The 56,338-nt window shown below is 68.1% G+C and carries 51 protein-coding genes (1 of these 51 cut by a window edge); 32 read left to right on the forward strand and 19 right to left on the reverse strand.

Features of this window, described 5'->3' with window-relative positions:
• The first annotated feature begins 2 nt into the window (after nt 1-2).
• Together gap and VD964_RS21150 are read left to right on the forward strand one after the other, a co-directional pair.
• Complete coding sequence (gap, locus tag VD964_RS21145; protein WP_324870464.1) at nt 3-1,010, forward strand: type I glyceraldehyde-3-phosphate dehydrogenase; 1,008 nt, start codon at nt 3-5, stop codon at nt 1,008-1,010.
• A 46-nt stretch (nt 1,011-1,056) separates the two neighbouring features.
• A complete protein-coding gene (locus VD964_RS21150) occupies nt 1,057-1,302 on the forward strand; it encodes a hypothetical protein (protein ID WP_324870465.1) in 246 nt (81 codons plus the stop codon).
• Nucleotides 1,303-1,397: 95 nt separating this feature from the next.
• Here the strand turns inward: VD964_RS21150 and VD964_RS21155 are convergent, their stop codons facing one another.
• The 3 genes from VD964_RS21155 to VD964_RS21165 form a co-directional block, all read right to left on the reverse strand.
• On the reverse strand, nt 1,398-3,080 hold the full coding sequence (locus VD964_RS21155; RefSeq protein WP_324870466.1) for a caspase family protein: 1,683 nt from the start codon (nt 3,078-3,080) through the stop codon (nt 1,398-1,400).
• Nucleotides 3,081-3,173: 93 nt separating this feature from the next.
• Nucleotides 3,174-3,677 carry a DUF6644 family protein gene (locus VD964_RS21160; RefSeq protein WP_324870467.1) on the reverse strand — a complete coding sequence of 168 codons (504 nt, stop codon included), beginning with the start codon at nt 3,675-3,677 and terminating at the stop codon, nt 3,174-3,176.
• A complete protein-coding gene (locus VD964_RS21165; RefSeq protein WP_324870468.1) occupies nt 3,677-4,060 on the reverse strand; it encodes a DUF6152 family protein in 384 nt (127 codons plus the stop codon). The genes VD964_RS21160 and VD964_RS21165 overlap by 1 nt, the downstream gene beginning before the upstream one ends.
• A gap of 101 nt (nt 4,061-4,161) precedes the next feature.
• Between VD964_RS21165 and VD964_RS21170 the strand changes: the two genes are divergently transcribed.
• Nucleotides 4,162-4,728 carry a histidine phosphatase family protein gene (locus tag VD964_RS21170; protein WP_324870469.1) on the forward strand — a complete coding sequence of 189 codons (567 nt, stop codon included), beginning with the start codon at nt 4,162-4,164 and terminating at the stop codon, nt 4,726-4,728.
• Between the two features lie 8 nt (nt 4,729-4,736).
• Here VD964_RS21170 and VD964_RS21175 read toward each other — a convergent pair whose 3' ends face one another.
• A complete protein-coding gene (locus tag VD964_RS21175; protein ID WP_324870470.1) occupies nt 4,737-5,672 on the reverse strand; it encodes an alpha/beta hydrolase in 936 nt (311 codons plus the stop codon).
• A gap of 8 nt (nt 5,673-5,680) precedes the next feature.
• The gene (locus VD964_RS21180) at nt 5,681-8,194 is read right to left on the reverse strand and encodes a TonB-dependent siderophore receptor (protein WP_324870471.1); all 2,514 of its coding nucleotides are present in this window, start codon (nt 8,192-8,194) and stop codon (nt 5,681-5,683) included.
• A 216-nt stretch (nt 8,195-8,410) separates the two neighbouring features.
• Here VD964_RS21180 and VD964_RS21185 point away from each other — a divergent pair, with 216 nt between their 5' ends.
• Nucleotides 8,411-8,665: a type II toxin-antitoxin system RelE/ParE family toxin gene (locus tag VD964_RS21185; protein ID WP_324870472.1), complete on the forward strand. Its 255-nt coding sequence runs from the start codon at nt 8,411-8,413 to the stop codon at nt 8,663-8,665.
• Nucleotides 8,658-9,026, forward strand: coding sequence for a helix-turn-helix transcriptional regulator (locus VD964_RS21190; RefSeq protein ID WP_324870473.1), 369 nt, complete (start codon nt 8,658-8,660; stop codon nt 9,024-9,026). The genes VD964_RS21185 and VD964_RS21190 overlap by 8 nt, the downstream gene beginning before the upstream one ends.
• Before the next feature lie 12 nt (nt 9,027-9,038).
• On the opposite strand, the gene VD964_RS21195 is transcribed toward VD964_RS21190, so the two are convergent.
• Together VD964_RS21195 and VD964_RS21200 are read right to left on the reverse strand one after the other, a co-directional pair.
• Nucleotides 9,039-10,043 carry a FecR family protein gene (locus VD964_RS21195; protein WP_324870474.1) on the reverse strand — a complete coding sequence of 335 codons (1,005 nt, stop codon included), beginning with the start codon at nt 10,041-10,043 and terminating at the stop codon, nt 9,039-9,041.
• A gap of 84 nt (nt 10,044-10,127) precedes the next feature.
• Nucleotides 10,128-10,667, reverse strand: coding sequence for a sigma-70 family RNA polymerase sigma factor (locus tag VD964_RS21200; protein WP_324870475.1), 540 nt, complete (start codon nt 10,665-10,667; stop codon nt 10,128-10,130).
• A gap of 382 nt (nt 10,668-11,049) precedes the next feature.
• On the opposite strand from VD964_RS21200, the gene VD964_RS21205 reads away from it, so the two are divergent.
• Entirely contained in the window at nt 11,050-11,703 is a 654-nt protein-coding gene (locus VD964_RS21205) for a DUF6655 family protein (RefSeq protein WP_324870476.1), read from the forward strand.
• 1 nt (nt 11,704) lies between these two features.
• Here VD964_RS21205 and VD964_RS21210 read toward each other — a convergent pair whose 3' ends face one another.
• The 4 genes from VD964_RS21210 to VD964_RS21225 are packed head-to-tail and all read right to left on the reverse strand — an operon-like array spanning nt 11,705 to nt 15,374.
• On the reverse strand, nt 11,705-12,463 hold the full coding sequence (locus VD964_RS21210; RefSeq protein ID WP_324870477.1) for an ABC transporter ATP-binding protein: 759 nt from the start codon (nt 12,461-12,463) through the stop codon (nt 11,705-11,707).
• Nucleotides 12,460-13,428, reverse strand: coding sequence for an iron chelate uptake ABC transporter family permease subunit (locus VD964_RS21215; RefSeq protein ID WP_324870478.1), 969 nt, complete (start codon nt 13,426-13,428; stop codon nt 12,460-12,462). Before VD964_RS21215 ends, VD964_RS21210 begins: the two co-directional genes overlap by 4 nt.
• Complete coding sequence (locus tag VD964_RS21220; RefSeq protein ID WP_324870479.1) at nt 13,418-14,377, reverse strand: ABC transporter permease; 960 nt, start codon at nt 14,375-14,377, stop codon at nt 13,418-13,420. The genes VD964_RS21215 and VD964_RS21220 overlap by 11 nt, the downstream gene beginning before the upstream one ends.
• 43 nt (nt 14,378-14,420) lie before the next feature.
• Entirely contained in the window at nt 14,421-15,374 is a 954-nt protein-coding gene (locus VD964_RS21225) for a siderophore ABC transporter substrate-binding protein (protein WP_324870480.1), read from the reverse strand.
• 330 nt (nt 15,375-15,704) lie between these two features.
• On the opposite strand from VD964_RS21225, the gene VD964_RS21230 reads away from it, so the two are divergent.
• From VD964_RS21230 to VD964_RS21255, 6 genes are all read left to right on the forward strand, one after another.
• Entirely contained in the window at nt 15,705-16,142 is a 438-nt protein-coding gene (locus VD964_RS21230; RefSeq protein WP_324870481.1) for an EamA family transporter, read from the forward strand.
• A 149-nt stretch (nt 16,143-16,291) separates the two neighbouring features.
• On the forward strand, nt 16,292-17,731 hold the full coding sequence (locus VD964_RS21235) for a glycosyl transferase family protein (protein WP_324870482.1): 1,440 nt from the start codon (nt 16,292-16,294) through the stop codon (nt 17,729-17,731).
• Between the two features lie 355 nt (nt 17,732-18,086).
• Nucleotides 18,087-20,384, forward strand: a complete 2,298-nt coding sequence (locus tag VD964_RS21240; RefSeq protein ID WP_324870483.1) for a TonB-dependent siderophore receptor — start codon at nt 18,087-18,089, stop codon at nt 20,382-20,384.
• Nucleotides 20,385-20,496: 112 nt separating this feature from the next.
• Nucleotides 20,497-21,183 carry a Fe2+-dependent dioxygenase gene (locus VD964_RS21245; protein ID WP_324870484.1) on the forward strand — a complete coding sequence of 229 codons (687 nt, stop codon included), beginning with the start codon at nt 20,497-20,499 and terminating at the stop codon, nt 21,181-21,183.
• Nucleotides 21,183-21,863, forward strand: coding sequence for a tetratricopeptide repeat protein (locus VD964_RS21250; protein WP_324870485.1), 681 nt, complete (start codon nt 21,183-21,185; stop codon nt 21,861-21,863). Before VD964_RS21245 ends, VD964_RS21250 begins: the two co-directional genes overlap by 1 nt.
• The gene (locus VD964_RS21255; protein ID WP_324870486.1) at nt 21,860-22,942 is read left to right on the forward strand and encodes an alpha-hydroxy acid oxidase; all 1,083 of its coding nucleotides are present in this window, start codon (nt 21,860-21,862) and stop codon (nt 22,940-22,942) included. Before VD964_RS21250 ends, VD964_RS21255 begins: the two co-directional genes overlap by 4 nt.
• Before the next feature lie 7 nt (nt 22,943-22,949).
• Here VD964_RS21255 and VD964_RS21260 read toward each other — a convergent pair whose 3' ends face one another.
• Complete coding sequence (locus tag VD964_RS21260; protein WP_324870488.1) at nt 22,950-24,557, reverse strand: class I adenylate-forming enzyme family protein; 1,608 nt, start codon at nt 24,555-24,557, stop codon at nt 22,950-22,952.
• A 390-nt stretch (nt 24,558-24,947) separates the two neighbouring features.
• Here VD964_RS21260 and VD964_RS21265 point away from each other — a divergent pair, with 390 nt between their 5' ends.
• Nucleotides 24,948-26,561, forward strand: a complete 1,614-nt coding sequence (locus tag VD964_RS21265; RefSeq protein ID WP_324870489.1) for an alpha/beta hydrolase — start codon at nt 24,948-24,950, stop codon at nt 26,559-26,561.
• A 37-nt stretch (nt 26,562-26,598) separates the two neighbouring features.
• Here the strand turns inward: VD964_RS21265 and VD964_RS21270 are convergent, their stop codons facing one another.
• Entirely contained in the window at nt 26,599-27,447 is an 849-nt protein-coding gene (locus VD964_RS21270; protein WP_324870490.1) for an IclR family transcriptional regulator, read from the reverse strand.
• 384 nt (nt 27,448-27,831) lie between these two features.
• Between VD964_RS21270 and VD964_RS21275 the strand changes: the two genes are divergently transcribed.
• The 11 genes from VD964_RS21275 (at nt 27,832) to VD964_RS21325 (ending at nt 39,349) form a co-directional block, all read left to right on the forward strand.
• On the forward strand, nt 27,832-28,722 hold the full coding sequence (locus VD964_RS21275) for an MBL fold metallo-hydrolase (protein WP_324870491.1): 891 nt from the start codon (nt 27,832-27,834) through the stop codon (nt 28,720-28,722).
• Nucleotides 28,723-28,744: 22 nt separating this feature from the next.
• Nucleotides 28,745-30,334, forward strand: a complete 1,590-nt coding sequence (locus VD964_RS21280; protein WP_324870492.1) for an FAD-binding oxidoreductase — start codon at nt 28,745-28,747, stop codon at nt 30,332-30,334.
• Nucleotides 30,335-30,360: 26 nt separating this feature from the next.
• Nucleotides 30,361-31,617 (forward strand): 3-isopropylmalate dehydratase large subunit, encoded by a 1,257-nt coding sequence (locus tag VD964_RS21285; RefSeq protein WP_324870493.1) that lies wholly within the window; start codon nt 30,361-30,363, stop codon nt 31,615-31,617.
• Between the two features lie 8 nt (nt 31,618-31,625).
• Complete coding sequence (locus tag VD964_RS21290; protein ID WP_324870494.1) at nt 31,626-32,189, forward strand: 3-isopropylmalate dehydratase; 564 nt, start codon at nt 31,626-31,628, stop codon at nt 32,187-32,189.
• A complete protein-coding gene (locus VD964_RS21295) occupies nt 32,173-33,033 on the forward strand; it encodes an isocitrate lyase/PEP mutase family protein (protein WP_324870495.1) in 861 nt (286 codons plus the stop codon). The genes VD964_RS21290 and VD964_RS21295 overlap by 17 nt, the downstream gene beginning before the upstream one ends.
• A 90-nt stretch (nt 33,034-33,123) precedes the next feature.
• Nucleotides 33,124-34,263: an ABC transporter substrate-binding protein gene (locus tag VD964_RS21300; protein WP_324870496.1), complete on the forward strand. Its 1,140-nt coding sequence runs from the start codon at nt 33,124-33,126 to the stop codon at nt 34,261-34,263.
• A gap of 277 nt (nt 34,264-34,540) precedes the next feature.
• On the forward strand, nt 34,541-35,419 hold the full coding sequence (locus tag VD964_RS21305) for a branched-chain amino acid ABC transporter permease (protein WP_324870497.1): 879 nt from the start codon (nt 34,541-34,543) through the stop codon (nt 35,417-35,419).
• Nucleotides 35,416-36,435: a branched-chain amino acid ABC transporter permease gene (locus VD964_RS21310; RefSeq protein WP_324870498.1), complete on the forward strand. Its 1,020-nt coding sequence runs from the start codon at nt 35,416-35,418 to the stop codon at nt 36,433-36,435. The genes VD964_RS21305 and VD964_RS21310 overlap by 4 nt, the downstream gene beginning before the upstream one ends.
• Nucleotides 36,432-37,217: an ABC transporter ATP-binding protein gene (locus VD964_RS21315; RefSeq protein WP_324870499.1), complete on the forward strand. Its 786-nt coding sequence runs from the start codon at nt 36,432-36,434 to the stop codon at nt 37,215-37,217. Before VD964_RS21310 ends, VD964_RS21315 begins: the two co-directional genes overlap by 4 nt.
• Entirely contained in the window at nt 37,210-37,917 is a 708-nt protein-coding gene (locus tag VD964_RS21320) for an ABC transporter ATP-binding protein (RefSeq protein ID WP_149224188.1), read from the forward strand. Before VD964_RS21315 ends, VD964_RS21320 begins: the two co-directional genes overlap by 8 nt.
• A 4-nt stretch (nt 37,918-37,921) precedes the next feature.
• Complete coding sequence (locus tag VD964_RS21325) at nt 37,922-39,349, forward strand: FAD-binding oxidoreductase (protein ID WP_324870500.1); 1,428 nt, start codon at nt 37,922-37,924, stop codon at nt 39,347-39,349.
• Nucleotides 39,350-39,370: 21 nt separating this feature from the next.
• Here VD964_RS21325 and VD964_RS21330 read toward each other — a convergent pair whose 3' ends face one another.
• Nucleotides 39,371-41,377 carry a BTAD domain-containing putative transcriptional regulator gene (locus VD964_RS21330; RefSeq protein WP_324870501.1) on the reverse strand — a complete coding sequence of 669 codons (2,007 nt, stop codon included), beginning with the start codon at nt 41,375-41,377 and terminating at the stop codon, nt 39,371-39,373.
• Between the two features lie 228 nt (nt 41,378-41,605).
• Here VD964_RS21330 and VD964_RS21335 point away from each other — a divergent pair, with 228 nt between their 5' ends.
• Nucleotides 41,606-42,418, forward strand: coding sequence for a class I SAM-dependent methyltransferase (locus VD964_RS21335; RefSeq protein WP_324870502.1), 813 nt, complete (start codon nt 41,606-41,608; stop codon nt 42,416-42,418).
• A 27-nt stretch (nt 42,419-42,445) separates the two neighbouring features.
• Here VD964_RS21335 and VD964_RS21340 read toward each other — a convergent pair whose 3' ends face one another.
• Complete coding sequence (locus VD964_RS21340; RefSeq protein WP_324870503.1) at nt 42,446-43,183, reverse strand: siderophore-interacting protein; 738 nt, start codon at nt 43,181-43,183, stop codon at nt 42,446-42,448.
• A gap of 140 nt (nt 43,184-43,323) precedes the next feature.
• On the opposite strand from VD964_RS21340, the gene VD964_RS21345 reads away from it, so the two are divergent.
• The 6 genes from VD964_RS21345 to VD964_RS21370 all read left to right on the forward strand — a co-directional run bounded on the left by VD964_RS21345 (nt 43,324) and on the right by VD964_RS21370 (nt 51,986).
• Nucleotides 43,324-44,208, forward strand: coding sequence for an AraC family transcriptional regulator (locus VD964_RS21345; protein ID WP_324870504.1), 885 nt, complete (start codon nt 43,324-43,326; stop codon nt 44,206-44,208).
• Between the two features lie 210 nt (nt 44,209-44,418).
• Entirely contained in the window at nt 44,419-46,575 is a 2,157-nt protein-coding gene (locus VD964_RS21350; RefSeq protein ID WP_324870505.1) for a TonB-dependent siderophore receptor, read from the forward strand.
• Between the two features lie 4 nt (nt 46,576-46,579).
• Complete coding sequence (locus VD964_RS21355; protein ID WP_324870506.1) at nt 46,580-47,374, forward strand: ABC transporter ATP-binding protein; 795 nt, start codon at nt 46,580-46,582, stop codon at nt 47,372-47,374.
• Nucleotides 47,374-48,267 carry an ABC transporter substrate-binding protein gene (locus VD964_RS21360; protein ID WP_324870507.1) on the forward strand — a complete coding sequence of 298 codons (894 nt, stop codon included), beginning with the start codon at nt 47,374-47,376 and terminating at the stop codon, nt 48,265-48,267. Before VD964_RS21355 ends, VD964_RS21360 begins: the two co-directional genes overlap by 1 nt.
• A complete protein-coding gene (gene fhuB / locus VD964_RS21365) occupies nt 48,260-50,254 on the forward strand; it encodes a Fe(3+)-hydroxamate ABC transporter permease FhuB (RefSeq protein ID WP_324870508.1) in 1,995 nt (664 codons plus the stop codon). The genes VD964_RS21360 and fhuB overlap by 8 nt, the downstream gene beginning before the upstream one ends.
• 55 nt (nt 50,255-50,309) lie before the next feature.
• Nucleotides 50,310-51,986 carry an ABC transporter ATP-binding protein gene (locus VD964_RS21370; protein ID WP_324870509.1) on the forward strand — a complete coding sequence of 559 codons (1,677 nt, stop codon included), beginning with the start codon at nt 50,310-50,312 and terminating at the stop codon, nt 51,984-51,986.
• A 34-nt stretch (nt 51,987-52,020) separates the two neighbouring features.
• Here VD964_RS21370 and VD964_RS21375 read toward each other — a convergent pair whose 3' ends face one another.
• Together VD964_RS21375 and VD964_RS21380 are read right to left on the reverse strand one after the other, a co-directional pair.
• Complete coding sequence (locus VD964_RS21375) at nt 52,021-52,683, reverse strand: DUF6766 family protein (RefSeq protein WP_324870510.1); 663 nt, start codon at nt 52,681-52,683, stop codon at nt 52,021-52,023.
• 115 nt (nt 52,684-52,798) lie between these two features.
• Nucleotides 52,799-54,475: a methyl-accepting chemotaxis protein gene (locus VD964_RS21380; RefSeq protein ID WP_324870511.1), complete on the reverse strand. Its 1,677-nt coding sequence runs from the start codon at nt 54,473-54,475 to the stop codon at nt 52,799-52,801.
• A 783-nt stretch (nt 54,476-55,258) separates the two neighbouring features.
• On the opposite strand from VD964_RS21380, the gene VD964_RS21385 reads away from it, so the two are divergent.
• A complete protein-coding gene (locus tag VD964_RS21385; protein WP_324870512.1) occupies nt 55,259-55,477 on the forward strand; it encodes a hypothetical protein in 219 nt (72 codons plus the stop codon).
• A gap of 25 nt (nt 55,478-55,502) precedes the next feature.
• Here VD964_RS21385 and VD964_RS21390 read toward each other — a convergent pair whose 3' ends face one another.
• Both VD964_RS21390 and VD964_RS21395 read right to left on the reverse strand, forming a co-directional pair.
• Nucleotides 55,503-55,664: a hypothetical protein gene (locus VD964_RS21390; RefSeq protein ID WP_324870513.1), complete on the reverse strand. Its 162-nt coding sequence runs from the start codon at nt 55,662-55,664 to the stop codon at nt 55,503-55,505.
• 135 nt (nt 55,665-55,799) lie between these two features.
• Nucleotides 55,800-56,338, reverse strand: the 3' portion of a protein-coding gene (locus tag VD964_RS21395; protein ID WP_324870514.1) for a glycoside hydrolase family 108 protein. Its footprint extends 22 nt past the window's final position; only the last 539 of its 561 coding nucleotides appear in the window; the start codon falls outside the window, past its right edge; its stop codon occupies nt 55,800-55,802.

Here is a 56,338-nt window from a genome sequence, read left to right on the forward strand (position 1 = left end):
TCATGGCTGTACGGGTAGCGATCAACGGTTTTGGCCGCATCGGCCGTCTGGTTCTGCGCGCCATCTACGAGAGCGGCCGCAAGGACGTGGAGGTCGTGGCGATCAACGACCTGGCCGATCTGAAGGCCAACGCGCACCTGCTGAAGTACGACAGCGTCCACGGCCGCTTCCCCGGCACCATCGAAACGGGCGACGGCGTCCTGATCGTCAACGGCCACTCCATCAAGGTCGTGCAGGAACGTGACCCGGCCAAGCTGCCGTGGAAGGACCTGGGCGTCCAGATCGCCATGGAATGCTCGGGCATCTTCACCAAGCGCGCCGATGCCGCCAAGCATCTGGAAGCCGGCGCCGAGAAGGTGCTGATCTCCGCTCCGGCCACCGACGAGGACATCACCGTCGTCTACGGCGTCAACCACGACAAGCTGACGGCCGAGCACCGAATCGTCTCCAACGCGTCGTGCACCACCAACTGCCTGGCGCCGGTCGCCCATGTCCTCCACAACCTGGTGGGCATCGAGAAGGGCTTCATGACCACGATCCACTCCTACACGGGTGACCAGCGGATCGTCGACACCAACCACAAGGACCTGCACCGCGCCCGCGCGGCGGCCCTGAACATGATCCCGACTTCGACCGGTGCGGCCAAGGCCGTCGGCAAGGTCCTGCCGGAGCTGAAGGGCAAGCTGGACGGCACCGCCATGCGCGTTCCGACCCCGAACGTCTCGGTCGTCGACTTCAAGTTCACGTCCAAGCGCGCCACCTCGGTCGAGGAAATCACCAAGGCGATCAGCGATGCCGCCAACGGCCCGCTCAAGGGCGTGCTGGGCGCCTACGACGAGGAGCTGGTGTCCACCGACTTCAACCACGACCCGCACAGCTCGACCTTCGCGCTGAACGAGACCAAGGTCATCGACGGCAATTTCGTGCGCGTCATGGCGTGGTATGATAACGAATGGGGCTTCTCCAACCGCATGGCCGACACCGCCGTGGCGATGGCGAACGCCAAGTAGGCCGCGCCGAACCAAAAATGCCGACCCAGACCAAAGGAGCCGGACGATGAGCAAGACGATCATGTGGGCCGAAACCGACGCCAAGGGCTTCGAGTCCGAGTGCCTGTTCAACGAGGACAGCCGCCAGTACGAAGTGATGGTCTGCGCATCGGGTCGCCGGCTCTGTCGGTCGGAATCCTTCCCTGCGCAATCCGATCCCATGCAGGGCATGACCGACGAGGACCGCCAGCGCGCCCTGCAATGCGCGGAACGGCTGGTCACCGAGATTGAGCACGATCTGGGCGACCGCTGAGCGGTCGGCATCAGGACCATGATGCGGAACGGGCCGGTACCCTTCAAGGTGCCGGCCCGTTCCGTTTCCCGACACCGCTTAAGGGGGATGCCGGATCACTCCTCCTCGTCGTCCGCCGTCTCCTCCTCGGGCGGTGCGTCCAGGACGATCTCGTCATTCACGGCGTAGAGCAGGCATTCCTCCTTGCCGCCGTCCTGCTCGCACTTCTCGACCGCCGCGGTGCCGGCCTCCTCCTCGCTGTCGCGGTCCCACACCGACGCCCAGCGGCCGGTCAGCGTCAGGGCTAGAGCCTTGTGCCCGGCATTGCGCTGGTAGTTGACCATGCCGACCTTGCGCGTGCGGTCGCTGACGAAGGGGACGCGCGCCGGATCGAAGGAGCCGGAGCCCAGGATTTCCACAGGCATTGGCACGAATCGCTTGCCGTCCATCACCACGCCATCGTCGACGGCGTAGAGGGTGCAGGGCTCCTCCGCCCTGTACTGGCAATATTGCAGGGCGCTGCGCCTGACGTCGTCCGCGGTCCGGCTGTTCGACTTGTTCGTGAAGTAGGCGTAGTTACCCTTGGTCGAGATCGCCAGGGCCTTGGGCGACGGCAGGTCGGGATACACGGCCAGAGCGGCCCGCGACTTGCCGCTGAGATAGGGGATCGCCTCGACATCGACCGGCCGGGCGGCCGGCATGGGTGGAGCGGCCGGGACGGGGGCGGGTGCGGGAACCGGCGGAGCGGCCAGGGCGGCGACCGACACCGGCGCCCGTTCCGCGGTAGCGGCTGCACTCGATGTCCCGCCAAGTTCGGCGACCCGCGCCTCGGCGATCGCCGTGAAGGTGCCCTGCGGGAACTGCTTCAGATAGGCTTCGAACAGCCCACGGTTGGAACTGCCCTTGATGCTGTCCCAGAACAGCGTTTCCTTGTCGGCTCCCACGGCGGCACCGGCGGCGGCTCCCGCGGCAGGGGCCGCCTCGGCCGGCGGCTGGGTCACCACCGTCGTCGGCCCCAGGAAATAGAAGCGCCCTTCGATGGGGGATGCCGACACCCACGGCTGCTGGACGCCGCCGGTGTTGCGCTTGACCGTGATGCCGACATCGTTGAAGACGTCGAATACCGTTTCCCCGGGTTTCAGCAGGGCTTTCGACAAGGCTTCGGTATAGGGGCTGTTCGACCCGGTGCCGTCGGCTGCCACCGCGCCCGGCTGCGTCGCATAGGCGATGATCGTGCCGGCCGGCGCCTGCATCTGCGCCAGCCCGGGCGACGCCGCGCGCAGTCCCCTGCCGCCGAAGGGATTGTTGCGGCAGGCGTCCAGGATGACGATGTTCATCCGGCTTTCCGCCAGCGCCATCTCGTCCAGCACCATGGCGATGTCGACCAACTCATAGCGGACGTCCGACTCCTTCTCCAGATTGGCGGAGACCGGCAGGAGGTAATTGGTGCCGCGCGCCTGCATGCCGTGCCCGGCATAGAAGAACAGCCCGACATCCGCCCCGGCCAGCCGGGCGCCGAAGCTGCGGATCACCCGCTCGGTGCCTGTCCGGTCCAGATCGATCTGCGGCGCCCCGCCGATCAATTCGAACCCGACCGCCCGCAGGGATTCGGCCATCGCCTTGGCGTCATTGACCGGGTTGGGCAGCCGCGGCGCATGCTGATAGGCGCTGTTGCCCAGGATCAGCGCCACCCGCCGTTCCGTTCCCGCCGCCCAGCATGGCCCGGACACCCAGACGAAGAGGGACAGGGCCAGCGACAAGGCCAGCGCGGGGGTGCGTCCCAGGGTGCTCACAGCCATTATCCTTTGGATCGGAAGCGTCGCGCCACTCTGCCCAGGCAACACCTGCGCATGCAAGGCCGGCGATACCCCGAAGGGGCTATGCGGCTCCCCCTAAACGTAGGCGATCAGCCGCCCGGCCGCCAGAACCGCGACCCACAGCAGCAGCGAGGCCGCGCCGGCCACGCGCGCCGCCGGCGGTGGCCGCCCTCCCCCGCCCCAATCGAGGATCCGGCGTCCGGCGCCGCGATGGAACAGCGCGATGTTGGCAAGCGCGGCGACCAGAAGCCCCATTTTGACGAGGAAGGCCGGATTGCCGGCCAGCGCGGTCGCCTCGCTGATGAACAGCAGCATTCCGGTCGGCACCGCCAGGACGAAGCCGATGACCGCCACCGGCAGCAGCAGACGGGACAGCGCCTCGGCCGGCAGGCGGGCATGCAGGCCCATCAGCCGCAGATCGAAGGCGGCGATCGCCCCGACCAGCAATGCCAGCCCCAGGATGTGCAGCACCTCGACCAGCGGATAGAGCCAGAGCGACTGGCGCAGTGCCTCGCCCAGGCCGGAGGTCTCCAGCGCCACCAGCCAGCCGGGTCCGGCCGGGCCCTGGCTGTGGTCCATCAGCGCAGCTCGACCGTCTTGCCATCGGCCGTGATGCGCTCCGCCCGCAGTTCCGCCGGTTCGGACTTGTGGGCATAGCCGACGACGGTCACCGTCTGGCCGGGCTTGATCGTCCCGTCCGGCAGGCCGCGCGCGGTCATGCGGCCGGGCGGCGCCAGCACCACATGCCACAGCTTGCCGTCCGATTGCAGGTTCAGCATCGCGTGCGGGTTGCTGAAGGCGAACTGTTCGACCGTGCCGGTCAGGGTCAGCGTCTTTTCGGAATCATAGCCGCCCCAGCCATGATGGGCGAGCGCCGGCAGCGCCACCGCCGCCGTAACGGCGGCAAAGCTTGCGGCAACAAATACACGGGATCGGGTGTTGAGCAGGCGGCTGCGGACCATGGTGACGCACTCCCTCTCATCAGGCATCCTCGCCACACATGGGGTGGACCGCCTTCCCGGCAAGTGGGGGGCGGAGAGCCGCACCGCCAACGGAGATGCCGATGCCCATCCCGCGCCGCCATACCCTGATGGTTCTTTCCGCTGCCGCGGTGCTTGCCGTCTTGGGCGGTGCGCTTCCCGCCGCAGCGGTGGAGACCGCCGGGCTCGTCGTGCTGATGCGCCATGCGGAGGCTCCGGGCACCGGCGACCCGCCCGGCTTCACGCTGGACGATTGCGCGACCCAGCGCAACCTCAGCGGCGACGGCCGCGCCCAGGCCGAGCGCATCGGCGAGCGGCTGCGGCAGCTCGGCATCGCCAAGGCCCGCGTGCTGTCCAGCCAATGGTGCCGCTGCCTGGAGACCGCGCGGCTGCTGGACCTCGGTCCGGTGAAGGAGATGTCCGCCCTCAATTCCTTCATCCGTCGGCCGGAGGAGGAAAAGGACAAGATCACCGAACTCCGCCAGTTCCTTGCCGACCTGCCGCGCGATGGCCAGCCGGTCGTGCTGGTGACGCATCAGGTCACCGTCACCGCACTGACCGGCATCTTCCCGGCATCGGGCGAGGCGGTGCTGCTGCGGGCGAACGGCACCCCCAACCCCGACCAACTCGACCGCCTGCCGACCCGCTGAAGGCCCGGCTAACGCCCGAGCGCCACGGCCACCGCGCGGCTGACCGCCGCCGGAATGACCGAACCATGGTTCTCGCCCGCGAAGGACACGAAGCTCACCGCCGGTCCGCGCGGACCCAGCGCTGCCAGACGCTCCGCCAATTCGCGCGCGTTGTCCTCCATCCGCGCCTTGCGCCGCCGCTCCTCGCGTGCCGGGTCGGGCGGCTCGCCGGGCGGGGCCTGCAACTCGTTCTCGCCGACAGTCACCAGCAGGCTGCGCGTAGCGGCGGCCGGCGGAAGGGCGTCGGTGAAGCGGCGTTCCTCGCCCAGGATGGCGCGGTCCTGCCACCAGATCGACGGGCTGGCGGCGACGAAGCGCTGGAACGCCTCGCAGCGCGTGAACAGCGCATGCAGGACGAACAGCCCGCCATAGGAGTGGCCGAACAGGGTCTGGCGGCTACGGTCGACCCGGAACCGCCGCTCCACCTCCGGCTTCAGGTCCGCTTCGATGAAGTCCAGGAAGGCGTCGGCCCCGCCGGTGCCGGACGGCGCCCCGGCGGCCGGCGGCGTATAGTCCCGCGCCCGCCGGGGCTGGTCGAAGGCCTTATCCGTCGGATATCCGATGGCGATCACCAGGGCCGGCGGGATGCCCACCGCAGCGCCATGCCCGCCGACCACCCGCATCGCCTCGGTCGCCGTGCCGAAGATGCTGTTGCCGTCCAGCAGATACAGCACCGGCCAGCCTTCCGGCGGCGGCGGGGTTTCCGGCCAGGACGCGAAGATGCGATGGGGCCGGGCCGGATCGCCGCCGGCGGTCATGTCCCACTGCACCGTGCGGGGCAGCGTCACCGCCACCGGCTCCCCGGCGGCGGCGGGACCGCACAGCATCAGGTCGGCAGCCGCGGCAGCCGTCGCAATCGAAGCGCCGATCATGCCGCGCCGCGTCATCGTCCTATCATTCAGCATCCGATCACTCACCATTTGTAGCGCACCCCCGCCAGCACCAGGCGCCGGTCGCCGAAGAAGCAGGCGGTGGCGCTGGAACAGCTGGAAACGAATTCCTTGTCGAACAGGTTGGTGACGTTCAGCGTCAGTTCCGCCCCGGTCAACTCCGTCTTCAGGGCGCCCAGATCGTAGCGGATCGCGGCGTCGGCCAGCGTGTAACCCGGCACTTCGAAGCTGTTCACGTCGTTGCCGGCGGTCGGTCCGACATAGCGGACGCCGCCGCCCAGCTCCAGCCCGGTGAGCGGGCCGCTCTGGAAGCGGTAGTTGACCCAGCCGCTTGCCATGTGATGCGGCACCTGCGGCACGCGGTTGCCCGCGACGCCTGCCGTGTTGGACTTGGTCACCTCGGCGTCGATGTAGCTGTAGGCGCCGATCAGGTCCAGGCTGCTGGTCAGGCTCGCCCGCCCCTCCAGCTCGATGCCGCGGGAGCGGATCTCGCCGGTCTGGACGCTGTAGAGGTTGTTCAGCGGATCGACGGTCAGCACGTCGCGCTGGCGGATGGAATAGCCGGCCAGCTGGATGAAGCTGTTCATGCCCGGCGGCTGGTACTTGACGCCGGCCTCATACTGCTCGCCCTTGGTCGGGCTGAAGGCGCTGCCGCCGCGCGCTGGCGAATAGCTGCCGGAGTTCGGCAGGAAGCTGGTGGAATAGTTGACGTAGGGCGTGATGCCGTTGTCGAACAGGTAGAGCAGCCCGGCCCGCCAGGTGAAGGCGTTGTCCGACTGGCTGGTCCGGCTGTTGTTGGAGGTCAGCACCGTCGTCTCGCTGTCGGCGCGGTCGTGGCGCACGCCGACCGTCAGGCGCCAGTTCTCGTAGGCGACCTGATCCTGCGCGTAGAAGCCCAGCTGGGTCTGGATCTGCCGCGTGGTCTGCACGCTGCGCGCGGTGGGATAGCTGTAGCCGTAGACCGGGTTGAAGATGTCCATCGTCGGCACGGTCACGCCGGTGAACTGCCCCAGGTCGCGGCGGGCGAAGCCGCGCGACCAGTCGGTGCCGAACAGCAGCGTGTGATCGACCGGCCCGGTCATCACCGTGGCCTGCGCCTGGTTGTCGATGGCCAGCGTGTTGGCCATGTCGTTGACGTCGCTGATCGACCGCGTGGCCGTGCGCTGGTTGGCCTGGAGCGACGAGAAGGAGATGGCGCTGAAGGACGAGTTGACGTGGTTGTAGCGGGCATTCTGCCGCAGGGTCCACACGTCGCTCAGCCGGTGTTCGAACTGATAGCCGATGGACGCCGAATTGCGCGTGTAGTTGTCGTAGGCCGGATCGCCGGCATAAAAGCTGGAGCTGAGCTTGCCGTTGCGGTTCGGCAGCACGGTGCCGACGGCGGGCGCGAAGTTGTAGAACCCGCCCTCCGGGTCGCGCTGATAGCTGGCGAGCACGGTCAGGCTGGTGTCGGACGTCGGCCTCCAGGTGATGGCCGGCGCGATGGCGATGCGGTCGTCGTCCACATCGTCGAACTGCGTGCCCGATTTGCGGCCGATGCCGGTCAGGCGGTACAGGAACTGCCCATCCTCCGTCAGCTTGCCGCCGGTATCGAACATGGTCTGCAGCCGGTTGTTGCTGCCGGCCTCCACCCGCACCTCGTGGGTGGCGGTTTCGGTCGGGCGCCGGCTGACCAGATTGACGATGCCGCCCGAACCCGCCTGCCCATAAAGGACGGAGGCCGGACCGCGCAGGATCTCGATGCGCTCCAGCAGCCAGGGATCCACCGTCGGGATGGCGTAGGAGATGCTGCGTTGCTGCCGCAGCCCATCCAAGAAGTTGACATAGGCCGCACCGGCACCCTGCCCGCCGAATCCGCGCACGAACACGCTGTCATAGCGGGCGCTCGGCCGCACCTCCGCCAGGACGCCGGGGGTGTAGCGCAGGGTCTGCGACACCGTCTGCGATCCCTGGTCGTCCATCTGGTCGCGCGTCACCACGCTGACCGACTGCGGCGATTCGATCAGCGGCGTGTCGGTCTTGGTGCCGGTGGTGGTCACCCCAGCGACATAGCCGTCCACCGGCTGCCAGCTCCGCCAGGCTGTGGCCTGGACATTGACCTCCGGCAACTGGATGGCACTGCCCGCATCGCCGGACACCGAAGGTGTCGGCAGCAGCGTCACCGTGCCGGCATCGGTGTAGCGCCAGGTCAGGCCGGTCCCCTGCAGCAGCTTCGGCAGCGCCTGATCCGCCGACAGCCGCCCGCTGACCCCCGGCGACCGCAGGTTCGCCGTCATGTCGGAGCTGTAGAGAAGCTGGATGCCCGCCCGGCTGGCGAAGTCGGTCAAGGCGGAGGACAGCGGCTGCGCCGGGATGTCGTATTGGCGGGCATCGCTCGCCGCGGCCGTCTGGGCCTGCGCCGCGCCGCCTTCCACCGCCACGCCGGCCATGGTCGCCAGCAGCAGGACGCGCAGGGTCTTGCCGGGGAAGTAATGCCGCAGGGAATGTCGCAGCGGAAGCAGGCCCCTGTCCCCCGCCGTCCGGATGTCGCTCGCCATTGTCGTCTCGTCGCTTCTCGATCGATCCCGCCGCCCGTTGCCAAGGCCAAGCCGGGATCCTCCTGACCGATAAGACCGGCGGCGGCGCGAAACCCCTGATGTCTGTTTTGACGATTTTGCGAATTATTCTCAGGATGTCTGCCGAAGGGCTAATCTAAGGAACGCTCAAAATCACATTTCGCTGGGAAATGTCATTGCAAATCGCTATTTTTTTGCATGCGCTCGATCCGCTACACAGCCGATACGCTCAAGATCCTCCGTCGGACGCCGCGCAACACGGCGGATCTGATTCGCCAAAAGATCGAAGAAGTGGCTGCCGATCCGGCAAAGGCACGCAATGTAAAGAAGTTGAAGGGCCGCGACGGCTATCGGCTCTGTGTCGGAGACTGGCGGGTGGTCTATACGATAGAAGCCGGCGTTCCGGTCCTGATCGTTATCGAGATCGGCCCGAGAGGAGACATTTATGACTAACCCCGCTCAGATCATCAGGGACGACCAGGGCCGGCCCGCTTTTGCGGTGCTGCCGATCGCAGAATACGAACGGCTCCTGGAAGCCGCCGACGAAGCGATCGGCCTTCGTGCCTTCGATGCCTATCAGGCCGCAAAGCCGGAAACCTATCCTGCGGAGGTGGCCGACCGCCTGTTCGACGGCGAGCACCCGGTGAAGGTGTTCCGGCAATACAGGGGTCTGACGCAAGCGCAGTTGGGCGACGCCGCCGGGTTGAAGCAGGCTTACGTGTCCCAGATCGAAGCGGGTTCCCGGATCGGCACGGTGGACGTGTTGAAGCGGATCGCCGAAGCCCTGCAAGTCGACCTCGACGACATCACCTGATCGCGAATCCGCTCACCCCTCCCGCCCGGTCAGGACGGCGAAGTAGCCGGCGATGCGGTGGACGCGGATGGGCAGCACTTGTTCGATGGCGGACAGGGCACGGTCGGGATCGCGGATGTCGAAGACGCCGGTGATCCGCCGCTCCCCCAGTTTGGAATCGAGCAGGACGATGGGGCCTGCCCGATAGCGGTTCAACTCCCCCACCACCTCGCTGAGGCTGCGGTCGTCGAAGACCACGCGGCCGTCGCGCCATGCCGTGAGGCGGGCGACGTTCAGTCCAGTCTCGCGCACCGGGCAGGCACCCTCCTCATAACGCGCGGTTTCCCCGGCCGTCAGGCGGACGCCGTCCTCCGCCGACGCAATGCCGGCCGGGCAGTGGACTTCGACCGTGCCCTCCTCCACCGCCACGCGGGTGGAGCCATCCATCCGGCGCACGGCGAAGCGTGTGCCGACCACGCGGGTGACCGCGCCCATCGTCGTCACTTCGAAGGGCCGGCTGCGGTCGGAGGTGACCATGAAGAAGGCTTCGCCCTGGCGAAGGGTCACGCGGCGGTTCGAGCCGCTGAAATCGACCGCGATGGCGCTGTCGGTGTTGAGTTGGACCTGCGATCCGTCGGCAAGCGTCACGGTCCGCCGCTCCCCCGCCGCGGTGCTGTGGTCGCTGCCCAGGCGGTCCAGGGTGGCGGGGCCGAAGACCGCAGCAATGGCAACGCTCGCAGCCAGCAAAGCCAGCGGGGCGAAACGGCGGCTGACGGAGGAACTGGCGGAGCGGTTCCGGCGCATCGGCACAATGGATGCCGCCGGGCGCGGGTCGGGCATCCTATCCAGCGCGCTCCATACCGCGCGCAGGCCGTCGAAGGCGGCACGGTGCTGCGGACTGGCGGCGAGCCACGCCTCGATATCGCGGCGTTCGGCGTCCGTCACCGCGTCGGACTGCAGGCGTACAAGACGCCGCGCCGCCTCTTCGGTGAGGGCATCCGGTGCGGTTCCCGATGCGCATTTATGATCGGAGGTCATCGCCTGTTCCTGACGCTCGCTGGACCCATACCGTATTGGACCTGGAAAGGCGCTCCTTCCCTGACGCCCAAGGACGGAGTACCCCTACGGTTGGTCGCCTGTGCCGTCGCCCAGCCTCTGCCGGCAATGCAGCAGCGCCTTGATGATGTGCTTTTCAACCATGTTGCGCGAAATTCCAAGGCGATTAGCAATCTCGCCATGGCTCAGCCCGTCGATCTTGTTGAGCAGGAACACCTCGCGGCAACGCGGCGGCAATTCGTCCACCACCGCCTGCATCAGGCGCACCCGTTGGCGGGCGGCGGCGGCATCGTCCGGCCGCGCCGTCTCGGCCGCGCCGGCCGGGTCGGGCAGGCAATCCGGCAGGTCGCCGGCCGCGCGCTGTTCCTCCGCCCGGCGGGCGCGCGCAAGGTCGGACGCGACGTTGGCGGCGGCGGCATACAGGTATGACGTCTCATGGCTGATCGGCCCCGATCCGGCAAAGCGCAGCAGGCGCAGATAGACCTCCTGCGCGGCATCGGCCGCACTCTCCCGACAGCCCAGCCGGCGGACGAGGAAGCGCAGGAGGCCCGAATTGTGCTGCCGGAAGAGGCCATCGACCAGCAGGCGGCGCATGTGGGAGGCCATATCCGCAGTCCGATCGGAAACCCGATCGGAAGCCCGATTGGAAGCCATGTCGGTCCAGAATGGGTTGGGGCCAGGGTCAGGAAGCCTGAGGGCGGGAATGAGGAAAATCCGTCTGTCGCTGATAGCAGAACTGCGAATGATTATCAATATCTCCGCTGTCGCGCCGTGACGATTTCCATAGATCTCTAACCTTCGCGTAATGTCGGATCCGTCGACTTGCTCCAAACGCATAGAGACCGACCTGAACATCTGCGCCATTGACCGGAGCGGACGCGTAGGTCTGGATAGGCCGCTTCAGGTGGCTCGTTGCTTCGCATGCGGCCACAGATGGTAGAGTTCAGGGAAAAGCACAATGTTCGGCGGACGGACCACTTCGTTTCACATGCCGGTACCGGGTAGGGACAGGGCATGGCACCGTCTATACCGGACCTCCATCCCGATACTATTCACCACGGTCTGTCTTGGTCTCGCCGGATGCTCCACCGCGCATGTCACCACGCCTGCCCGCTCCGCCACCGAACAGCTTCTGATCTCGACCGCCGCGGACCAAGCGGCGGAGCGTCTGGCCGGGCGGCTGGCGGTGAAGGGCAGCGTCTATGTCGATGCCAGCGGCGTCGAAGGCTACGACACCAAATACGCCGTCTTCGCCGTCCGCGACGCCCTGCTGCGCCATGGTGCCGCCATGGCCCAGACGCGCGACGCTGCCGCCACCGTCGTGGAACTGCGGGTCGGCGCCCTGTCGGTGGACAGCGAAAGCTCGCTTCTCGGCATTCCCAGCATCGACATTCCAATGCCGGTCAGCGGCACCTCCTCCACCCCGGAGATCTCGCTGTTCAAGAAGGAGCTGACGCAGGGCGTCGCCAAGATCGCCGCCACCGCCTATGACAAGAACTCCGGTGCGCTGGTCTCCTCCAGCGGGCCGCAATACGGTTTCTCCAACCGCGCGGAGTGGGTGCTGCTGCTGATGCTGAGCTGGGACACCAACGACCTGCTGCCGCCCGACACCCGCCCCGACCCGAAGCCCTGGGACGATTGAGTCAACGGAAATACAGCGCCACGCGCTTGCCGTCGATCTCGTGGATGTCCGCATCCACGCCATAGACGTCGCGGATGACGCACGGGGTGATGATGTCCTCCGGCGGACCCTGATGCGCGATGCGGCCGTTGCGCATCGCCACGATCCGGTCCGAATAGCAGGAGGCGAAGTTGATGTCGTGCAGCACCAGGATGATGGTCTTGCGGAACTCGTCGGCGGTGCGGCGGAACAGCTTCATCATCGCCACAGCATGCTTGACGTCCAGGTTGTTCAGCGGCTCGTCCAGCAGGACATAGTCGGTGTCCTGGCACAGCACCATGGCGATGAAGGCGCGCTGGCGCTGGCCGCCCGACAGCTCGTCCAGGAAGCGGTGGGCGACCGCCTCCAGTTCCAGATAGCGGATGACCCGCTCGATATGGCCCTGGTCCTCCACCGTCAGCCGCCCCTTGCTGTGGGGATAGCGGCCGAAGGCGATCAGGTCGCGTACGGTCAGGCGCGCCGTCATCTGGTTGTCCTGCCGCAGGATCGACAGGCGCCGCGCCAGCACGTCGCCGGGCGTCGTCGTGACGTCCATGCCATCCACGCTCACCGTGCCGGCGGGCACCGGCAGCAGACGGCTGATCATCGACAGCAGGGTCGATTTCCCCGCCCCGTTCGCACCGATCAGCGAGATGACGCCGCCGGCCGGCAGCGTGATCGACACGTCGTCCACCACCAGAGTTTCGCCATAGGACTTGGTGGCATTCCGGACCTCGATCATCGGGCCGCTCTCCGCACAAGGATGATCAGGAAGACGATTCCGCCCAGGAACTCGATGACGATGCTGAGCGCGCCGTTGAAGCCCAGCAGCCGTTCCAGGACAAGCTGGCCGCTCATCAGCACCAGGATGGCGACCAGCGCCGCCACCGGCAGGATCAGCCGGTGGCGGTGCGTGTCAACCAGCAGATAAGCCAGGTTGGCGACCAGCAGGCCGAAGAAGGTGACCGGGCCGACCAGGGCGGTGGAGACGGCGACCAGCACCGACACCATCACCAGCACCCGCATCACCTCGCGCCGGTGATCGACGCCCAGGTTGATGGCGGCGTCCCGCCCCAGCGCCAGCACGTCCAGCACGCCGGCCTTGCGCCACACCATCACCGACACCGCCAGCACGACCAGCGCCGACACAGCCAGAAGCTGGCCGTCCACCCGGTTGAAGCTGGCGAACATGCGGTCCTGCACCACCAGGAACTCGTTGGGGTCGATCACCCGGTACAGGAAGCTGGTGAGGCTGCGGAACAGCACGCCGAAGACGATGCCCACCAGCATCAGCAGGTGAAGCCCGCGCAAGCTACCCGAAAACAGCCAGCGATAGAGCAGCCAGGAAAAGGCCACCATCGCCGCGACCTCGATCCCGAAGCGCAGGCGCGGGTCGAAGGCCGACACCGCGGCGGATCCCAGCTGGAACACCAGCACCGTCTGGATCAGCCGGTAGAGGGCGTCGAACCCCATGATCGACGGGGTCAGGATCCGGTTGTTGGTGATGGTCTGGAACAGCACGGTGGACATGGCGATGGCATAGCCGACCAGCACCATCGCCGCGACCTTGGTGCCGCGGAAGGTCAGAATGAAGCTCCAGCTTCCCTTCGCGCCGACAGTCAGGAACAGGACGATGGACGCGGCCGCCAGCCCGCCCAGCCCTGCGATCAGGACGGCCGGAGGCAGCGAACGGCGATCAGGCGGCATGGCGGTTCTTCCGCAGCAGCAGGTAAAGGAAGATCGCGCTGCCGACGATGCCCATGGTCGTACCGATCGGGATCTCGTAGGGGCGGATCACCAGCCGGCCGGCGATGTCGCAGGCCAGCACCAGCCCGGCGCCGAACAGCGCCACCCAGGGCAGCGAGAGGCGCATGTTGTCGCCGCGCATCAGGCTGATCAGGTTGGGCACGATCAGGCCCAGGAACGGGATCATGCCGCAGGTGGCGATCACCGCCGCCGTCACCAGCGACACGATGACCAGCCCGAGCGACACCACGCGCCGGTGGTTCAGGCCCAGGTTGGTGGTGAAATCCTCCCCCAGCCCGGCGACGGTGAAGCGGTCCGCCGCGGCATAGGCGACGGCGGTCAGCACGGCGCCGATCCACAGCAGTTCGTAGCGCCCGCGCAGAACGCCGGAGAAGTCGCCGGTCTCCCATGCCCGCACCGACTGCAGCATGTCGAAGCGGTAGGCGACGAACTCCGTCGAAGCGGTGATGACCGCCCCCAGCATGATGCCGACCAGCGGCACGATCAGCGGGGAGCGCAGCGGCATCCGCCGCAGGATGCCCAGGAACAGCGCGGTTCCCGCCAGTGCGCAGACGCCCGCCACCAGCATCCGGCCCAGCATCGGGGTTTCCGGCGCCAGCAGCGTCACCATCAGCATGCCGAACACCGCCGATTCCGCAGTCCCGGCGGTGGACGGCTCGACGAACTTGTTGCGGGCGAGCATCTGCAGGATCAGGCCCGACACCGCCATGCCGGCCCCGGCCAGCACCAATGCCAGCGTGCGCGGTATGCGGCTGACCAGCAGCACCTGCGTCGCCTCGTCCGAGGCTCCGCTCAGGATCGTGCCGATCGTCACGTCGCTGACGCCGACGAACAGGCTGGCTGCCGCCAGCGCGATGACGCCGGCGGCAGCCAGAACAATCCCCCTCATGCCGGCGACCCACCGCCGGCAGCGATTGCGAAGGCGGACATCGTCACGCCTTTCTCGTCAGGACCGCCTTGATGTCGTCGGCATCCTGCTGCATGGCGTTCAGCCCGCCGCCGATCAGGTACCAGTTCGCCGCGTTCAGATAGACCACCTGCCCCTTCTGCCATGCGGCGGTCCGGCGCACGATCTCGTTGTCCAGCAGCTGCTTGGCCGACTGCCCTTCCCGCCCGATTGCGGAATCGCGGTCGAGCACGAACAGCCAGTCCGGATTGGTCTGCAGGATGAACTCGAAGTTGATCGCCTGCCCGTGGTTGGAGGTGTCGAGCTTCTCGGCCGCCGGCACCACGCCATATTCGGTGTGGAGCACGCCGAAGCGCGACCCCGGACCATAGGCGCTGATCTTGCCGCCGGTGGTCAGGATCAGCAGGCCCTTGCCCGCCTTGCCCGCGATCGACTTCACCTCGGCGATCGTCGCACGCAGCTTGTCGGCACGGGCCTTCACCTCGGCGCTCTTGCCGAAGATGCGGCCAAGCGTGTCGGCATTCTCCAGCGCGCTGTCGAAGAAGCGCTCGGGCTTCACCGTCAGGTCGATGGTGGGGGCGATGGCCGACAGCTCGGCATATTTCGGGCCGGACCGGCCGCCGACGATGATCAGGTCGGGCTGTGCGGCGTTCACCGCCTCGTAATCCGGCTCGAACAGCGTGCCGATCCTGGCATAGCCGGGGCCGTCATATTTGGCGAGGTTGCCGGGCTTCAGCCCGCTCGGCGCGCCCGCGACCGGAACGCCCAGCGCATCCAGCGTGTCGAGCGACGCCATGTCGAAGCACAGCACCTTGTTGACCGTCTTGGGCAGCTTCGTCTCGCCCTGGGAATGGCGGATGGTGCCGGCGGCGGCGGTCTGGGCGAAGGCCGCCCGCGGCATGAGGAAGGGCGCCAAGCCGGAAACCCCGATCGCCAGACCTGCCGTCAACAGGTCCCTGCGGCGCGTCACGATGGTCATCACAACTCCCAAAATTATCCGGAATGCACCGAACCTGCGGACGCCGATGGGCGCAGGACAGGTCCGGGCGGGCAGAGCGGGCCGGTGCGCCCCCCCGGGACCGGTCCCGATGGCACATGCTAACGACTCTAATTCTCACTTGCAAAAACTTCCGCGTGGGGCGATGCGACGCAGCACGGATGGCGGCCATGCCCGCGCTTGGACCCTGCCGCCCTGCCCCGCGGCGGTGAGCGGGCTTCCCGAAGCCATTGCATCCGTTGCAGGCTCCATGTCTCGGGTGCCGTCGGCGCCTTGGCGACCGCGGTGAAAACGATGAGGGAAATCAAGAGAATGACCGATGGCCTGTTTCCGTCCTGGATGCTGTGGGCCCTGTTGTCCGCCTGCTTCGCGGCGCTGACCGCCATCTTCGCCAAGGTCGGGGTGGAGGGTGTCGGCTCCGACATGGCGACACTGATCCGGACGGCCGTCATCTTCCTGCTGCTGATCGGTATCGTCGTCTCGACGGGCCAGTCGCTGTCGCCATCGGCGGTATCGGGAAAGACTTGGCTGTTCCTTGTCCTGTCGGGCCTTGCCACCGGGGCCTCCTGGCTCTGCTATTTCCGCGCGCTGAAGCTCGGTCCCGCCTCGCAGGTGGCGCCCGTCGACAAGCTCAGCGTGGTGCTGGTCGCCCTGTTCGGCGTGCTGTTCCTCGGCGAGAAGCTGTCGGCGCCGAACTGGCTCGGCGTCGTCCTGATCGCCGCCGGTGTGATCCTGCTGGCCTTCAAGTAGGCCGCTTGCCCCGCAACGCGACTGCATATCATTATCGCTGGCCTTCAAGAGACCGAAGAGAGCACCATATGGGCAGCATGAGCGATCTTCCCCCCGCGCCTGCGGACCGGCTCGAATCCCGCCAGAGAGCCAGCCGAGCGAGCGACAAATTGACGCGCGGGCGCATGATCGTGGCGCTGGATGCCCTTCTGTCGAAGCGGAACGTCACGCTGGCCGCCCGGGAACTGGACATGCAGACCCCGGCGCTCAGCCGCCTGCTCGGCCAGATGCGGGAAGAGTTCGGCGATCCGCTGTTCGTCCGCTCCGGCCGCGGCCTCGTTCCCACCCCCTTCGCCGAGGCGCTGCGGCCGAAGGTGCAGGGATTGGCGGCGGCCATCGACGACCTGTTCCAGCCGACCGTCGCCAGCCGGCCGTCCGAGCCCTTCGATCCGGGCTGGAACGTCCCGTCCTCCGTTCCGGTCCCGCCGCTGGCGACGCGGCCGGCCAACCTGCTGGACGGCCAACCCTCCCCGGCGGAGGTGGCCGCCAATCTGGAGCGGGTCGGCCAAAGCGACTCCCCCCATGACCGGCTGGCCCGGAACATCGGCGTCCTCGGCATCGCCGGCGGCGGCCATGGCCGCCCGCTGACCATGGAGGAAGCGGAAGAGGCGATGGGCATCGTCCTGGCCGGCGAGGCGGACCCGATCCAGACCGGCGCGCTGTTCGGCATGATGCGCGTGCGCGGCGCCACCGCGCCGGAACTCGCGGGCTTCGTGCGGGCGATGCAGGGCCATGTCGCCGCCCGGTTCGAGGGGCACTTGGGCCGGGGGCACCCGGCAGCCCCGTCCCCCATTCCCGAAGCCGACCTGGACTGGCCCTGCTTCACCTCGCCCAACTACCACAACCCGCCCTGGTTCTTTCATGCCGCGAAGCTGGTGGCGCAGGCGGGGCACCGCGTCCTTCTGCACGGCAACACCGGCAGCGGCCCCGCCGCCGGACGGTACGAGGTGGTGGCCGCTGCGCTCGGGATTCCGGTCTGCTCGACTGCGGACGACATCGGTGCCGCTCTGGCGGCGCAGCGGATCGCCTATGTTCCGCTGACTGCGCTCGCTCCTCAGATCCATCGGCTGATCGGCCTGCACCGGCTGACCCAGTTCCGCAACGCAGCCCTGGAGGCGGTCCATCTGCTGAGCCCGGCCGGCGGGCGCACCAGCCTGCTGGGCGTGACCAAGCCGTCGCACCGCGAACTGCATCGCGACACCGCGCGCCTGCTGGGCTTGTCCCATATCTCCGTGCTGGGCAGCGTGCGCGACGTCGCCCAATACACGCCCTTCCGCCCGGCCACCATCCATCGCCTGATCGACGGCGAGCCGAACGACCTGGCCCTTCCCTCCCGCATGGCGGAGCCGCCGTCCACGCCCCGGCCGCGCGGCACCAGCCTGGAATACTGGCAGGGGGTGTGGACCGGTGCGATGCGCGATGCGCGGGCGGAGCGGATCATCGTCGGCACCGCGGCCTTCGCCCTGTTTTCGCTGCCCGGCGCCGGCGGCGGGTTCGATGAGGCAATGGCCAAGGCGGACTATCTGTGGAAGCAACGTCAATCACGCTGAGCCGCGATGCAGATGCAAATCATTCTTATTAACCGCGTGATATTTCAGCAACATGGCTGAATCCGGCGTCCACCACCGTCGCTCCAGGACACCGGAATCGCTGCATCAGTCACTCCTAAATCATTGACACGAAAGGGAAACATAAATATCCCCCGGCAGCGCTCCCTCGTGGGTGCCGGGTGCCTCTCCACGCCCTCGTGGCGCAGAGAAGCTCATCCGCACCCGCCTTGGTAGGTTAGCGATTTTGCAATTTAGAATGATTCTGAATCTCGCCTATTGTAGGAGGCGGCTATCCCATTGGTAGAAGGCGGTCCAGCGATCGTCCAATCACCTTGGCGCATTTCGGGAGAGCTTGATGCGACAGACCACGTCCCCCAACGGACTGAGACCCCTTCTGGCCGGTGCGGCCGCCACGGCCAGCCTGGCCATGACCTTCGCCATTCCGGCGACGGCCGATGCGCAGACGGCCGGCACGGGAACGGGCGCTCCGGGGACGGGTCCGACGCCGCAACGCTCCTCCACCGACGCCCTCCAGCTCGATTCGATCAAGGTCGATGCCGTTGCGCCGGAAACCGGCAACGTCAACGCCGCCCCCACCGGCGTGTCCCGCCTGCCGGAAACGGTCAAGGACACGCCCCGCGTCGTCAACGTCGTGCCGCAGGAGATCATCGAGCAGCAGCGCGCCACCTCGCTGGAACAGACCCTGCGCAACGTGCCGGGCATCACCATTTCCACCGGTGAAGGCAACGGCGGCCAGAACGGCGACCAGTTCCGCATCCGCGGCCTGACCGCCCGCGGCGACATCTACACCGACGGCCTGAAGGACTTCGGCGTCTACACCCACGACGTCTTCAACACCGAAACGGTGCAGGTCTTCAAGGGGCCGTCGGGCAACGGCTTCGGCGTCGGCAACTCCGGCGGCGTGATCAACCAGGGCACCAAGAAGGCGTCGCTGCAGCCGAAGGTCCAGATCGACCAGTCGGTGGGCACCGGCCCGACCTACCGCACCACGGTGGACATCAACCAGCCGCTCGGCGACACCGCGGCGCTGCGGGTGAACGGCCTCTACCACACCCAGAACGTCGCCGACCGCGACGAGGTGGAAGCCGACCGCCGCGGCATCGCCGCGGACCTGGGCCTGGGCCTGGGCACGCCGACCACCTGGCACCTGAACTACGCCTTCCTGAAGGGCGAGAAGACGCCCGACATGGGCCAGCCGATGGTGCAGGGCCGCGACGGCATCTTCCGTCCGGCGGGGGAGTTCGGCCTGGACCGCTCGACCTCCTACGTCCGCAACCTCGACCGCGACGACACCGAGAACCACATCCTCACCTCGACCTTCGCGCATGAGGTGAACAAGGCGCTGTCGGTCTACAACGACTCCCGCTTCAGCCATTACGAGCGCAACTTCGCCGCCACCAACCCGGCCGCGCTCACCGGCACCGCCGCCACCCAGTTCCTGGCCGGCCGCAACCCGGTGATCAGCTATGGTGCCGGCGGCGGCATGGCCTTCAAGCAGCAGGGCTTCGGCGTCCAGAACGTCACCGGCGCCAAGGTGAACGGCGAGCTGTTCGGCATGCGCCATTCGCTGAACGGCGGCCTCGACGTCAGCTATCAGCGCGACAAGCGCGAATCCGGCAGCTGGGTCAACCGCACCAACACCCAGACCATCCGCAACCCGTCCCACAGCTATGCCGCCAACACCGCCATCCTTTATCCGGCGGCCGGCGGACGCGAATCCAGCGTGACCAACGCCGGCCTGTTCGTCACCGACCGCGTTTGGCTGTTCGACAAGCTGTCGGTCCAGGGCGGCCTGCGCTGGGACTATTTCCGCACCAGCTTCAGCGCCGCCGATCCGGCGATCGCCGGCGGCTCGGCCTCCGAGCGCACCTGGAGCCCGTCGGTCAGCCTGATCTATGAACCGACCCCGGATTCGTCGGTCTACGCATCATACTCGCGGTCCTACAAGCCGATCGGCACCGACATCGCCGCGGCGGTCACCAATGGCACGGCGGAGACGCCGAACGGCGCCCGCAGCTTCGATCCGGAGCAGACCGACCTCTACGAGATCGGCGGCAAGGCCGATTTCCTGAACGGCCGCCTGGGCGTCAGCGGCGCCATCTTCCAGGCCGAGAAGTCGAACACCTACTCGGTCGATCCCGCCACCGGCACCGTCACCGACGGCTTCTCAGAATCCGGTCTCGGCGTCCGCGTCCGCGGCTTGGAGGCCAGCATCAGCGGCAAGGTGACGGAGCACTGGAACATCTACACCAACTACGCCTACCTGAACGGCAAGGTGACGGACTCCCGCACCAACCCGGCGCTGGTCGGAAAGGTGGCCCCCAACGTGCCGAAGCACAATGCCAGCCTGTGGACGACCTACGAGTTCGAGGTCGGCATTCCCGGCAAGTTCACGGTCGGCGGCGGCATGCAGGTGGCGTCGGAATACTGGTCGGACAGCGCCAACACCGCCCGCGTTCCCCACACCTTCTCGGCCGATGCGGTGGTGTCCTACGAATACCGCAACGTCTCCGTGGCCCTGAACGGCTACAATCTGACTGACCATCGCAACTACACCTCGGCCTTCAACGCCGTCCGCGCGGTCCCGGCCTCCGGCCGCACCGTCATGCTGACGACGGGGCTGACGTTCTGAAAGTTCCCTCTCCCCCCCGGGGAGAGGGTTAGGGTGAGGGGGACGCGCGGCGAGGATTCTCGGACCCACACGCAGTGCTTCCCCCTTCACCCCATCACAAGGACCTTCTCACGTGCTCCTGCAGATCCCCGAAATCCTCACCGCGGACGAGGTTGCGCAGTGCCGTGCGGTGCTGGAAGCCTCGCCCTGGGTCGACGGGCGCGTCACCGCGGGCGATCAGGCCGCCGGCGCCAAGCACAACCTGCAGATCCCCGAGGAAAGCGAGACCGCGCGGGAACTCGGCGTCGTCATCCTCCGCGCGCTCGCCCGCAGCCCGGCTTTCAATTCGGCCGTCCTGCCCTTGCGCGTCCTGCCGCCGATGTTCAACCGGTATGACCGGGCGATGACCTACGGCTATCACGTCGACAACAGCATCCGCGCCATTCCCGGCACCGGCGGCATGCGCATGCGGGCCGACGTGTCGACCACCATCTTCCTCAGCGATCCCGAGGATTACGACGGCGGCGAGCTGATCGTCGAGGACACCTACGGCACCAAACCGGTCAAGCTGCCGGCCGGCCACGCCGTCGTCTATCCGTCCAGCAGCCTGCATCAGGTCAGCCCGGTGACGCGCGGGTCCCGTTGGGCCTCCTTCTTTTTCACCCAGTCGATGGTGCGCGACGACGGGCTGCGCGCCATGCTCTACGACCTCGACATGGCGATCATCGAGTTGCGGCAGGAGCTGGGCGACGGCCACCACGCCGTCCTGTCGCTGGTCAACCACTATCACAACCTGCTGCGCCGCTGGGCGGAGGTGTGATGGCGGAGCGTGCGCGGACAGCCATGCCGGGACTGAGCGTCGCGGACACGCTGCTGGCGCTCGGACAGTCCTGCCTCGACCGCGGTGAGGGCGAACAGGCCTATGGCTGGTTCCGCAGCGCCGCGCGCGGCGGCGACGCGCGCGCCATCAACATGCTGGGCCGCTGCCTCGAACATGGCTGGGGCGTTGCCGCCGACCCGGTGCAGGCCGCCGCGCACTACCGCAAGGCTGCCGATCTCGGCGACGGCTGGGCGCTGTTCAATCTGGCCGACCTCCATTGCCGCGGCGTCGGCGTTCCCGCCGACGACGAGGCCGCCTACCGGCTCTATGCCGCCTCCGCCGCCAAGGGCATCGCCAAGGCGCTGAACATGCTGGGCCTTTTCCACGAGAGCGGACGCGCGGTGCCCGCCGACGATGCCGCCGCGCGTTCCCTGTTCAAGGCGGCGGCGGAAGGCGGCGACTGCTGGGGCCGCTTCAATCACGCCCGCACCCTATTGCTCGACGGGCTTCGCGACGAGGCGCTGCGCTGGTTCCGCCTTGCGCTCGACAGCGGTTTCCCCGACTTCTACCGCAGCATGGCCGCGGCATTGGCGCCGCATCCCGACCCGCGGATCCAGGCGCTGGCCGCGCAAGCCGCGGCACTCGCCGAGCCCGGCACCCTGCAGGAAAGCCGCCGATGACCGTTCCGCCCGACACCGTCTCGCTGTTCGACTATGAACGCCACTTCAACGATCGCGTCGATCCGGCCACCCGCGCCTATATCGGCGGCGCCGGGGCGGACGGCATCACCCAGCACGCCAACCGCGAGGCCTTCGACCGCCTGCGCCTGATGCCGCGCGTGCTGCGCGACCTGTCCAACGCCACCGCAAGCTCAAGCCTGTTCGGCGAGACGCTCGACTATCCGATCATCCTGGCGCCGATGGCCTATCACAAGCTGGTCCATCCCGACGGCGAACTGGCGACGGTGGAGGCCGCCGGCCTGACGCGCAGTTGGATGACCGTCAGCACCCAGGCCAGCGTGCGCCTGGACGAGATCGCTCGGCGGGCTTCGGCGCCGCTGTGGTTCCAGCTCTACACCCAGCCCCGGCGGGAGGACACGCTGACGCTGGTGCGCCGGGCGGAGGATGCTGGGTGCCGGGCGCTGGTCCTGACGGTGGACGCACCGGTAAACGGCATGCGCAACATGGAACAGCGCGCCGGCTTCCGCCTACCGCCCACCATCGCGCCGGTCAACCTCGCCGGCCTCGCCCCCGACACGTTCAGGCCGGCCCGCCCCGGCAGTCCGGTGTTCCAGGGCATGCTCCACGCCGCCCCGACCTGGGACACCGTGGCGTGGCTGTGCGGAGAGACGCCCCTGCCCGTCCTGCTCAAGGGCATCCTCAACCCCGACGACGTGGAGCCCGCCATTGCGGCGGGGGCCGGCGGCCTCATCGTCTCCAACCATGGCGGCCGGACGCTGGACACCCTGCCCGCCACCATCGACGCCTTGCCAGCGGTGGCGGAACGGGCCGCCCGCCGCCTGCCGGTGCTGATGGACGGCGGCATCCGCCGCGGCACCGACATCCTGAAGGCGCTGGCCTTCGGCGCCGATGCCGTGCTGGTCGGCCAGCCGGTGCTGCACGCGCTGGCGGTCGGCGGACTGGCGGGCGTCGCCCATATGCTGACCCTGCTCCAGACCGAATTGGAGGTCGCGATGGCGCTGACCGGCCGCGCGACCCTGGCCGACATCGACCGTTCGGTGATCCACCCGTCCGCCTGAGCAGGGCTCACGCGGCGGAGACCTGATCGCGCAGCACGCGCTTCGTCACCTTGCCGTTGGCGTTGCGCGGCAGCGCATCGCCCAGCAGGGTCACATAGTCCGGCACCTTATAGTCGGCGAGGTTGGCCCGGCAGAAGTTGCGCACGTCGTCCTCGGTCAGGCCGCCGGACTTGGAGATGACGAAGACGTGGATCTTCTCGCCCAGCACCGGATCGGGATGGGCGACCACCGCCGCCTCCACCACGTCCGCATGGCGGACCAGCAGGTTTTCGACCTCCACACTATAGATCTTGTGGCCACCGCGGTTGATGACGTCGTTCTTCCGGTCGTAGAGCCGCAGATAGCCCTGCGCATCCAGCGCCCCGATGTCGCCCGACCGCCAATGGCCGTCGACGAAGCTGTCGCGGGTAGCGTCCTCGCGGTTCCAATAGCCGCGAATGGTCATCGGCCCGCGGATCCACACCTCCCCGCTCACCCCCGGTGGGCATTCGCGGCCCTGTTCGTCGATGATGCGCAGGTCACCGCAGGGCACGCACATGCCGACCGAATCCAGGCAGGCGCGGGTATGGCCGATGGGAACCACGCTGATGATGGTGGCGCATTCGGTGGAACCGTAGGCGTTCAGCAGATGCAGGTCGGGCAGCCGCTCCGCCATCGCCTCCACCGTCGCTTCCGGCATCGGCGCACCGCCGAAGCCGCCGATCCGCCAGGACGACAGGTCGTAGCGGCTGAAATCGGCGCGCAGCAGGCAGAGATTGTACATCGCCGGGACCAGCACGGTGGTGGTCATGCGCTCCCTGCTCGCCAACTCCAGGAATCCGGCGACGTCGAAGGCGGGCATCATCACCGTGCAGCCGGCGACGCGGATCATCGCCATCACCACGGCGACCAGGCCGGTGACATGCGAGGCCGGCACGGCCAGCACCGCCCGCTCCCCCTCGCGATAGTCCCAGCATTCCTCGAAATGCATGGCTGAGTGGATGATGTTCACATGAGCCAGCAGCGCGCCCTTCGGCTTCCCCGTGGTCCCGGAGGTGTAGAGGATGACGGCGGTGTCCTCCTCCCCCTGCGCCGTTGCGGGACCCGGAACAGATGCGTCGGCTTCCAGCAGATCCTCGAACGGCCGGCAGCCCTCCACCACGCCGCCGACCGACAGCCGCAGGGCCAGTGACGGCACCTCCTCGGCAGTGGGCATTCGGTCGGCGAGGGCTGCGTCATGGACCAGGATCGATGCGCCGCAATCGTTGAGGATTCCGGCGATGCCCGGCCGCTGTTCGCGCGCGCTGATCGGCACCGCGACGGTGCCGGCACGCGCCGCCGCCAGCAGCGCGATCAGGAATTCCGCCCGGTTGCTCATCACCAGGGCCATGCGCTCGCCCGGCCGAACACCCCGCGCCATCAGCGCAGCAGCGGCCCGCGTCACCAGCCCGTCGAGTTGGGAATAGCTGTAACGCCGCTCAATATCCACCAGCGCCTCGCCATCGGGCCGGCGGGACACGGCGTCGCGGAACATGGCGTCGATGGTCGCCGGACGCTCGCTGTAGCATGGTACGAGACGCGTGCCGAAAAGCAGCTCGCGCCGTTTGGGAACGCCCGTTCCTTCCGGCCAGGCCATGCCCGTCCTCCCTGTCGATTTCGTTGAATTCCATGAAGGGGCCGGCGCCGCAGCCGCGGATCTCCGCGCATGAGCCGCAGGGTTACCGCGCCTAAGGCTGGAGTAGCCGCTTTCCATCACGGAAGCCCTTCTCCCCTTGCGGGAGAAGGGCTTAAGCAGCCGATCAGACCTACGTGCTACAACCCTGCATGAACCGGCACCGCCCTTGTCGATCTCAATCAGACTATGTCATTCTATGAACTGAGTGTCAAACAGCGGCACAGTCCGGGCCGCCAACAAATTGCCCGCCCTCGCCCCGCAACGGGCGGACCCAGGCGGCCCGCGGCACTCCCCACCCCTTTCGCATAAAGAAATGCAGGCAGTCTCCGCCTGCCGACCGGGAGGACATCCATGTCGACACCCCATTACGTGACCATCGGACAGGGCCAACTGCGTGTCTGGCGCAGCGGTTCCGGCCCCGACCTGCTGGTGCTGCCCGGCCTGATCGCCGCCGCCTCCACCCGCGCCGACCAGTTGGCTCGCGACCTGCCCGGCTGGACCGTCACCGCGGTCGATCTTCCGGGAACCGGCGGGTCCAGCGGTGTGTGGGCGGAGGATACCGCCGGTTTGGCCCGCCTCATCGCAGAGGCCGCAACCGCACTGGGCCTTCCCCCCTGCCCGCTGCTCTCCTTCGACCTTGCAGCGCCGTTGGCCGTCGCGCTGCAGAACAGCGAATCGAGCTGGCAACCGGATACCGTCCTGCTCGCCGATGCGGCAGCAGCGGAAGGCTGGACGCAACGCCGCTTGACCCCCGCCCCGCTGGCACCGCGCGACGACGGCACCCATCTGGCCGTGCTGTGGGCGCATCTGCGCGATGCCCATGTGCTGGAGCCGCGCGACGCCAGGCATCCGGCACCACAGGGCGCGCCCTTGCCCGCTCCCGACGCCCTGGACGCGATGCTGCGAACCGCCGCCGCGGCGCCTCACCGCTATGAAGCGTTGTGGAGCCTGTGCCTCGACGCCATGCCGAGACTCACCGACCGGACCGGCGTTGTCCGTGTCGATGACCCTGGCGCCGCGGCCAAAGCCTTGTCGGCCATGGCCTCATGCCGGCCCGATGCCCAACCGCTTCCGCCGACGCAGCCGGTCTCCGATCCGATGCGGGTCTGGCACGACTATGCCGACACGCCGCAGGGCCGCGTCCATCTGCGCCGGGCCGGGCGCGGCCGGCCGCTGCTGGCACTGCAATCGGCCCCCGGATCCTCGAAGCCGCTGCTGCCGCTTCTGCACGGGCTGGCTTCGGGATGGGAGGTCATCGCTCCCGACTATCTCGGCAACGGCGAATCGGACAAGCCCGACCGCGCGGTCGATATCGGCATGCTGGCGGAGGATGCGCTGGCTGTCGCCGATGCGCTCGGCCTCGACCGCTTCGACCTGTGGGGAACCCACACGGGGGCGCTGGTGGCGCTGGAACTGACGGTCCGCCATCCCGACCGCGTCGGCCGCGCGGTGCTGGAGGCGCCGGTGCTGATCCCGCCAGACTTCAGTGCCGACATCCTGACCAACTATTTCCCGCCGCTGGCCGCCGACCGCTGGGGCCTGCATCTGCTGCAGGCCTGGAACATGCGGCGCGACATGTTCCTGTTCTGGCCGTGGTACAGGCAGGAGCGTGGAGCCGCCCGCGCCATCGGCGTTCCCGACGCGGCGGTGCTGCATGACTGGACCATGGGTCTGCTGGCGAGCGGCGCCCATTACGACCGCTCCTACCGCGCCGCCTTCCACTACGACACCCGCGCCCGCCTGCCGCGCCTGACCCGGCCGGCGCTGATCTGCGCCGGGCCTGCCGACATGCTGGTCGAAGGGCTGGCCGAAGCGAAGCAACTGGCACCTGCGGGAACGGAGGTGGCACCGACCCCGGCCACCGTCTGGTATCCCGGCCAGGAAGCCTCCGCCGTGGAGGCGACCATTGCCCGCTATGCCGCCTTCCTGCGCGGGGATGCCGCCGATTCGCACCGCGTGGCATAGAGCAACACAGCGCCCTTACCGCTTTCGGCCTTCGCCGTCACCCCCCGAGCACCGATTGGGCACGGGCAGCCCGATGCAACGGCGGGGCCGACAGCGAATTGAGGTTGGACGAGATCTCCCGCACCGCGCCGCGCATGTCGTCCAGGAAATTGGGCTGGCCGTTGCGGACGATGTGGGGGGTCAGGCCGGTCAGGCTGACCGCCGCGATCAGCCGGCCGTCCGGGTCGAACAGCGGCATGGCGATGGCGGCCAGCCCCTCGATCACGTCGTCGACCGCCATCGACCATCCGCGCTTCCGCACCTCCTCCAGCTCCTTAGCCAATTGGCGGGGGTCGGTGGTGGTGTGGGGGGTGAGGCGGGTGGTCCCGCGCGCCAGCACGCGCTCCACCTCCGCCTCCGACAGATAGGCCAGCAGCACGCGCGGCGCGGCGCCGCAATTCATCGGAAGTTGCCCGCCGACGATCCACCAGCGCACCTCCACCGACCGGTCGCTGTGGAACTGGTCCAGGCACACCGCCGATCCGTCATGGTAGACCGACAGGAACACGGTGCTGCCGGTGGTTTTCGCCAGCCGCGACAGGATGGTGGAGGCGATCTGGCGCAGGTCGCGGCGCTCCGGCACCGCCCCCGCCAGCTTCAGGATCTCCAGCCCCAGGCTGTATTTCTGGCTCTGCGCGTCGAAGGCGGCGAAGCCGTCCTGCACCAGCGTCAGCAGGATGCGCCGCGCCGTTCCCTTGTCGAGCTTCGCGGCGCTCGCGACTTCGGTCAGGGTCAGCGTCGGTCCTTCCTGATAGAAGCTGCGCAGCACGGCCAGAGCGCGCGACACGGCGCGAACGCTGAGGCCGTTCTTTTCCGCGCCCTGGTTGTCGTCCTGTTCGGTGTCCATACGTTCAAGCCCCTTATGGATGTCGCGTGCCCCGATGCCAGGCGGAAGCCCCGGTGTCCGGCACAGCCGGTGGATGGCGGCGCGGTCGCGCTGATCCCGTCACAGGTGCAGTGCGCCGGTAGCATTGAAGGCGTCCGCACGGTTGCGCAACCCCTTTCCGCCATCCCTGCCGCAGTCCACCGCCTGTGTCAAACAGTGACACCATTTTTGCCTGTTGACACTGCGAAGGGCAAATGGTTTCATTGCCAAACAAACAGAACAAGCGCGCCGCCATCGCCCCGGCAGATGGCCGGCGCCCCATGCTCCGGCTTGCCGCAGTCTCCCGACGTCAATCTTCCGATTTCATGAGACACGGCCGCCGGCACCCTGCACGAGGGGAGGACAATGCAAACCATCGCCCTGGGTGCGTTCACGGTCACGCGGATCGAGGAAATGCTGACGCCGGGTTTCGATCCCGGCTTCCTGTTTCCCGCCTATGACGAGGCGATCCTGACCCGGAACCCCGATCTGGCCGAACCGAACTTCCTCGACCCGGCATCAAAGCGCCTGATGTCGAGCATGCACAGCTGGCTGATCCGCACCGACCGCCATGTGATCCTGGTCGACACCGGCTGCGGCAACCACAAGGAACGCCACACGCCGGGTTTCGAGCGCTTCCACATGCTGGACAAGCCCTATCTGCGCCACCTCGCCGAGGCCGGCGTGCGGCCGGAGGATGTGACGCTGGTCATCAACACCCATCTGCACATCGACCATGTCGGCTGGAACACCCAGCTGGTCGACGGGCGCTGGGTGCCGACCTTTCCCAATGCCCGCTACATCTACGGTGCGCAGGAATTTAAGCACTGGCGCAGCCCCGACGGCGGCCTGATCGGCATGCCCGGCAACGGCCCGGTGATGGAGGACAGCGTCATGCCGGTGTGGGAAGCCGGTCAGGTGGACCTGATCGAGGACGGCGACCGCATCCTCGACGGGCTGTCGGTCGAACTGGCCCCCGGCCACACGGCGGGGCAGATGTTCGTCCGGCTGGAGTCCGACCGCCACGCCGCCTACTTCACCGGCGACTGCCTGCACCAGCCGATGCAGGTGTGCCGTCCGGACTGGAACAGCCGCTTCTGCGAGGACCAGGCGCAGGCGGTGGCGACCCGCCGCCGGCTGCTGGACCATGCCGCCGACCGCAACGCCCTGGTGTTCCCGGCCCATTTCGGCGCTCCCCACACCGGCTATGTGCGTCGGACGGCCGAGGATTTCCGGTTCGAGCCGCTCGCGGCCTGACCTTACCCAAGAGGGACATTCCATGAGCATCGCCGCCCTCGAAGGCACGGCCACCCTGCTTGACGCCCTGCGCGCCGCACTCGGCGCCGACGGCCTGCTGGATGACGAGAAGAGCCGCGACTTCTACGCCAACGACGTGTTCTGGCAGCCGGGCATTCCGCCGCTCGCCATCGCCCTGCCGCGCGACCGCGATCAGGTCGCCGCCACCATCCGCGCCGCGCATGATGCCGGCGTGGCGGTGGTGCCGCGCGGCGGCGGCATGTCCTACACCAAGGGCTATCTGCCCAAGCGGCCGGATTCGGTCGTCATCGACAGCCGCCGGCTGAACCGCATCATCGATCTCGACACCGACAGCCTTTATGTGACGGTGGAGACCGGCTGCACCTGGGCCGCGCTGAACGAGGCGCTGGAGGGCACCGGCCTGCGCACCGGCTATTGGGGGCCGTTGTCGGGCATCAACGCCACCATCGGCGGCGCCCTGTCGCAGAACAGCGCCTTCTTCGGCTCGGCCCTGCACGGCACCGTGGCGGAAAGCGTGCTGGGCGTCACCGTGGTGCTGGCCGACGGGCGCGTCGTCACCACCGGATCGGGCGGGCGCGTCGGAACCAAGCCCTTCACCCGCTCCGGCGGCCCCGACCTGACCGGCCTGTTCCTGGGCGACAACGGCGCCATGGGCTTCAAGGTGGCGGCGACGTTGCGCCTCCACCGCCGGCCCGAACACAGCGATTTCCTGTCCTTCGGCTTCACCACCATGCAGGCGATGGCTGCCGCACAGGTGGAGATGGCGCGGGCGCGTTGCGTGTCGGAAGGCTTCGGCATCGACCGCACGAAGGTCGAGCATTCGGCCAGCGTCAACAAGCTGTCGGATGGGCTGAAGACGTTGGGCAACGTGGCGAAGGCCGGCAAATCGCTGTTCCAGGGTGCCAAGGAGGCGCTGAGCGTCGCCACCGCCGGCACCGCCTTCCTCAAGGACCACAACTTCACCCTCCATCTGGTGGTGGAAGGCCGCAGCGAAGCCCAGCTGCGCGAGGCGATGCAGACCGTGCGCGAGATCGGCGCCCGTCACGGCAAGGAGATCGAGAACAGCGTGCCGAAGGTCATGCGCTCCAAGCCCTTCGGGCCGGTGCGCGGCATGCTGGGTCGCGAGGGCCAGCGCTGGGTGCCGATCCACGCCATCTTTCCGCTGGGCGACGCCGACAAGGTGGTTGCCGCAAACGACGCCTTCTTCGCGGAAAAACGCGGCTTCATGGAGCAGCACGGCATCATCTATTCGGTGATGACCATGACGGTCGGCAACGACTTCTTCCTGGAGCCGGCCTTCTACTGGAATGACGAGATCACGCCGCTGCACGCCGCCAGCCTGGGCGAGGACGTGGTGAAGCCCTGGCGCGACCGCCCGGCCAACCCGGCGGCCCGCAATGCGGTGGCCGAACTGCGCCGCGCGACGCAGGAGCTGTACTGCAGCCTGGGCGGCGTCAGCTGGCAGGTCGCCCGCGACTATCCGTTCCGCGAGATCATGACCCCCGAAACCTGGTCGCTGCTGGAAGGCGTCAAGCGCGCCGTCGATCCGCAGGGGCTGATGAATCCCGGCTCCCTCGGCCTCGGCGGCTGACGGACGGGAGCGGAGAGTTCCACGCCATGGGCTACACCATCACCGAGAAGATCCTGGCACGCGCCGCGGGGCTGCCCGCGGTCCGCGCCGGACAGGACATCAAGGCGAAGCCGGACTTCGTGCTGGCCTACGACTTCCCCGGCTACACCGACGTCTATTTCAAGACGATGAAGGAGGATTTCGGCATCGAGCGGGTGGCCGAGCCGGAACGCTTCGGCATCTTCATCGACCACATGGTGCCGACCGCCACCGCCAAGGAGGAAGAGCTTCACATCAACACCCGCAATTGGTGCGCGGAGAACGATGTGCCGCTGTTCGAACGGCACGGCATCGGCCATCAGGTGGCGGCGGAGGTCGGCTATGCGACGCCGGGTGCCTTCGTCGTCCATTTCGACGGCCATGTCAGCCAGCTCGGCACCTTCGGCACGTTGGCCATCGGTCTGCGCCGCAACGTGATGGAGGCCTTCGTCAGCGACACCGTGTCGATCCGTGTGCCGGATACCGTGCGGGTGAACCTGCGCGGCAGTTTGCGGCCCGGCGTGATGGCGCGCGACGTCTTCCACCATCTGGTGCGCCGGCTGGGGCCGAGTTCCTGCCGCTTCCAGGTGCTGGAACTGGGCGGACCGTCGGTAGCGGCGATGTCGACGGAGGGGCTGCAGACCATCACCGGGCTCGCCATGTTCACCGGCGCGCTGACCGCCATCGTCAACCCCGATCCCGTCCGGCTCGACTACGCCCTGCCCCGCGCCCGGAAGAAGCTGGAGCCGGTGTCGAGCGATCCGGACGCGCGCTATTCCGCCGTTCACGACATCGACCTGTCGGATCTGGAGCCCATCGTCGTCGTGCCCCCGACACCGGCGGACACCCGCGACCTGACCGAGTTCCTCGGGCTGGAGATCAATGCCGGCTATCTCGGCTCCTGCGCCTCGGGCCGGCTGGAGGATCTGCGGGCGGCAGCCAAGGTTCTGGAAGGACGGCGGGTCAAGACCGGCGTCTCTCTGCACATCGTGCCGACCAGCCAGGAACTGATGGCGGCGGCGGCGCGCGAGGGGCTGGTGTCCACGCTGGTGGAGGCCGGGGCCTTCGTCTCCTCGCCCAGCTGCGACTATTGCTTCGGCCGCATCGCGACGATGACGGCGGGCCAGCGCGCGGTGTCGACCGGCACGCTGAACGTCCGCGGCCGGATGGGCAGTCCGGACTCCGAGATCTACCTGTGCAACGCCGCGGTGGTCGCCGCCTCCGCCATCGAAGGCCGGATCGCCGATCCGCGCCCCTACCTGTGAGGCCGGCGATGACCGAAGCCACACTCAAGATGCCGGCGATGAAGGGCCGTGTCGCCTTCATCTTCGACGAGATCAATTTCGACGTCGACCAGATCGTCGGCGTCAAGAACATCAAGATCACCGACGTGGCCGAACTGGCGCAGGTCGCCATGCAGGCCTACGACCCGGATTTCGCCAAGTCGGTGCGGCCGGGCGACCTGCTGGTCGGTGCGGACAATTTCGGCTACGGCCACCCGCACTACCCGCCGATGAAGGCGATGCGCCATCTCGGCATCACCGGGGTGATCGCGGAGTCCTTCTCTCCCGGCTATTGGCGTGGCGAGGTCAGCATGGGCTTCCCGCAGGTCAGCTGCCCCGGGATCCTCGGCTTCGTCCGGCGCTGGGACGAGATCGAAGTGGATTGGGCGGCGGGCGTGGTCCGCAACCACACGCAAGGCACCGAAATTCCCTATGAGCCGCTGCCGCAGGCGGATGCCGAGATGATCGAGGCCGGCGGCCTCGTCCCCTTCCTGAAGCGGCAGGCGGCCCAGCAACGCGAACAAAAGGACCATGCTCATGTCTCGGGGACCTGAATTCCGCAACCGCGTCCTGGCTCAGAAGACCGTCTGGTCGGCCGGCGCCTATGACGCCTTGTCCGCCCGCTTCATCGAGGCGGCCGGCTTCGATGCGCTGATGACCTCGGGCTTCGGCGTCTCCGCCTCCTTCCTCGGCCAGCCGGATGCCGAGCTGTACACCATGTCGGAAAACCTGACGGTGGTCCGCAACGTGGTGTCGGCGGTCAATGTCCCGGTCATCGCCGACATCGACACCGGATACGGCAACGCCATCAACGTGATGCGCACGATCCGCGAGTTCGAGGCGGCGGGCGTCTCCGCCGTCATCATGGAGGATCAGGTTGCGCCCAAGCGCTGCCCGATCTGCGTCGGCGGGGTCGAGGTGATCCCGATGGACGAGGGCGTCGCCAAGATCCAGGCGGCGGTGGAAGCACGGCGCGATCCCAACATGCTGATCATCGCCCGTACCGACGTGGTCGATCCGGCCGCCGCCATGGAGCGCGGACGCGCCTATGTCGCGGCCGGCGCCGACATGATCCAGCCGATCAGCAAGTGCTTCAAGGACATCGACGGACTGCGCGCCATGCGCGAGGCGGTCGGCGTGCCGTTGTCGCTGCAGCTGCTCGGCTGGCTGGAAAAGCTGTCGGCGGACGAGGTGGAGGAGGTTGCCGGCATGGCGACCTACGCGCTGGTGCCGCTGATGACCGTCGCCTCGGCACTGAAGGAGAATCTGGCCGCGCTTGCGGAACGCCGCTCCACCAGCGGCCTGCCGCGCCCGGTCACCGACCACAACAGCTTCATCGACTTCATCGGCTTCCCGCAGATCGAGGAACTGCAGAAGCGCTACCTGAAAACCGCCTGACGATCCTTTGCCGGCGCGCACCACCCGCCGGTTCCAAGGGTCAACTAAAAGACGGCCAATCAAAAGACGACCAATCCACGGAGGAACCCCATGTTCGGTAGGCGCACTCTCCTTGCCGCCGCGGCGGCCCTGGCCCTGACCATCCCCGTCGCCGGCACATCCGCGCAAGCACAGCAGCCCCCGGTCCGCATCGCCCTGATCGGCCCGATGAGCGGCACCGGCGCCTTCGAGGGCCAGCTCGGCCTGGAAGGCGCGCAGGCGATGGCCGCGGTCATCAACGCCAACGGCGGCGTTGCCGGCGGCCGCAAGATCGAGCTGCTGACCTACGACGACAAGGGCTCCCCCGAGGACGGCGTCAGCGCCGCCAAGCGGGCGATGGAGCAGGACAACGTCGACATGATCGTCGGCGGCTGGTTCAGCGCCGTCGCCCTGTCGATGAAGGAAGTGACGCGCGACAAGATCATCACCGTCATGACCAGCTCCCAGCACCCGAAGGTGACGGAGGAGGGGCACAAGTACCTGTTCCGCCTGAACGCCACCTCGGCCATGATGTCGGAGTTCTATTCCAAGGCGATCTGCGAGCGCATCAAGCCGAAGTCCATCGCCTTCATGAACGTCAACGACGACTGGGGCCGCCTGGAGCTGGACAATTACACCAAGCTGCTGAGCGGCTGCGGCATCGAGGTGAAGGGGCACGAGTTCTACAACCGCACCGACACGGACTTCACCACCGCTCTGACCAAGCTGAAGTCGCTGAACGCCGACGCGATCTATGTCGCGGCGATCAACACCTCGCAGGGCGCCACCATCTACCGGCAGATCAAGCAGACCGGCTACCGCGGCAAGGTCATCGCGTCGGCAGGCAACATGAACCCGAAGCTGGTGGAGCTGTCCGGCAACTCGCTGGAGCAGGTCTATTCCGCCTCCCCCTTCACCGAGGACGGCGCCGCCCCGTCGCTGAAGCCGTGGCTGGAGCAGTACCGCAAATCCTACAAGAACGAGCCGTCCTTCATCGCCGCCCTCGGCGCCCAGGCGGTCCAGACCCTGGCCTTCGGCGTCGATGCCGCCGGCGGCGACCCGCGCGCCTACGACAAGATCGCGGCGGCCCTGAAGTCGCAGGCCGTCCCGACCGTGATGGGGGAACTGCGCTTCTCCGACAAGGGCCAGGCGAGCCAAGCGATCCATCTGGTGCAGGTCCAGAAGAAGCAGATCGTCAGCGTCCGGGACTGAGGGGCTGCTGGCGAAAAACCCTCTCCTCCCCTCTTCCCCCTCTCCCCCCCGGGGAGAGGGTCGGGGTGAGGGGGACGCACAGCGAGAATTCTCGGGAAAATCCCGCCACGCTCCCCCCTCACCCTAACCCTCTCCCCGCTTTCGGCGGACCAAAGGTCCGCCTGTCGCGTCAGCGCAAACGAAGTTTGCGCGAGAGCGGGGGAGAGGGGATTGTTCCGGGGCCGCGAGATATGCGCATCCGACCGGCAGGCACCCCCGATAGGAAGGTTCGACCTCCATGGATTTCACCGTCTTCGCCCAGCAGATCGCGAACGGCCTGGTCAACGGGATGGCCTATGTGCTCATCGCCACCGGGCTGACGCTGGTCTTCGGGGTGCTGCGCATCGTGAATTTCGCCCATGGCGAGTTCTACATGCTCGGCGCCTACATCACCTATTTCATCGGCACCCTGCTCGGGCTCGACTACATCGCGGCTGCGGCGATCTCGGCGGTGGTGGTGGCGGGGCTCGGCATCGCCGCCAACAGGCTGATCTTCTGGCCGCTGCGCCGCGACCATGAGTTCACCATCCTGCTGTCCAGCCTGGGCCTTGCCCTGCTGATCGCCAACGGCGGCGAGCTGCTGTTCGGTGCCGATCCCAAATATGTCGAAAGCCCCTTCGCCGACGAGGTGCTGGACATCGGCACGGTGACGCTGACCCAGCAGCGCGTGCTGGTCTTCGCCGCCGCGGTGGTGGCACTGATCGCCGTCTACCTGTTCATCCGCTATTCGCGCTTCGGCAAGATGATGCGGGCGACCGCGCAGAACCCGAACGGCGCGGCGCTGACCGGCATCAACATCAAGCTGGTCCATGCCTACACCTTCGCGCTAGCCTGCGGGCTGGCGGCGCTGTCGGGCGCCCTGGTCGGCCCCACCGTGATGATCTTCCCGACCATCGGCAACTGGGCGGTGCTGAAGGGCTTCATCGTGGTCATCATGGGCGGTCTGGGCAGCGTCACCGGCGCCCTGTTCGCCGGCCTGCTGCTGGGCGTCATCGAATCGCTGGGCGGCGGCTACATCTCCCTCGGCTTCATGGAGGCGATCGGCTACGCGATGATCATCGCGGTCCTGCTGTGGCGCCCCAACGGCCTGTTCAGCACGGCAAGGGGTCTGCGATGAACACCAACTCCCACGGCCAGACCCTGGCGATTGCGGGCGGCGTGGCGGCGCTGTCCGTCCTACCCTTCCTGTCCGGCAACGCCTATCTGGAACATCTGCTGGTGCTGTGGATGCTGTATGCGCTGCTGGCGCTCAGCCTCAACATCGTCATCGGCTATCTGGGCGAGCTCACCTTCGGCCATGCCGCCTTCGTCGGCGTCGGCGCCTACACCTCCGCCATCCTCTCCACCCAGTTCGGCCTGCCGCCGCTGCTCGGGCTGCCGCTGGCCGGGCTGGTGGCCGCGTCGTTCGGGCTGGTGATCGGCTATGCCGCCCTGCGGGTGGTCGGGCCGCAGTTCGCCATCCTGACGCTGGGCTTCGGCGCCATCCTGTTCACCATCACCAATCATTGGGTCGACCTGACGCGCGGTCCGATGGGCATCACCGACATCCCGCCGATGGCGATCGGCCCGCTCACCTTCACCGCCGCGCGCGAGACCTATTACCTGGTGCTGGCCCTGGTTCTGGCGACCGCCTACCTCTGCCATGCGCTGGTGAGCAGCCGCACCGGCCGCGCCTTCCTGGCGGTGCGCGAGAATGCGCCGCTCGCCGCCTCGCTCGGCATCAACGTCTTCCACACCAAGCTGCTGGGCTTCGTCGCCGCCACCGCCATCGCCGGCATCGGCGGCGCCATCTACGCCCACTACATCCGCGTCATCACCCCCGACATCATGGGCGTCCACAATGTCGCCGCCCTGATCATCGTCGTCATCATCGGCGGGCGCGGCACCATCCTGGGGCCGATCCTGGGTGCGCTGGTCTATATCGGCCTGCTGGAGTCGCTGCGCGTCGCCGGTCCGCTGCGCATGGTCATCTTCGCGGCCCTGCTGACCGGCACCGTCGTCTTCCTGCCGGGCGGGCTGGTCAGCCTGTGGCAGCGCTGGCGCAATGCCAACAAGTCGGAGAACGCCCAGCCGGCGGCCCCCACCGGTTTGCCCCCCACCGGTTTGCCAAGCGCCGAAGGAGGTGCGAAATGAACCCTGCGGCTCAAGAGATCCTGTCGGTCAGCAACCTGACACGCATCTTCGGCGGGCTGACCGCAGTGCGCGACGTCAGCATGACGGTGCAGGCCGGCGAGGTGGTCGGGCTGATCGGGCCGAACGGCGCCGGCAAGACGACGCTGTTCAACATGCTGGGCGGCTCGCTGCCGCCCTCGTCGGGAAGCGTCCGCTTCGACGGTAGCGACTGCACCGGTGCGCCGTCGCACGTCATGGGCCAGCGCGGCGTGTCGCGCACCTTCCAGATCACCAGCCTGTTCCCAAGCCTCACCGCGCTCGACAATGTGCGCAGCGCCGCCTTCCGCACGACGCGGGCCGGCTGGGGCGCCGCCATCCTGCGCAACGCCGCCTATCGCCGGGAGGAGGCGGAGCTGCGGCGCAAGGCGATGGAGATCCTGGCCTTCTGCGACCTCGACCACCGCGCCGACACGCTGGCGGACTCCATGTCCTACGGCGAGCAGCGCCGGCTGGAGATCGCCATCGCGCTGGCTGCCGAGCCGCGCCTGCTGCTGCTGGACGAGCCCGCCGCCGGCATGAACCCGGAGGAAGGCCAGCGGCTGGTCGAGATGATCCGCCGCATCCGCGCCCGCGGCGTCACCGTGTTGCTGGTGGAGCACCACATGCGCGTGGTCGCCAGCGTCTGCGACCGGCTGGTGGTGCTGGACCATGGGGTAAAGATCGCCGAAGGGCCGCCGGCCCAGGTGCTGAACGACGCGGAAGTGATCCGCGTGTATCTGGGACGGGAGCCGGTCGATGCTTAAGGTCGAAGGTCTGAAGGTCAGCTACGGCCACCGCGAGGCGGTCCACAACGTCTCCCTGACCGTCGAGGAAGGGGAACTGGTCACGCTCGTCGGCTCCAACGGCGCCGGCAAGACGACGACGCTGAAGGCGATCTCCGCCCTGCTGCGGCCGAGCGGCGGGACCATCACCTTCGACGGCGAGCGCATCGACCGCATGGCGCCGCATCAGGTGATCGAACGCGGGCTGGTCCATGTGCCGGAAGGCCGCCAGCTTTTCCCCGACATGACGGTGCTGGAGCATCTGGAACTCGGCGCCCTGCGCGGCCGGCCCGGCAGCATGGGCTTCGCCGAGCGGCTGCGCTGGGTCTACGAGCTGTTCCCCATCCTGGCCGAACGCCGCACCCAGCGCGCCGGCACCATGAGCGGCGGTCAGCAGCAGCTTGTCGCCTTCGGGCGCGGCCTGATGGCGAACCCGAAATGCCTGATGCTGGACGAGCCGACGCTGGGGCTGGCGCCGATCATCGTCGACACGCTGGCCGACACCATCAAAAGCCTGCACAAATCCGGCATCACCGTCCTGCTGGTGGAGCAGCGGGTCGATCTGGCACTGCGTCTGGCCGACCGCGCCTATGTGCTGGAGACCGGACGGGTGGTGATGGAGGATGCAGCGCAGACCCTGCTCGCCGATCCGCGCATCAAGACCGCCTATCTGGGGCTGTGAGGGCATGGCGGGGAGCGATGTTCTCGACCGCGCCCGCGTCATCGTCGGGCCGGCGCATGTGCTGTCGGACCCGGCCGACACCGCGCCCTTCCTGGCCGACTGGCGCGGCCGCTACCGGGGGGAGGCGCTGGGCGTCGTCCGCCCGGCCGACGCGGCGCAGGTGGCTGCCATCGTCCGGCTCTGCGCGGAGACCGGCACGCCGCTGGTTCCGCAAGGCGGCAACACCGGCGTGGTCGGCGGTGCCATTCCCGATGCCTCCGGCCGCAGCCTCGTGCTCTGCCTGTCGCGCCTGACCCGCATCCGCGAGGTCGATCCCATCGGCGACAGCCTGACGGTGGAGGCCGGCTGCACGCTGGCCGCCGTCCAGGCCGCCGCCGAACAGGCCGGCCGGCTGTTCCCGATGAGCCTGGGCAGCGAAGGCAGCTGCCAGATCGGCGGCACCATCGCCACCAATGCCGGCGGCACCGCCGTCCTGCGCTACGGCCCGATGCGCGACCTCGTGTTGGGGCTGGAGGTGGTGCTGCCCGACGGCACGCTGTGGAACGGCCTCCGCGCCTTGCGCAAGGACAACACCGGCTATGCCCTGAAGCATCTGTTCATCGGCGCGGAAGGGACATTGGGCATCGTCACCGCGGCGACGCTGAAACTGTTCCCGCGCCCACGCAGCACCACCACCGCCTTTATTGCCCTGCCCTCGCTGGACGCTGCGCTGCGGGTGTTCGCCCGGCTGCGCGGAACGCTGGGCGACCGGGTGACCACCGCGGAAATCCTGTCGGAATCGCAACTCGCCGCCGTGCTCGCCCATGTTCCGGGCACCGTCCGGCCGCTCGCCACCGTCCTGCCCTGGTATCTGCTGGCCGAGATCACCGACCCGATGGCCGGGCTGGACCTCGCCGCCGCGCTGGAGGATCTGCTGGCCGAAGCGCTGGAGGACGGCAGCGTCGCCGACGCGACAATCGCCCGCAGCGATGCCCAGGCCGAGGCCCTGTGGAAACTGCGCCACAGCGTGTCGGAGGCCAACCGCAAGAGCGGCATCGTCATCGGCCACGACACGGCGGTGCCGGTCGCCCGCATTCCCGCCTTCGTCGCCCGCGCCACCGCCGCCGTCGAGGCTCTGCGCCCGGATGCGCGCGTGGTGGCGGTCGGCCATATCGGCGACGGCAACATCCATCTGGTCGTCATCCTGCCGGACAGCGCGAGGACGGAAAGCCAACCGCTGGAGACCACCGCCCATGCCGTCAGCGCCGCCGTCCACCGCGTGGCGATCGAGCTGGACGGCACCATCAGCGCCGAGCATGGCATAGGCCAGAGCGTGCGCGACGCGCTCGCCGTCTTCAAGGGACCGGCGGAGATGGCGTTGATGCGCGGCATCAAGCGGCTGTTCGACCCGCAGGGCATCATGAATCCGGGCAAGGTCGTCGCCACCGACTGACCCTGATCAGGATGGCAGCGATCAGGACGGCAGCCCGATGCTCGGCCCGACGCGCCGGATGAGGTCGACCACGGATGGCGTCAGCGTGTGGAAGGCGGCGAGGAAATCGTCGCACCGGTAGGACGGCGCCGTCTCCTTGATCCGCCGGGCATATCCCCCGGCCTCCTCCCGCCGGTCCGCCAAGGCGTTGGAGAAGGCGGCGATGGCCTGGATGTGGACATGGGCGTTCGGCCGCCGGGCGGCCCGGTCGCCCCACAGCGCCGCCTGGGCATGCTCCTTCAAATTGAGGCAGGCGAGCGCCCGCGCGCCCAGCATGCCGAACAGCAGCGGATCGAACGGGCTCAGCCGCTGCGCGACGTCGGCGGCGCTCAGGGCCGCCCGCGCATCGCCACCCTGCGCCTGGACGAAGGCGAGGGAATAATGGCCAAGGGCGAAGTTGGGGTTGAGGCCGACCGCAAGGCTCAGCTCCTCCACCGCTTCGTCCTGTCTCCCCAGCAGCCACAGCGCACGGCCCAGGGCCAAATGGCTCGTCGGATCGCGCTCGTCCAAACTGACGCTCTGCTCGGCGAAGCGATAGGCGTGCTCCGCCTCGATTCCGCGCTGTCCGGTGCGGTGCAGAAAGGCATCCTGGAAATGGGTGAAGGACAGGCCGGCATGCAGCCGGGCGCTCAGCGGATCGGTGCGAAGTGCCTGTTGGAAAAGACCGCGCGCCGTCTCGTTGTCGTCGCGGGTGAACCGGTACATGTGCCACAGGCCGCGATGATAGGCGCTCCAGCCATCCAGCGAGGACGGCGGAACCGTCAGGGCGCGCCGCATCTCGGCCGCTTCGATCTCGTCGTCGAGAGCGGCGGCGATGCGGGAGGCAAGCTCGTCCTGCAGGTCGAACACGGCGTCCAGGCGCCGGTCGTAGATGTCACCCCACATCACCGCGCCGCTTTCGGCCTCCACCAGCTCGACGGTCAGCCGAAGCCGGTGCCCGTCCGTGCGGATCGCCCCGGTGGCGAGGTAACGTACGCCGAGCGCCCTGCCGACCGTGCAGGGGTCGATCTGGGTTCCGCGAAAGCGGAAGGAGGACCCTCGGGCGATGACGAACAGCGAGCGCAGCCGCGAAAGCCGCACCAGCACGTCGGCGGCCACCCCGTCGGCGAAGCCGCCGCCTTCGGACGGTCCGCCGATCGTGCCGAAGGGCAGAACCGCCAGCGACGGCCGATCCGGCAGCACCGGCCGGCTTGACCGGGAGAGGTCGAGCAGCAGTCCGGCGGGTCTCTCCGCCACCAATGCGGCCACGGTCGCAGCAGGGGGGCGGTCACGGATGCCGTGCAGCAGTTCGACCGTCTCCTCCTCCGGGTCGGCGTCGAGGCAGCGGCGCACCGCCTCGGCACAGAGCCGGTACTGCTGAACGGCATCCGACCGCCGGCCGTTGCGTGCATGCAGCCGCATCAGCGCGCGGTGCGCCTCCTCGCAGGCGGGATCGAGCGCCAGCCAGCGCTCCGCCGTGGACGCGACGCCGTCCCAGTCCCCCTCCGTCTCGCACGATGCCGTCAGACGCGCGAAGATCCCGGCCGCCAAGCGGGCGAAGCGGGCGCGCTCGCCGGCCAGCCAGTCGTCGATACCGTGCGCACAGGCCTCGGCGTCAGGCAGGAGCGGGCCGGTGCACAGGTCGGCTGCGGCGCGCAGGCTCTCGGCCGTGCCCTCCCGCGCCAGCCGTTCGACCATCACGCCGTCGACGCATTCCGGCGGCAGGGCCAGCGACACCTCGTTCCTGTCCGTGCGGATCAGATCGTGGCCCGCCTGCTCGCCGAGGTGCCGCAGCTCCATCAGGCACTGGCGCAGGCTGTGCAACGCCCGCCGGTCCTCGCAGTCTTCCCACAGCAGGGCGGCCAACCGTTCGCGGGAGACCGGTCGCGGTGCGCTCAACGCAACATAGGCAAGCAGAAGCTGCGCATTCCGCCCGCGCAGAGGGAGGATACGCCCGCCGGCATCGGCGAGCGAGAAGCCGCCCAGCAGCCTAAGCGTCGGCCCGGCCATGCCGCACCAAAACGGAAATTACCCACCGCCCCGATCATAGCAGGCGGGACGAATCCTGTCAGACACGCGTCGGCCCAGGGGACTACCCCTGAAGGACGGGTCGGCATTTTGACGATCGATTGACGCGAGGGCTGACGATCGGCCGACGCCCGGCTGACACGGCCCGGCCATCCTCGCGGCCGAAGCCCGCCGTCACCGGGCGCAATCGCACATTCCAAGGAGGACGATATGGACGACCTGATCGCCACCGCTCCCGCCATTCAGCCGCACAACGAGCGGGCTGCCGCCGTGTGGAGTTCGGGCGGCCGGGATTACGAGGAGATCATCCGCGGCGTCTACGACGGCATCGATGCGGCCGTCGCCGGGCTCGCTCCCCAGCCGGGCGAACGCATTCTCGATGTCGCGACCGGCACCGGCATCACGGCGCGTGCCTGTGCCCGGCGCGGTGCGCACGTCACCGGCATCGACATCGCCGCCGGATTGCTGGACGCCGCACGCTCGCTGTCCGATGGGCTTTCCATCGATTACCGGCTGGGCGACGCCGAGGCGCTGCCCTTCGCCGACGCCAGCTTCGACGCGGTGGTGTCGACCTTCGGCGTCATGTTCGCCGCCAAGCCGGAAGCGGCGGCGCAGGAACTCGCCCGCGTCTGCCGGCCCGGCGGCCGGCTGGCCCTGACCACCTGGACGCCGGACGGCGCCATCGCCGAGATGTTCTCGCTGATGCGCCCCTACATGGCGGCGCCCCCGGCGGTATCGCCCTTCGCCTGGGGCCGCCCCGAACGGCTGGAGGAGTTGCTCGGCGGCGCCTTCGACCTGACGGCCACGACCCTGACCAGCCATTATGTCGAGACCGGCGGCGAAGCTGCCTGGAGCACCTTCGTGACCGGCTACGGCCCGACGCGCACCCTGGCCGCCAGCCTCGACGAGGAGCGCCGCGCCGCTCTGAAGCGGGACTTCGTCGCCTTCCACGAGCGCTTCCGCGAGGGCGAGGGCATTCATGTGCCGCGCAGCTTCCTGCTCACGCTCGGCCGGCGGCGGTAGCCCCTTCCAACTCGGGACAGGGCGGCCTCAGCCGTAATGCTCGAAGCCGCCCTGGGCGACGCTCGCCTTCCAATAGGCGACGACCGAACAGGCGTCGGCGGGAAGGCGCAGGGTCTGGCGGACATAGCCGCGGATGCGCTGGGCGGTGCCATGCTCCGTCCCGCCCCACACCGCCAGTCCTTGCGCTCCGGCCGGTGCCGCCTCCATCACCGCCGCCGGCAGGGCCGAGGCGCCGGGCGCCGACCAGCGGTCCCGGTGGAACCATGTGACGGAGGTGGCGGCCGGCGAGGCCAGTTCCTGCTGCTCGGCCGGTCCCGGCACCTCGATGAACACCTCGGCCGAGGCATCCGCCGGAAGGTTTTCCAGAAGATAGGCGATGGCCGGCAGCGCCGCATGGTCGCCGGCCACCACATAGCGGCCTGCCGGCTTCATCGCGATCCCACCCGATACCGAGATCCCCACTTTCTCCCCCGGCTTGGCGCGGGCGGCCCAGCCAGACGCCACACCGGCGCCGTGAAGCACGAAATTCACCTCCAGCGTCCCTGCGGCGGCATCGAAGCGCCGCACGGAGTAGATGCGCAGCGGAGATCCGCCGTCATTCCCCGCCGGAACCACCAGACCGATGTGCGGGGCCAGGACACCGGGCTTCAGCGTGAATCCTTCCAGCGCCGACCCGCCAAGAACGATGCGGCGCATGCGCGGCGTCAGGGTGGAGACGGCGACCACCTCCACCCACCGAAGATCACAGGGATATTTGCTGCTCAAGACAGGCCTCTCCGCGCCGGCACCAATGGGCCGCATGCTAAATAAGAATGCGACTTGTTCGCAATAGCGCTTTGCCCTATAGGAGTTGATTGTCACGAAGGGTGCCGGAACCGCGCGATTTGCGGCCAGAAAGTCGATCGATGCCGTTTCATCCGAGAATGCAGAGCCATACCGAAGGGATCACCATTCTCGGCGACCTGCAGTGGCGTGCCTGGAACGGGATGATCGCCGACATCTGGACCGTGGCCTGCGACCAGAATGCGGGCGGCGAATATGTGTCGGAGGCCCCCCGCCTCGTCGTGGTGCTCGACCAGCTCGGCGAGGGCGCCCTCCATGTCATGGACACGCCCGATCGCGGCAAGTCCCACCGGCTGAGCCGGCGCCAGCCCATGAGCTTCGTTCCGGCCGGCCTCAAGGTCTGGTCCCGAACCGAGAGCATCCGCCGCCTCACCCATCTGGACCTGCATTTCGACATGTCGGTGCTGGAAGGCCGCTTCATGGAGGGGCTGGACATCCGGGAGATGGACCGGCCGCGGCTGAATTTCTCCGACGACCGGCTGTTTTCGCTCGCCCGGCTGATCGCGGCGGAATGCCGGACCTCGGGCGCCCTGCACGACCTCTACGGCGAAAGCCTGATGGCCGCCCTGTTCATCGGCCTCGTCCAGACCGAACCGGCGGCCGACCGCAAGCGCGGCCAGCTGCCGCCGCGCCAGTTGAGGCGCGTGATCGACTATATCGAGGAACATTGCAGCCGGCCGATCCGCCTTCAGGAACTGGCCGAACTCACCGGCCTGTCGCCCGCCCATTTCTGCTCCGCCTTCAAGGCATCGACCGGCGTGCCGCCGCACAAATGGCAGATGCGGGCACGGGTGGAACGCGCCAAGGCGCTGCTGACCACATCGGACGTGACGCTGGCCGCAGCGGCGGCGATGGCCGGATTCTCCGATCAGGCGCATCTGACGCGGGTCTTCCGCCAGATCGTGGGCGCCACGCCCGCCGCCTGGCTGCGCGACCAGTCCGCGTGAGTTGATACCGATGTCGATGCCGATGCTGGTGCCCGACGAATGTCGAAAGATCGTCCAACCCGTCCAAAGACGGTTCAATCCGGGCCTTCATGCATATGCTAATCATTCGCAACAGCGGATCCACTTTCGGACAGGATCGTCCGGTGGCGCTTCGCGGGTGGTGCATACAGTCCGAGGCCGATTGCGATGGTTCACTTTTCGATTCTGCGAATGACCCGTTTCCTCTTGAACGGTACGGCGCTCGCCGCCTTGCTGGTGCCGGCAATTGCCCAGGCGCAAACGCAGCCCCAGGCGCAATCACAGGCGGACGCGAGCACGCCCGCCATCCTCGGTCCGGTGACCGTCGAAGGCAGCAGGACCGTCGATACGGCGACCAGCCCGGTCAAGGGCTATGTGCCGGCCCGGTCGGCCACCGGTTCCAAGACCGACACGCCGCTTGAGGAAATCCCGCAGTCGGTGTCGGTGATCGGCCGCGAGGAAATGAACGACCGCGGCGTCCAGAAGGTGGACGAGGCGTTGCGCTACACCCCCGGCGTCTTCGGCCAGCCCTTCGGCGCGGACAGCGACACAAACTGGATCTTCATCCGCGGCTTCCAGGCGACGCAGTCGGGCATCTACCAGGACGGGCTGCAGCTCTACAGCTACGGCTTCGGCGGCCAGTTCGTCGACAACTATAATCTGGAACGGATCGAGGTTCTGCGCGGCGCCTCCTCGGTGCTCTACGGCGGCAGCAATCCCGGCGGTCTGGTGAACTACGTCACCAAGCGGCCGGGCGATACGCCCGTGCGCTCGGTCGAGGTCGGCATCAACCAGCACGGCACCGCCCATCTCGGCCTGGACGTCGGCGGCGCGATCGACCCGACCCTGAGCTACCGGCTGACCGGCCGCATCGCCGGCGGCGACACCTACACCGACTTCGCGGACGGCTTCCGCGGCACCGTTTCGCCCAGCTTCAAGTGGTCGCCGAACGATGCCAACAGCCTGACGGTGCTGGCCAACTACACCGACATCGACGAGACGCACAACGGCGGCGCCTTCCTGCCCTATGTCGGCACGGTGGTCGATGCGCCCTTCGGCCGGATCGACCGCAAGGCCAACTACACCGAACCCGGCATCGACACCTACCGCCGCCGCCAGGCCTCAATCGGCTACGAGTTCGAACACCGCTTCGAAAACGACCTGATCTTCCGCCAGAACGCGCGCTACAACTACAGCAAGGTCCACGAGGTCTCGGTCTACCCGTTCGGGTACAGCGGCTTCTCGGCCGCGCCGACCGACCCCAACAACCTGCTGTCGCGCATCAATTTCGAGCACACGACCGAGGTCAACAGCTTCCTCCTCGACAACCAGCTGGAAGGCAAGCTGCGCACCGGCCCGGTCGAGCACACCGCGCTGATCGGCGTCGACTACAAGTATTTCCTCATGGATCAGGTGCAGGCGTCCGGCTCGGCCACGACGATCAGCGCCACCAACCCGGTCTACGGCGCCCCCCAGGGCCAGCGCTTCGCCTACATCGACCAGGAGCTGACGATGCGTCAGCTCGGCGTCTACCTGCAGGACCAGATGCGCTTCGGCCAGGGCTTCCTGGTGACGCTGAACGGCCGCTACGACATCGCCTCGACCGACGCCGACGGCACGCCAGCCTATGACGGCAAGGCCGGCAAGTTCAGCGGCCGCGCCGGTCTGGCCTATGAGTTCGCCAACGGCCTGACCCCCTATGTCAGCGCCTCCACCTTCTTCAACCCGGTGCTGGGCTCCTCCGCCGCCGTCGGCGTCTTCAAGCCGGAGAGCGGCCGCCAGTACGAGGTCGGCGTCAAGTACCGCCCGGCCTGGATGGACGCCATCTTCACCGCGGCCCTGTTCGACCTGACCCGCACCAACGTGGTGACCGGCGCCTTCAACGCCGAGACCCAGCTGGGCGAGGTCAATTCCCGCGGCGTGGAGCTGGAGGCCAAGGCCAACATCACCCCCAGCCTGAAGGCCACCGCCTCCTTCACCGCGCTCGACCTCGACATCAAGAAGGACGCCAACCCGGCCCTGATCGGCAAGACGCCCTACATCGTGCCGCAGGTCCAGGGTTCGGCCTTCCTCGACTACACCTTCCGCGAAAGCGTGCTGAACGGGGTGTCGGTCGGCGGCGGCGTGCGCTATGTCGGGTCGTCCTGGGCCGACAACGAGAACACGCTGAAGGTCCCGGCCGCGACCGTCTTCGATGCGCGGATCGGCTACAAGCGCGACAACTGGGGCGCCAACCTGTCGGTCACCAACCTGTTCGACAAGGAATATGTCGCAAGCTGCCAGACCCAGTATTCCTGCGGCTATGCGGAGGGGCGGACCGCCCTGCTGACCCTCAACATGACTTGGTAACCTGATGCCCGGCCCGGACCAGACCCCTGCCCTCTACGAACTCGATGCCGTCGGATTTTCGGCTTCCGGCCGGCCGATCCTGTCGGACCTGTCGCTTCGGCTGGAGCAGGGGCGTATCTACGGGCTGGTCGGCCCCAACGGCTCCGGCAAGAGCACGCTGATCCGCATGCTCGCCCGCCAGCAGCCGCCGGGGGCCGGGCGCATTCGCTGCCTCGGCACCGAGATCGGCCGGATCGGCGAGCGCGACTTCGCGCGCACCGTCGCCTACATGCCGCAATTCACCCCGCCGGCGGAGGGCATGACGGTGCGCGAGCTGGTGGCGCTCGGCCGCTTCCCCTGGCACGGCGCGCTCGGCCGCTTCGGGGCGGAGGACGCTGCCAAGGTGGCGGAGGCGATTGCCGAAACCAACCTCGACGCCTTCGCCGACCGGCTGGTGGACAGCCTGTCGGGCGGCGAACGGCAACGTGTCTGGCTCGCCATGATGCTGGCGCAGGACACGCGCTGCCTGCTGCTGGACGAACCGACCTCGGCGCTCGACATCGCCAGCCAGGTCGAGATGCTGGGGCTGGTGCGCCGCCTCAGCCGCGCCCGCGGCATCGGCGCGGTCATCGTCCTGCACGATATCAACATGGCCGCCCGCGTCTGCGACGAAATCCTGGCGATGCGGGGCGGCGCGCTGATCGCGCAGGGAACGCCGGACGCCATCATGACCGGCGAGACGCTGGGCGCGATCTACCGCCTTGCCATGGGCATCGTCCCGCACCCGGTCACCGGCGACCCCATCGGCTACGTCCTGTGATGGCGGCGGAGAGGACCATATCGCGGCGCCACGCGCTGGGCTTGGCGGCAGGGCTTGCACTGGCGCCCCGCTTCGCATGGGGGGCACTGCCGCAACGGGTCGCGGTCATCGATTGGGCGCTGCTGGAAACGGTGCTGGCGCTGGGCGTGGTCCCGGTCGCCGCCACCGAGCTTCTGCAGTTCCGCAAAACCGTCGTCGAACCGGCCGTTCCCGCTTCGGTCGCCGACATCGGACTGCGCGGAACGCCGAACTACGAGGCACTGAACCTCGCCGAACCGGACCTTATCCTCACCTCCAATTACTATGAAGGGCAGCGCGCCAGCCTGGAGCGGGTGGCGGAAACCATGTCGCTGTCGATCTACACGCCGGGCGTCCAGCCCTACGCCGCCGCAGCCGGGGCCGCCCTCACCCTCGGCCGGCTGCTCGGCCGCGAGGCACAGGCGCAGGCCGTCGTAGCCGATACCGAGGCGGAAATCGCCCGCCTGCGCGAAACGCTGAGCGGTGTCGGCCGGCGGCCGGTGTTGGCGATCAACTTCGGCGACGCCCGCCATTTCCGCGCCTTCGGCACCGACAGCATGTTCGGCGACGTGCTGCGCCGGCTGGGGGTCGAGAATGGCTGGGCGGCACAGTCCAGCTACAGCGCCACCGCGCCGGTGGGCATCGAGGCGCTGGCCCGCATGCCCGAGGCCACGGTCATCGTCGTGCCGCCGGTTCCCGCCGATGCGGTGCGGACGCTGGCCGACAGCGCCCTGTGGCAGGCCCTGCCGATGGTGCGGGAGAACCGTGTGACGGTGATCGAGCCGGTCAACCATTTCGGCGGTCTGCCGGCCGCCCTGCGCTTCGCCCGCCTCGCCACCTCCGCCCTTTTGCGAGGCAAAGACGGCCATGGCTGAGCGCGCGCCGATGAACCGCATCCTGCTGTGGGGCGGTCTGGCCCTGATCGCCGCCTGCCTGTCGACCGTCCAGGTCGCCGGGCACCTCGCGTCACCGACATCGGTCGGCAGCACCGCCACAGGCGCCGACTGGCTCGACGCCATCATCCTCTATCACAGCGTCCTGCCGCGCATCGCGGTCTCGCTGGTCGCCGGGGCGGCGCTGGGCCTGTCCGGGCTTCTGCTCCAGCGCGTGCTGCGCAACCCGCTGGCCGAGCCATCGACCCTCGGCGTGTCAGCCGGTGCCCAGCTCGCCATGACGGTCGGACTGCTCTACGCCCCGGCGCTGATGGAACAGGCGCGCGAGGGCGTGGCGCTGGCCGGCGGGCTGACGGTGGTCGGGCTGATCCTTGCCATGACATGGCGGCGCGGGCTGGAGCCGGTCGCCGTGATCCTGGCCGGCATGATGGTCGCGCTGACCGCCACCATGGCCAGCGCCGCGCTGATCCTCGCCAACGGCGACTATCTGTTTTCGATCTTCATCTGGGGCGGCGGCGCACTGGCGCAGCAGAGCTGGGGTCCCACCCTGACCATCGCGCTGCGCCTGCTGCTGGGTATCGCCGCCGCCATACTGCTGATGCGCCCGCTGTCCATCCTCGGCCTCGACGATGCCAGCGCCCGCAGCCTGGGCGTCGCCCTAAACGCAACGCGCTTCGCCGTCATCGGCGTGGCGGTCTGGCTGGCCGCCAGCGTGACGGCGGAGGTCGGCGTGATCGGCTTCGTCGGACTTGCAGCCCCCGCCCTGGCGCATCTTGGCGGCGCGCGGACCCAGAAGCAGAAGCTGATCGCCGCACCGCTGATCGGCGCTGTCCTGCTCTGGGTCACCGACGGGCTGGTGCAGTTGCTGGCCGGCGCCAACGGCGAACGGGTGCCGACCGGCGCCGCCACCGCCCTGCTGGGCGGCCCGCTGCTGCTGTGGCTGCTGCCGCGCCTGCGCATGTTCGAATGGCCGTCGCTGAACAACCGTCCCGCTCCCTCGCGCCGCAGCCCCCGTCCCCGCCTGCTGATCGGCCTGATCGCCCTGCTGGGCTTCGTCGCCGTGGCCCTCGCGCTGACCGTCGGCTACGGCCCGGACGGCTGGTCTATCGCCACCGGCTCCCTCCTTGACCGGTTGCTGGCATGGCGCGGACCGCGCGTGGTGGTCGCGGCGGCGGCGGGCGCCATGCTGGCAGCGGCCGGGATGCTGCTGCAGCGCATCACCGCCAACCCGCTGGCCAGCCCGGAGATCCTCGGTGTCGGCACCGGATCGGGCGTCGGGCTGACCGCCGTACTGTTTCTGGTGGCCGCCCCCGGCATCGGCCTCCAGATCGCGGCGTCCGCGGCGGGGGCGGTGCTGGTGCTGGCCGCCATGCTGGCCCTGTCGCTGCGCGCCGGCTTCGGACCGGAGCGGTTGCTGCTGGCCGGCATCGCCATGAGCGCGCTGTGCAGCGCCGTCCTGACCGCCGTCATCGCCACCGGCACGCCGCAGGCCTTCACCCTGCTGCGCTGGTTGAGCGGATCGACCAACGACGCCGGCCCGGCCGACGCCTGGTTCTGCGCGGGCGCCGCGGTCCTGCTGCTGGCCGCCCTGCCGCTGGCCTCCCGCTGGCTGGAAATCCTGCCGCTCGGCGACGTAACCGCCCGGTCGGTCGGCCTGCCGGTGCAGCGCTGCCGCATCCTTCTGGTGCTGTTCGCCGGCCTGCTCACGGCGGCGGCGGCGCTCTTCGTCGGCCCCTTGAGCTTCGTCGGTTTGATCGCACCCCACCTCGCCCGGCTGGCCGGCCTCGGCCGCGCATTGGGGCAGGGCATCGGCGCCATCCTGATCGGCGCCGGACTGATGGTGGTGTCGGATTGGCTGGCGCGAACCGTCGCCTTCCCGTATCAACTGCCGCTGGGATTGTTCGCCGCGCTGCTTGCCGGCCCCTACCTGATCTGGTTGCTCAGCCGGGCCGGCTCGCGCGCCGGCTAGCCCGTTCCGTTCCCCCGTGCCTATTCCCATTTTCAGTTCCGGAATGAGAAGAGCCATGCTCCGCCGCTTCCTCGCCTACTACCGTCCCTACAAGGGCCTGCTGATTCTCGACATTTCCTGCGCGATCCTGTCGGGACTGCTGGAGCTGGGCTTCCCGATGGCGGTGCGCGCCTTCGTGGACCGGCTGCTGCCCACCCAGGACTGGCCGCTGATCGTCGCCGCGACGGCGCTGCTGCTGGCGGTCTACATGGCGAATGGCGGGTTGATGGCCATCGTGACCTATTGGGGCCACAAGCTGGGCGTCAACATCGAGACGGAGATGCGCCGGAAGAGCTTCGACCACCTGCAGAAGCTCTCCTTCAGCTTCTACGACAACAACAAGACCGGCCATCTCGTCGGCCGCGTCACCCGCGACCTGGACGAGATCGGCGAGGTGGCGCACCACGGCCCCGAAGACCTGCTGATCGCGGTGATGACCTTCGTCGGCGCCTTCGCCCTGATGGCGGTGGTGCATCTGCCGCTGGCGCTGATCACCGCCGCCATCGTGCCCGTCATCGCCTGGCTGACCAGCCGCTACGGCGGGCGCATGACCAAGAACTGGCAGTCGCTCTATTCCCGCGTCGGCGACTTCAACGTCCGCATCGAGGAGAATGTCGGCGGCATGCGCGTCGTCCAGGCCTTCACCAACGAGGACCACGAGCGCAAGCTGTTCGCCGAGGACAACGACCGCTACCGCAAGACGAAGCTCGACGCCTACAAGATCATGGCGGCATCGACGACGCTCAGCTACATGAGCATGCGGCTGATCCTGATCGTCGTCATGCTGACCGGCGCCCATTTCGTCCTGGTGGGGGAACTGACCCAGGGCGGATTCTTCGCCTTCCTGCTGCTGGTCAACACCTTCTTCCGCCCGATCGAGAAGATCAACGCGGTCATCGAGACCTACCCGCGCGGCATTGCCGGCTTCCGCCGTTACACCGCGCTGCTCGACACCCTGCCCGACATCGCGGATTCGCCCAACGCCGTCCCGGCGCCGCCGCTGAAGGGCGACATCCGCTTCACCGACGTGTCCTTCGGCTATGACGCCGCCCGCCCGGTCCTGAAGGGCGTCGACCTCGCCATCAAGGCGGGGTCCACCGTCGCCTTCATCGGCCCGTCGGGTGCCGGCAAGACGACGATCTGCTCGCTTCTGCCGCGCTTCTACGAGATCACCGGCGGCGGCATCACCATCGACGGCCTCGACATCCGCAGCATGACGCTGGCCTCGCTGCGCCGGCAGATCGGCATCGTCCAGCAGGACGTCTTCCTGTTCGGCGGCACGATCCGCGAGAACATCGCCTATGGCCGCCTGGGCACCTCGGACGCCGAGATCACCGAGGCGGCGCGCCGCGCCCATCTCGACGGGCTGATCGCCTCGCTGCCCGACGGGCTCGACACCATCATCGGCGAGCGCGGCGTGAAGCTGTCGGGCGGCCAGAAGCAGCGCCTGACCATCGCCCGCATGTTCCTGAAGAATCCGCCGATCCTCATCCTGGACGAAGCGACCTCGGCGCTGGACACCCGGACGGAGCGGGAGATCCAGAAATCCCTGATGGAGCTGGCGGAAGGCCGGACGACCCTGATCATCGCCCACCGGCTGGCGACGATCCGCAATGCCGACGAGGTCTATGTCGTCGGTGCCGAGGGGGGCATCCAGCGCATCACCCACGAGGAGCTGGCCGCCCACGGCTGACAGGGGGAAGTGGTTGGGGAGTGATCGGGCCCGGTCAATGCCCGGTCTTGGCGTGCGGGGACGCGACCGGCTTGGATTCCGGCGATCCCCGCTCACGCAGGTAGATCCCCAGCACCACCAGCGCCCCCATGGACAGGAACTCGCTCTGCCAGTTCTGGAAGCTCTCGTACCAGAATTCCGGCTCCACCAGTGTTTCCGCCATGGTCTTGGTCGGCTGGTGATGCCGCAACGCCTCCTCGTTGGACCGGCGGGTGCTTCCCGCCACATGAAGGCAGAAGGAGACGGCAAACAGAGTCAGCAGCGCGATGCTGAGCGAGTGCGAATAGAGGCGCAGCAGCAGCCCGCCCCGGTGGACCGGCCAGGGCGCATCCCTGTCGCCCCGCTTCTTCCCGGGATCCTCGTCTTCCGGGTTGTCCTGTCCCGGCGTTTTCGATTCCGCGGATCCCTTCTGCACCAGCAGGACGGTCAGCAGCACATAGACCGACATCTGCAGGAACTCGCTCTCCCAATTCTCGAAGACCGCCGACAGGAAATGGCCGGTGGTCAGATACTCCGGCAGACCGATGGCCGGCAGCCCGTGAAAGCGGAGTTCCTCGACGAGCGCCCGCCATCCGGCGAGCGTCTGCCCGACTATCGACAGCAGGAACAGCCCGAACAAGGCAACCGACAGCCCGTTGTCACGCAGGAACCGACGCATCGGACCACTCCGCATTTCACAAAGCCCGGCCTATACAACGGCGCGGCGGCGCGGAGGTTGCGCCGCTCGTTGGCGTACCCAACAATCACCAAGCCGAGGTCCGCATGGCGACGGCTCAGGCCGCCCGCACATGGCGAAGGAACTCCTCCGCCTGATCGCGCAGGGACATCGCCTGCCGGCCGAGATCGGCGGCGGCGGCGCGCACCTCCGACGCCATCGTCCCGGTCTCGTGCGCGGACTGGGAGACCTCGCGGATGTTGTCGGTCACCTCCGCCGTACGGTCGGCGGCGCGCTGGACCGAACGGGCGATGTCGGCGGTGGTCACGCCCTGGTGATCGGCCGAGACGGCGATGCGGCCGACGAGGTCGCTGACCGACAGGACGGTGCGGCCGATCCCTTCGATGGCCTCCACGGCATGGCCGGTCACCGCTTGGATTTCCGCCACCTGCCGGGCGATGTCGTCGGTCGCGCGCGCGGTCTGGTTCGCCAGCATCTTCACCTCGCCGGCGACGACGGCGAAGCCCTTGCCGGCTTCCCCCGCCCGCGCGGCTTCGATGGTCGCGTTCAGCGCCAGCAGGTTGGTCTGGCCGGCGATGTCCTGGATCAGGGTCACCACCTCGCCGATCTTGCCGGCAGCCGCCGCCAGCCCGTCCATCGTCCGGTTGGTGCGCGTCACCTCCTCCACCGCGTTGCGGACCATGCGGGCCGACTCCTCGACCTGCCGGCTGACCTCGCCGATGGAGATGCTCAATTCCTCCGAAGCACCGGCGACGGTGCGGACGTCGTCGCTCGCCTCGCCTGCGGCGGTGCTGACGGTGTCGGCGCGGACGCTGCCGGTCTCGGCGATGTCGTGCAGGCGCTGGGCATTGGCCTGCAGCTGCGTGGTGGTGGCGCTCAGCACGCCGACGACACCCAGCAGCGACCCTTCGAAGGACTGCGCCACCGCGTCCATCGCCTTGCGCCGCTCCTCGACCGAACGGGCGCGCTCCTCCGCCTGGGCCTCGTGCAGCTTGGCGACCTCGATCGCGTTCTCCTTGAACACGGCGAGCGCCTTCGCCATGCCGCCGATCTCGTCCTTGCGGCCAAGCGCCGGGATGGCGACCGACAGGTTGCCGCGGGCCAGCTCCTCCATGGCGCCGCGGATGCCCGACAGCGGCCGGAACATGCGCCGGGCAATCAGCAGGCAGCAGGCGGCGACCAGCAGGGTCACGGCCCCGCTGATGGCGGCGATCATCGTCTGGGTGTCGCGGATGGTCGCGAAGAACTCCGCCTTCGGAATGCCGACATAGAGCACGCCGACCACGCGCCCGTCCGCCGCCTTGATCGGGTCGTAGGCGGTGTAGAAAGGCGTGCCGAGGATTTCCGCCTGCCCGCGATAGGGCACGCCGCGCCCCAGCACCGCGTCATGGACCGGCCCCTTCGCCAGCGTGGTGCCGACCGCGCGGCTGCCGTCCGGCTTCAACACATTGGTGGAAACGCGCCGGTCGCCCATGAACAGGGTCGCCGTGCCGCCGACTAGCCGCTTGACCCGGTCCACCGGTTCGAGGAAGTCGTTCAGGGCGCGGTCGCCGGCATAAAGCTTGCCGTCGCGCACATCGAACGCCTGGCCATACTGGTTCAGCACGTCCCAGGCCACGCGCATGTTGGTTTCCTGCCGCTCCATCGCCACCCGTTCGGCATAGCGGGTCAGCAGCAACTCGTTGACACCGAACGTGGCAAAGGCAAGCAACAGCAATCCGCCGCCGCAAAGCACCACCGTTTTGCCCGCCAGCGACAAAGCCTTCATCCTCATACCCAACCCCTGGTTTGGTCCGAATTTCCGACTGTTCGTTTTTCTTTTTCGGACGTCTGCCCTTAAGGCAACCGCCATGGCAAGGGAAAAGGGGGTGAGCGGTTAAGGAAAAGTTAGAGAAATCCCCTGAGTCGTCTTCCGGTATTTGCATCAGTCATACGGATTGATTGGTGTGCCATGACTGTTGCGAACGGTTCGTTCACTCACCGTCGTCGTACATCAACAACATTACAGGCAAGGGTGGACGATGTGCCCGATTTGGTCGTCCACAGGCTTTCGCAAGGCCACAGCTCGGCACCTATGCAAAAAAGCATATATCCCAGATCCAGCTCCGCCGCCTGCTGATCCGCCCGCACATATACGCCCCATGTAGTTGCCGCGCGCGGTGGGTGCGCAACAATTTCAATGCGTTACAGGACTGCTTTTATGGCGGCGGAAGCGAAAGCACGCGCTTCCGCGCTCATGCATATCAGACACTTGCGAGCAAATATCGGATGGCTATTTGCCGAGAGGTGCTTGACCTACTCGCCGAGTCTGCGCTCCTATGCCTCAAGAACAGAGGCGGAACATGGGAACGAAGGAGTTCCGGTGCCTGGGTGACTGGTTCCGGCACGGAGACGCGGTCGCTGTCCGGTGCCGATCCTGCGGCCGCATGGTGGAGCTTGACCCGGGGCCGCTGCTGATGCGGCACGGCTACGGCAGGCATCCCCGCGATCTGCCATGGCGCTGCGCCTCGTGCGGGTCTAAGAACGTGGCCGTCGGAATTGATGCGAGGTTGGGGCGATGATGATGTACGGCGTGAAGGGCTTTCAGGCTGACGCAGAGGCGCCGTCCGTCGTCCTGAAGGTGCGGGCACCGTCGCCAGAGCGGGCCGTATCGCTGGCGTCCGCCCGCCCCATCGCCGCGGGGATGAGGCTGGAGCCCGTCGAGATCGGCGGCGCCCTGCCCCAGGAAGGCGTCTGCTATGAAGGCCCGTGGCCGTGGCCGGGCAAGGCAGCGTAGGGGCCGCCCTGCCCGCCTGCCTCGTTCACATCCCCAGCAGCACCGGCACCAGCTGCTGGAGCGCGTCGAGCGCCGACACATCCCCCACGAGGTAAGCGCCGATCAGGCCGACGACCGCAACCACGGTCATCACCAGCTTGCGCTTGCCGGCCAACTGGCCGCCTTTGAGAACGGTGTTCAGGTCCATGTGCTTTGCCCCTCCTCGGGCATTTTGAGCGGGTTTCAGGTCAAAACGGGTAAAGTCGGCATAAGAAAAGCCGCCGGGCGGGATGCCGGGCGGCTGCGGGCTTGTACTTTTGTGACGGCTAGGTTTTGGGTGCGGTCAGGCCTCGACAAACTCGGCCAGCCGGTTCGACCAGCCGGCGGCGAACGCAGCCTGCGAAGGCTTGTCGGTGATGACCCGTCCCATCTTGCGCAGCCGAGCAGCGCAGATGCGGTGACGCAGCTTTCCCGGGTCCAGCGCGTTGACCGCCGCGATGGTCTTCGGCCCGACCTTGCCGTCCACCTTGATGGCAGCGCCCAAATCGCTCGCCGCCTGCTGCAGCCACGGGGAGGCGTCGTCCTCGCCATAGAGGACCGCGCAGTCCACGACCAGCGCCTGGAGTTGCGGATCCTTGATCCCGCCATAGCCAGGGGCCAGGACGTAGCGCGTCCGGTAGATCAGGCGCACCTCGGCCTCGTCCAGCGCCTCCACATCGCGGGCGATGCAGGGCCGGCCACGCCAGCGGGTCAGCGTGGCCAGGGTGATGCCGCCCTTCGTCGGGCCGCCCCGATCCGCCGGGTGGTCGGTGTAGCGGGGCCAGCCTTCCCGGCGGAGGGTTTCGTCGATGATACGGTCGATCAGATCGCGCGGGGGCGCCG

The organism is Azospirillum sp. (assembly GCF_035628975.1).
Lineage (GTDB): Bacteria > Pseudomonadota > Alphaproteobacteria > Azospirillales > Azospirillaceae > Azospirillum.

What these genes read in the sequence shown, in the direction of transcription:
- gap (WP_324870464.1), top strand. Translation starts at nt 3, where the DNA reads ATGGCTGTACGGGTAGCGATCAACGGTTTTGGCCGCATCGGCCGTCTG.
- VD964_RS21150 (WP_324870465.1), top strand. Translation starts at nt 1,057, where the DNA reads ATGAGCAAGACGATCATGTGGGCCGAAACCGACGCCAAGGGCTTCGAG.
- VD964_RS21155 (WP_324870466.1), bottom strand. Translation starts at nt 3,080, where the DNA reads ATGGCTGTGAGCACCCTGGGACGCACCCCCGCGCTGGCCTTGTCGCTG.
- VD964_RS21160 (WP_324870467.1), bottom strand. Translation starts at nt 3,677, where the DNA reads ATGGACCACAGCCAGGGCCCGGCCGGACCCGGCTGGCTGGTGGCGCTG.
- VD964_RS21165 (WP_324870468.1), bottom strand. Translation starts at nt 4,060, where the DNA reads ATGGTCCGCAGCCGCCTGCTCAACACCCGATCCCGTGTATTTGTTGCC.
- VD964_RS21170 (WP_324870469.1), top strand. Translation starts at nt 4,162, where the DNA reads ATGCCCATCCCGCGCCGCCATACCCTGATGGTTCTTTCCGCTGCCGCG.
- VD964_RS21175 (WP_324870470.1), bottom strand. Translation starts at nt 5,672, where the DNA reads ATGCTGAATGATAGGACGATGACGCGGCGCGGCATGATCGGCGCTTCG.
- VD964_RS21180 (WP_324870471.1), bottom strand. Translation starts at nt 8,194, where the DNA reads ATGGCGAGCGACATCCGGACGGCGGGGGACAGGGGCCTGCTTCCGCTG.
- VD964_RS21185 (WP_324870472.1), top strand. Translation starts at nt 8,411, where the DNA reads ATGCGCTCGATCCGCTACACAGCCGATACGCTCAAGATCCTCCGTCGG.
- VD964_RS21190 (WP_324870473.1), top strand. Translation starts at nt 8,658, where the DNA reads ATGACTAACCCCGCTCAGATCATCAGGGACGACCAGGGCCGGCCCGCT.
- VD964_RS21195 (WP_324870474.1), bottom strand. Translation starts at nt 10,043, where the DNA reads ATGACCTCCGATCATAAATGCGCATCGGGAACCGCACCGGATGCCCTC.
- VD964_RS21200 (WP_324870475.1), bottom strand. Translation starts at nt 10,667, where the DNA reads ATGGCCTCCCACATGCGCCGCCTGCTGGTCGATGGCCTCTTCCGGCAG.
- VD964_RS21205 (WP_324870476.1), top strand. Translation starts at nt 11,050, where the DNA reads ATGCCGGTACCGGGTAGGGACAGGGCATGGCACCGTCTATACCGGACC.
- VD964_RS21210 (WP_324870477.1), bottom strand. Translation starts at nt 12,463, where the DNA reads ATGATCGAGGTCCGGAATGCCACCAAGTCCTATGGCGAAACTCTGGTG.
- VD964_RS21215 (WP_324870478.1), bottom strand. Translation starts at nt 13,428, where the DNA reads ATGCCGCCTGATCGCCGTTCGCTGCCTCCGGCCGTCCTGATCGCAGGG.
- VD964_RS21220 (WP_324870479.1), bottom strand. Translation starts at nt 14,377, where the DNA reads ATGAGGGGGATTGTTCTGGCTGCCGCCGGCGTCATCGCGCTGGCGGCA.
- VD964_RS21225 (WP_324870480.1), bottom strand. Translation starts at nt 15,374, where the DNA reads ATGACCATCGTGACGCGCCGCAGGGACCTGTTGACGGCAGGTCTGGCG.
- VD964_RS21230 (WP_324870481.1), top strand. Translation starts at nt 15,705, where the DNA reads ATGACCGATGGCCTGTTTCCGTCCTGGATGCTGTGGGCCCTGTTGTCC.
- VD964_RS21240 (WP_324870483.1), top strand. Translation starts at nt 18,087, where the DNA reads ATGCGACAGACCACGTCCCCCAACGGACTGAGACCCCTTCTGGCCGGT.
- VD964_RS21250 (WP_324870485.1), top strand. Translation starts at nt 21,183, where the DNA reads ATGGCGGAGCGTGCGCGGACAGCCATGCCGGGACTGAGCGTCGCGGAC.
- VD964_RS21255 (WP_324870486.1), top strand. Translation starts at nt 21,860, where the DNA reads ATGACCGTTCCGCCCGACACCGTCTCGCTGTTCGACTATGAACGCCAC.
- VD964_RS21260 (WP_324870488.1), bottom strand. Translation starts at nt 24,557, where the DNA reads ATGGCCTGGCCGGAAGGAACGGGCGTTCCCAAACGGCGCGAGCTGCTT.
- VD964_RS21265 (WP_324870489.1), top strand. Translation starts at nt 24,948, where the DNA reads ATGTCGACACCCCATTACGTGACCATCGGACAGGGCCAACTGCGTGTC.
- VD964_RS21270 (WP_324870490.1), bottom strand. Translation starts at nt 27,447, where the DNA reads ATGGACACCGAACAGGACGACAACCAGGGCGCGGAAAAGAACGGCCTC.
- VD964_RS21275 (WP_324870491.1), top strand. Translation starts at nt 27,832, where the DNA reads ATGCAAACCATCGCCCTGGGTGCGTTCACGGTCACGCGGATCGAGGAA.
- VD964_RS21280 (WP_324870492.1), top strand. Translation starts at nt 28,745, where the DNA reads ATGAGCATCGCCGCCCTCGAAGGCACGGCCACCCTGCTTGACGCCCTG.
- VD964_RS21285 (WP_324870493.1), top strand. Translation starts at nt 30,361, where the DNA reads ATGGGCTACACCATCACCGAGAAGATCCTGGCACGCGCCGCGGGGCTG.
- VD964_RS21290 (WP_324870494.1), top strand. Translation starts at nt 31,626, where the DNA reads ATGACCGAAGCCACACTCAAGATGCCGGCGATGAAGGGCCGTGTCGCC.
- VD964_RS21295 (WP_324870495.1), top strand. Translation starts at nt 32,173, where the DNA reads ATGTCTCGGGGACCTGAATTCCGCAACCGCGTCCTGGCTCAGAAGACC.
- VD964_RS21300 (WP_324870496.1), top strand. Translation starts at nt 33,124, where the DNA reads ATGTTCGGTAGGCGCACTCTCCTTGCCGCCGCGGCGGCCCTGGCCCTG.
- VD964_RS21305 (WP_324870497.1), top strand. Translation starts at nt 34,541, where the DNA reads ATGGATTTCACCGTCTTCGCCCAGCAGATCGCGAACGGCCTGGTCAAC.
- VD964_RS21310 (WP_324870498.1), top strand. Translation starts at nt 35,416, where the DNA reads ATGAACACCAACTCCCACGGCCAGACCCTGGCGATTGCGGGCGGCGTG.
- VD964_RS21315 (WP_324870499.1), top strand. Translation starts at nt 36,432, where the DNA reads ATGAACCCTGCGGCTCAAGAGATCCTGTCGGTCAGCAACCTGACACGC.
- VD964_RS21320 (WP_149224188.1), top strand. Translation starts at nt 37,210, where the DNA reads ATGCTTAAGGTCGAAGGTCTGAAGGTCAGCTACGGCCACCGCGAGGCG.
- VD964_RS21325 (WP_324870500.1), top strand. Translation starts at nt 37,922, where the DNA reads ATGGCGGGGAGCGATGTTCTCGACCGCGCCCGCGTCATCGTCGGGCCG.
- VD964_RS21330 (WP_324870501.1), bottom strand. Translation starts at nt 41,377, where the DNA reads ATGGCCGGGCCGACGCTTAGGCTGCTGGGCGGCTTCTCGCTCGCCGAT.
- VD964_RS21335 (WP_324870502.1), top strand. Translation starts at nt 41,606, where the DNA reads ATGGACGACCTGATCGCCACCGCTCCCGCCATTCAGCCGCACAACGAG.
- VD964_RS21345 (WP_324870504.1), top strand. Translation starts at nt 43,324, where the DNA reads ATGCCGTTTCATCCGAGAATGCAGAGCCATACCGAAGGGATCACCATT.
- VD964_RS21350 (WP_324870505.1), top strand. Translation starts at nt 44,419, where the DNA reads ATGACCCGTTTCCTCTTGAACGGTACGGCGCTCGCCGCCTTGCTGGTG.
- VD964_RS21355 (WP_324870506.1), top strand. Translation starts at nt 46,580, where the DNA reads ATGCCCGGCCCGGACCAGACCCCTGCCCTCTACGAACTCGATGCCGTC.
- VD964_RS21360 (WP_324870507.1), top strand. Translation starts at nt 47,374, where the DNA reads ATGGCGGCGGAGAGGACCATATCGCGGCGCCACGCGCTGGGCTTGGCG.
- fhuB (WP_324870508.1), top strand. Translation starts at nt 48,260, where the DNA reads ATGGCTGAGCGCGCGCCGATGAACCGCATCCTGCTGTGGGGCGGTCTG.
- VD964_RS21370 (WP_324870509.1), top strand. Translation starts at nt 50,310, where the DNA reads ATGCTCCGCCGCTTCCTCGCCTACTACCGTCCCTACAAGGGCCTGCTG.
- VD964_RS21375 (WP_324870510.1), bottom strand. Translation starts at nt 52,683, where the DNA reads ATGCGTCGGTTCCTGCGTGACAACGGGCTGTCGGTTGCCTTGTTCGGG.
- VD964_RS21380 (WP_324870511.1), bottom strand. Translation starts at nt 54,475, where the DNA reads ATGAGGATGAAGGCTTTGTCGCTGGCGGGCAAAACGGTGGTGCTTTGC.
- VD964_RS21385 (WP_324870512.1), top strand. Translation starts at nt 55,259, where the DNA reads ATGATGATGTACGGCGTGAAGGGCTTTCAGGCTGACGCAGAGGCGCCG.
- VD964_RS21390 (WP_324870513.1), bottom strand. Translation starts at nt 55,664, where the DNA reads ATGGACCTGAACACCGTTCTCAAAGGCGGCCAGTTGGCCGGCAAGCGC.